We start from the raw sequence: 52,915 nt of genomic DNA, 5'->3' as shown, positions 1-52,915 counted from the left end.
GGCCGCCGCGGGCCTGGCCGAGGTCATGGGCGGCACGCCGGCGCAGGTGGAGAACGCCGCGGAAATCGCCATGGAGCACAACCTGGGCCTGACCTGCGACCCGATCGGCGGGCTCGTGCAGGTGCCCTGCATCGAGCGCAACGCGATCGCGGCAGCGAAGGCCATCAACGCCGCCAAGATGGCGCTCTGGGGCGACGGCTCGCACCGGGTGTCCCTCGACGAAGTGATCGTGACCATGCGGGAGACCGGCAAGGACATGAGCTCCAAATACAAGGAAACGGCCATGGGCGGCCTCGCCGTCAACGTGGTGGAGTGCTGAGCAGTTAGTTGTTGACGGTTGCCCAGAGGTTCAGGCTCGCGGCGAAGACTACCCACGACAGGTAGGGCAGCATCAGCAATCCGGCGGCGCGGCTGATCGGGCCGAAGCACAGCACTGTCGCGGCCACAGCCAGGGCGAGGGCGAGGATGATCGCCAGTGCCAGCCAGAGCGCGGCCGTGCCTAGCGCCGGATAGAGACCGAAGAACACGGGCGTCCATGCCAGGTTCAGGGCCAGCTGAACGCCGTACACGGTGAGCGCTGTCCGGGTTGCGGGGATCTGAGTTCCGGTTGACCGGGCCGGGGGAGCCTGGCGGCGCCAGACGAGCCACGCGGCCACCGCCATGGCGGTGTAGAGCAGCGTCCACACGGGTCCGAACACCCAGTTGGGTGGGGACCACGGCGCCTTGCTGGCCGAGGCGTACCAGCCGTCGACGTTGGTGATGGTGGCCTGTGAACCGAGGAGGGCCACCAGCGCGGAGCCAGCCAGGAACAGCAGGAGCGCGGCCAGCTGGACGGTTGTTCCCCTGCGGCCGTGCGGATCGCGGCGCTCGGGGGCAACCGGTCCGTGGTCTTTCGTCGCCATGGTTCAACACTTGCCACGGGAAGAGCCAGAGTCAAGGGAGCCTTCGCCCGAGGATTCGGCCGCACCAGCCGCACCCGCCGCATCCGGGCAGCGCCGCACCGTTCGAGCACTCCACAGTGTCAGTCCCGGGTGCCACCATTGAGCTATGTTGAGCACTGGCGGCGGCGGATATGTTCCCGACTTTCTGCGGGTCTCTGTCGAACTGCCCGCACCCGCCGGTTCCACCATCCTCCTGGACTACACGCACTTCTCCATCCGGCTTCGAGCTGCGCGCAGACTGGCCGTAGTGGCCGCCGTCAATATCAACGGGAGCGAACTCGTGCCGCTGGCCCGTGAGGGAATCTGGCATTTTGACACCAGGGTTCCGCGGAACGTGCAGGCCGGCCCCGAGGTTTACCAGAATAATGACCTGGACCGCGGGCATCTGGTCCGGCGCCTTGACCCCGTGTGGGGCGATGAAACCACGGCGCGGACGGCCAACCAGGACACGTTCACCTACTCCAACGCCGCTCCCCAGGCCTCGGACTTCAACCAGGGAGTGGAACTGTGGCGGGGCCTTGAGGACCATGTGCTCAACCACGCGGAACAGTACGACGCCAGGATCAGCGTTTTCACCGGCCCGGTCCTGGCAGATGACGATCTGCCGTACAGGGGAGTGCAGATACCCCGTAAATTCTGGAAGATCGCCGTCTGGACCACGGAGGGACAGCTGGCCGCCGCGGGATTCCTGCTCGATCAGTCGCCCCTGCTGGGAAAGGAGGAGCTGGCCCGGGCCATCACGGAACGGCTGCTGGCGGACGAGCCCCCGCCCCTTGGGCCCTTCCGGACCTTCCAGGTGCCCGTGCGGCAGATTTCAGCGTTGTCCGGAATGCCGCTCACGCAGCTGGAAGACGCCGACCGCTTCATTGCCAGTCCGAATGGGCCACGCCCGGACAGCAATGCGATGTTGCTCACGGACACGGCGCAAATACGGCTCTGAGCAGGGCGGCGCCCGGGTGTATCAAGCCCGCAGCCAGACACGGCGGATAGACTTGAGGCTGCCTCACCGGGCACCAGCTGCAGACACGTACGCGAAGATTGGACACGGCACACTTGCGAGAATTCACTGCCCGCTTTGCCTCCTCCGAGGAGGTCGCCAACTGGGATTCCCACGTCACCGCGAATCCGAACGGCGGAAACCTGCTGCAGTCGGAGGCCTTCGCCGACGTCAAACAGCACTTCGGCTGGAAACCCCTCCACCTCGTCTACGAAACAGCCGACTACACGAGCTACAACCTGGTCCTGGAAAAGACCTTTCCGGTGCTGGGTAAACTCTGGTACCTCATCAAGGGGCCCGACGTGGCCGACGTCGAGGATATTTCCGGTATCGCCAGGGCCAACGCGGACTTCGTCAAGAGGGCGCGGCTCGGCGTTTTCGCCATCAAGATCGAACCGGACATCGTGCTCACCGACTCAGCCCGTCAGGCCATCGAAGGGGCGGGGCTGGTCAAGACCCACAACCTGCAGCCCAACGACTCCACCGCGCTCCTGGATATTTCCCCCGAAGAGAACCAGCTGCTCCGGAACCTGCACTCACGTGGCCGCAACGCGGTACGCCGCGCCCTGCGTGAGGGCGTCGAGGTGCGGAACGTGGAGCCCACCGAGGAGAATTTCCGCGCCATGTACGGGCTGATGACCACGACGGTCGAGGCGAAGTCCCAGGTCCGGGTCCGGGAGTACGAGTACTACAGCCAGTTCTGGACCAATTTCATCAAGCGCGGCCAGGGCAGGCTCCTGTTCGTCTACGAGAACGGCGCGCCCTCAGTGGGCGCCTTCGTGATCAACTACGGCCGCAAGGGCACCTACAAGGACGGCGGCTCCCTCCAGAAACGCAGCCAGTACGGCGATTCGCACCTGGTGCAGTGGACAGCGATCAATCAGGTCAAGGAACTTGGCTGCACGGAATACGACTTCTGCGGCACCCCGCCGAGTGACAAGCTCAAGGACAAGTCCAACCCGTTCCACGGACTCGGCCTGTTCAAGACCAGCTTCAGCAAGACCGTCACCGACTTCGTGGGCTGCTACGACCAGGTCATCAGCCCACTGAAATACAGGGCGTGGATGGCCGCGGGCGAGCGGGTGGCGCGGCAGGTGTATACCCGCCGGACCGGACAGCAATTTTACTAAGACAGCCAATTATGCCCAGATCAGCGGCACTGCACGGAGGGAGGCCGGAATGACCAAACAACCCCGCGGAGCCAACAGGCCGCATACCGACGGACTGCCCAAGACGGAACCGCTCTCGCCTTCCCAGCTGCACCAGAATGCGGCGGCCAAGCGCATGCTCCGCCGGCTGGTCCAGGGGGAAAACCCGCCGACGGCGCCGCTGAGCATCGTGGACCGGCTCGCCGGGAGCCCCTACGCCAACCCGATGATCCAGGTCAGCGGCGTTGACACCTCGGCCCGGAAGACCATGGACTTCGCCCTGCACCTGGCCGAATCAATGTTCCGGTATGGGGCCGGTGCCCTCGAAGTGGAGACCAGCATCATCGCGGTCACTGCGGCGCTGGGCCTGAAGAACATCGAAGTGGACATCACCAACCAGTCGGTGGCCATCAACTACGCGCCCAAGGAACAGACGCCCATCGCCCTTCTGCGGGTGGTCCGCTCGTGGACCAACAACTACGCGGGGCTGGCCAAGGTCCACCAGCTGGTGACTGACATCGTGGCCGGCGGCGTCGGCAGGGACGAGGCTATCCGCCGGCTCGACGAGATCATCCGCAGCCCCAAGCCTTTTCCCCGCTGGATGGTCACGGTGGCGTTCGGCGTCTTTTCCGCGGTTTTCGTCGGGGTGCTGGGCGGCGGACCGGGAGCGTCCGCCATTGCCTTCGGCTCGAACCTGCTGATCAGCCTGCTGGCACGGCAGCTGGGCCGGTGGCGGGTGCCTGACTTCTTCATCACGGCCGCCTGTTCCTTCGTGGTCACCTTTGTCGCGCTGCTCCTGTGGCGGTTCGGCCCCTTGGCAGGGATCCAGATCGCGCCGGCCATCGTGGTGGTGGGCGGCATCCTGCTGTTGCTGCCCACCGGGCGCCTCGTGTCTTCGGTCCAGGATGCGATCAATGGCTTCCCCGTCACGGCGGCCGGCCGGTTCCTGTCCACCATGCTGACTTTCGGCGCGCTTGTTGCCGGGATTGCCGTCGCGTTTGTGGTCGGTGACATGACCGGCATGGAGACGATCAATGTGACCGAGACGTTCCCTCCCGCGTATGTGTTGTGGGTACAGGTCGTCTTGGTGGCGATTGCCGTCGTGGCCATCGGCATCACGGAGCAGACGGCCTGGAAGCTGCTGCTCCCGACGGCGGCCGTGGGCGTGGTGGGCCACCTTGTCCTTATCTGGGGAGAAGCCATCGGCATTGGTCCCCGTTTTGCCCCGGCGCTGGCAGCCGTGGTCATTGGGCTGCTGGCCCGCGTGGTGGCGCTGAAAATGGGCGCACCCCAGCTGGTGGTCGCCGTTCCGGCGGCACTGATTCTCCTGCCCGGGCTCACCATCTTCCGCTCGATGTATGTGCTGACGATTGAGGAATCGGAGATCCTGCTCGGTGCCGGCGGCATGCTCAACGCCGGGGCGATTGTGCTCGGCGTTGCCGGCGGGATTGTGCTCGGCGACACCTTGGCCAGGCCGCTGACCCGGAGCCTGGCGAGCAACGAACGACGGCGGGCACGGCGCCGCTAGCGCCGCTAGATCTTCCCGATCGGCAGCTTTTTCTCGGCCTGGAAGTCGTCCTCCACCCGGCCCTTGGCCCAGTAGCCGGACAGAGACACCTGGCTGCGCTCCAGCCCGCGTTCCCGGAACAGCACCTCTCGCAGGCCCTTCATGTAGCCCCGTTCGCCGTGCGCAAAGACATCCACCCGGCCGTCGGGCCACTGGGCATTCCGCACGGCGTTGACCAGCAGTTCGCTGCCCCCGGCGGGGACGCCTTCGCGTGGAAGCCAGACCAGCTGGAGGGCCGCGGGGGCGGCAATCGCCTGGATGTCGGCGTCGGACTCCACCTCCAGGAACGCGAGCCCGCGGGCGTCCGACGGCAGGGATTCGATGACGGCGGCCACCGCGGGCAGAGCCGCCTCGTCGCCGGCCAGCAGATGCCAGTCGGCCGCGGGATCCGGGTTGTAGCCGCCTCCCGGGCCGGTGAAGATGATGCTGTCGCCGGACTGGGCGGAAGCGGCCCAGGGACCTGCCAGCCCTTCGTCACCGTGGATGACGAAGTCGATGGCCAGCTCACGTGCAGCCTCGTCCACCCACCGGACCGTGTAGGTCCGGGTGTGTGGCCACTGCTCCCGCGGCATCGTTTCGCGGACGGCCCACAGATCCAGCGGCTGCGGATATTCCACGCCCGGCTGCGGGAAGGCAATCTTGACGTACCTGTCCACGAAGCCGTTGTTCACATAATCCGCGAACCCGTCGCCGCCCGCCACAATCCGCACCATGTGCGCGGAAAGCTGCTCGCGCCTGATGACGGTCAGGTTGATCTGGGGGCGGGATTTCCGCGTGGCGGACGTCGCGGCTGGAACAGAAGTCATGAAAGTAAGCCTAGGCTAAGTAGCCTGCCCGGCTGCATCGGGGCGTCACAGAACGGGCAGTTCCCAGTCAACTCCGCCGTCGCCCTGCTCCTGCAATAATTCATTGGCCCGGCTGAAGGGCCTGGAGCCGAAAAACCCGCGGGATGCAGACAACGGGCTGGGGTGGACGCTGGCCACCACCGGGGTGTCGCCGAGCAGGGGGCGCACGCCTTCGGCGTCCTTTCCCCAAAGCACCGCTACCAGCGGGAGCCTGCCGCCATCAGCCGTCCGACGCGCAAGCACGGCGGTGACCGCCGCCGTCGTGATGGATTCCCAGCCTTTTCCGCGGTGTGAGCCGGCGGCGCCCCCGCGCACGCTCAGGACCCTGTTGAGCAGCAGCACGCCCTGGCCGGCCCACGCACCGAGGTCGCCGTGGACCCTTGCCGGAAGCCCCAGGTCGGATTCAAGTTCCTTGTAGATGTTCGCCAGGCTGCGGGGGATGGGCCGTGTCCGGCCGTCCACGGAGAAGGCCAGGCCCACTGCGTGGCCCGGCGTGGGGTACGGATCCTGGCCCACAATCAGCACCCGCACATCCGCCAGAGGCTGGCGGAAAGCCCTGAAGACGTTCGACGGCGTCGGCAGCACCGCATGCCCCGCCGCCACCTCACCGGCCAGGAAGGACAGCACCGACCTCAGCTCACCCTCCACCGCGGCCAGCGCCCCGGCCCAGTCAGGAGCCATAAGTTCAATCAGGGGCATCCCGGCCATCTCGGCGAAGCCAAGGGTCTCCGTCTCGGTTGCCCCCAGCTCAAACAAGGGTTCAGGTTCAGTCACAGCACCCATTCTCCCAGCAGCCGCCCTCTGCGCCACCCACGTCACACGGCGTAAATGACAACGCTGTTATTCGTCCGTAACATGGGTGGTGGACTTTTACCGGATTCAGCGAAGGAGGATGCAGTGGCGGAGCCGTTGCAGGACCATCTCGCAGAACAGCATGCGGCGCCGAACCCGCAGGCGGACCAGGCGCAGAACACCGGACCGCGGCGCGGCTCGCTGCTGGATGACTTCCAGTTACGGGACTCGCCGCTGAGTGAGCGTGAGCAGCAGATGCTGGCGCTGGAACGGCAGTGGTGGAAGTACGCCGGCGCCAAGGAACAGGCCATCCGCGAACTGTTCGACCTCTCAGCGACGCACTACTACCAGATCCTCAATGCACTGATCGATACTGAGACTGGGCTGGCCCACGACCCCATGCTGGTGAAGAGATTGCGTAGACTACGTACGTCACGTCAGCGGGCCCGCACTGCACGCCGCCTGGGGTCTGACGCGTAATCGTTAGTGCCGAACCGCCGGCAGAAGACCAACAAGGACGTCGCTTTACCATGACCAATTATGCTCGGGACGAATTCGACAGGGTCCCTGAAGCCTCTTCCCGGCAGGGCGTACACCGTGCCGTTTCGGCGCCGTCCCGCCCGCGTTTGTGGCCCATCCTGAGCGTGGGGATCGGCGCCCTTGCCGTCGGCCTGGTCGCGTTCCTCCTGCTGCCGCAACTTGGGTTCCAGGCCGCTGCTAGCCCGTCGTCAGCCAACGCCGCAGGCGCCCCGTCGTCGACGCCGTCAGCGACTTCCTCAGCCAAGCCGTCCACGGCGGTGAAGGCGTCCGGCGCCTCGAACGCCGCTTCGCCCTCCGCCACCCCGTCATCATCGCCCTCTGCCACAGCTCCTGCAGCGGCCCAGGCTCTCGGGTCAACTGTGGACAAAACCCTCCCCGTTTCGGTCTACAACGGCACGCTGACGTCCGGACTCGCGGGCCGGGTGGGCGCCACGGTCCAGGCCGACGGCTGGGCCCTGGGCCAGGTGGCCAACTGGCAGGGCGCGCCCCAGCAGCAGTCGGTCATCTTCTACTCAGATGCGGCGCACAAGGCCAGCGCCGAGGCCATCGGGGCCCTGCTGAACATCACGACGTTCGTGGAAAGTGCAGAGTTCCAGACCCCCGTTGCCGTGGTGCTCGGCCCCGGATTCCAGTGACGATTTGAGTTACGCCTGAATAACTATTGCCTCCGGTTCCGGCTGTATGCCTGCCTCCTGGCGGGCCCCAGTGGATAGAGTGATTTCAGGCTTCGAAGCGTAATTCATGGCACACGCTGAGGTGGGCCTTACGGAAGCAATCTGAAAGTGTGGAGATCATGGCATTGGGAACCGTGAAGTGGTTCAACGCCGAAAAGGGCTACGGCTTCATTACAGTTGACGGCTCGGGCGATGACGTCTTCGTGCACTGGTCTGCCATTCAGGGTGATGGCTACCGCGCGCTCGATGAGGGCCAGCGCGTTGAACTTGAGGTCGGCGAAGGCGAAAAAGGCCCCCAGGCGGAAAGCGTCCGGCCCGCATAGTGGTGTTCCCCGCCGCCCGCAGCCTTGCCCCCGTGACAGCCCGACGGCGGACCGGCAGCTGGCCATCCGCCCGCGCCGCCGCCTGGGGTGCTGCAGCCGTTGTGGCGCTGAGTGCGTGCTCCGGATCAGCCGGAAATGCCCGGACAGCATCTGTCGAGGCCAGCGGCGATGGCACCTTGCGGATCGGGCTGATCCTGGACAACACCGGCGGCCAGGCGTTCCTGAATGGTGCACAGCTGGCGGCCGCCAAACTCGCCATCCAAGAGATCAACGCCGCCGGCGGCCACAAGGGCAAGCCCGTGGAGCTGCTGCCGGAAAAAGTCAGCGCTGACACCGCCGCCCAGGCGCGGGAACTCGTGGACGCGAAAGCGGACGTGGCGATCGGCCCCACCGATTCGAGCCACGCTCCGGCCGCCATCGACGTGCTGTCCAAGGCAAAGGTGGCGCTCATTTCACCCGCCAACACTGCCTGGCAGCTGAACACCTACAAGAGCGGCGGATACTACTTCCGTACCGCGGCCGCCGACATTGCGCAGGCAGCCGTGCTGGTGAAGCTGGCCAAGGACGGCGGCGCCAAGAGCATCGCTGTGGTCCACGAGGACGGCGCCTATGGCACGGAAGTGTCGGCGGCCGTGGCGGCAGCCGCGAAGAGCGCAGGGCTGGATCCTGTGACAGTGGCTGGCTTCAAACCGGGCGACTCCCAGAAAGCGGCAGCGGCTGCCCGCGATGCCGCCCCGGACGCCGTCGTCGTGGTTGCCCGTGAAGATGCACAGGGCGCCATTGCCGAACTCAACAATGCCGGGCTGTCAGGAAAGAAGCTGGTCCTGGCCGACGGCGCCTTCAAGCAGTACGGTTCGGACCTTGCCTCCAAGGCGCTGGACGGGGCCCACGGGATCGTCCCCGGAGTCTTCCCCTCCGCGCACCTGCAGGGTGAACTCGTGGCGGTGGACGCAGGCCTCAAGGACATGACCTACGCCGCGGAAACCTACGACGCGGTGAACCTTGCGGCCCTTGCCGCTGCCGCCGCCGATGACGACGCCGGTGCATCGGTGGCCGCGAAGCTGATCTCCGTCTCGGGAGGCGCCTCCGGCGCGGCAACACAACCCGCCGGCAAGCCGTCCGCATGCAGGACGTACAAGGATTGCCTCGCCGCTGTCAAAGCCGGAACCGCGGTTGACTACGACGGCGAGTCGGGGCCGGTCCGGTTCGATGCGGACGGCGAGGTCACAGTGGCCAACTACATGGTGTTCACCTACGGCGCTGACAACAAGGCGAAACTCACCGGGAGTGAAACGGCCAGCCGGACCGCCGATTAATCGCTGGGAGCGAAGCGGGCACGCAAGCTCACGGAATTTCGCGCCTACTGCTTGCACTCTCCCCGGGGGAGTGCTAATTATTGATTAGCACTCCTGCGTATCGACTGCTAAGGCATCGCCCGGTTTAGGCCGTCAGCGAGGCCGGCGGCCGTGCATGGAGCGAAAGAAACACCTGGTTGGGGTGAGATCCGTACTGCCGGCATACAGAGGCCTGCAGGAAAGATCGTCCGTCGCGGGCACCGCAGCGAGGTTCATTCTTAACGACTGTCCCGAAAGGACTACTGCCGTTATGGCCAAGATCATTGCATTTGATGAAGAGGCACGCCGCGGTCTTGAGCGGGGTCTGAACATCCTCGCCGACGCCGTCAAGGTCACCCTCGGCCCGCGTGGACGCAACGTCGTCCTCGAAAAGAAGTGGGGCGCCCCCACGATCACCAACGATGGTGTTTCCATCGCCAAGGAGATCGAGCTGGACGATCCTTACGAGAAGATCGGCGCCGAGCTGGTCAAGGAAGTTGCCAAGAAGACGGATGACGTCGCTGGCGACGGCACCACCACGGCTACCGTGCTGGCACAGGCACTGGTCAAGGAAGGCCTGCGCAACGTCGCGGCCGGCGCTGACCCGCTGTCCCTCAAGCGCGGCATCGAGAAGGCAGTTGAAGCGGTAACCCGCGAACTGCTGGACAACGCCAAGGAAATCGAAACCAAGGAAGAGATCGCCGCTACGGCCTCCATCTCCGCCGGTGACGACGAAATCGGTGCTCTCATTGCCGAGGCCCTGGACAAGGTCGGCAAGGAAGGTGTCATCACCGTCGAGGAGTCCAACACCTTCGGCCTGGAGCTGGAGCTCACCGAAGGCATGCGCTTCGACAAGGGCTACATCTCCGCGTACTTCGTCACGGACACCGAACGCCAGGAAACGGTCCTGGAGGACCCCTACATCCTGATCGTCAACTCCAAGATCTCCAACGTCAAGGAACTGGTTGCTGTCCTCGAAAAGGTCATGCAGTCCAGCAAGCCGCTGCTGATCATCGCCGAAGACATCGAGGGCGAGGCCCTGGCCACGCTGATCGTCAACAAGATCCGCGGCACGTTCAAGTCCGTCGCCGTCAAGGCTCCGGGCTTCGGTGACCGCCGCAAGGCGCAGCTCGCCGACATCGCCATCCTCACCGGTGGCCAGGTCATCGCCGAGGAAGTCGGCCTGAAGCTGGAGACCGCTGGCCTCGAGCTCTTGGGCCGCGCCCGCAAGGTTGTTGTCACCAAGGACGAGACCACCATCGTCGAAGGTGCCGGCGACGCCGACCAGATCGCCGGACGCGTCTCCCAGATCCGCGCCGAGATCGAAAACTCCGACTCGGACTACGACCGCGAGAAGCTGCAGGAGCGCCTGGCCAAGCTGGCCGGCGGCGTTGCAGTCATCAAGGCCGGTGCCGCAACCGAGGTTGAGCTCAAGGAACGCAAGCACCGCATCGAGGACGCCGTCCGCAACGCGAAGGCTGCTGTTGAAGAGGGCATCGTCGCCGGCGGTGGCGTTGCGCTCATCCAGGCAGGCCTCAAGGCATTCGCCAACCTGAACCTGACCGGCGACGAGGCAACCGGTGCGAACATCGTCCGCGTTGCCATCGACGCTCCGCTGAAGCAGATCGCCTTCAACGCAGGCCTGGAGCCCGGCGTTGTGGTCGACAAGGTCCGCGGCCTGCCCGCAGGCCACGGCCTGAACGCTGCAACCGGCGAGTACGTCGACCTGCTGGCTGCCGGCATCAACGACCCGGTCAAGGTAACCCGCTCTGCCCCCACCTTCGGGTGGGGCCGCCGCTGTCGTTAACGCCGTTGACGGCGCAACGGCCCGGCAGCCCGCGAACGGTGCGTGAAATTCAGTGTCGGCAGGGTCTGGCAGGATGGATTCGTGACGATTACAGCAGCGGCCGACGGTTCGGCTTTAGGAAATCCCGGCCCGGCCGGATGGGCCTGGTACGTGAACGACGATTGCTGGCGCGCCGGAGGGTGGCCGCACGGAACGAACAACCAGGGCGAGCTGATGGCTGTGCTGGACCTTTTCCGCGCTACGGCCCACATTCCCCAGGAGGACCTCCGGATCCTGTGCGACAGCCAGTACGTCATCAACTCGGTGACCAAATGGATGCCGGGCTGGAAGCGCAAGGGATGGCGTAAGGCCGACGGAAAGCCGGTGCTGAACGTGGACCTCCTGAAGGAGATCGACAAGGAACTCGCAGGGCGGAAGTACACCTTCGAATGGGTCAAGGGCCACGCCGGCCATGACCTGAACGAAGCGGCCGACGAGCGCGCCCGGGCCGTGGCCGTGGCCTTCCAGCAGGGAGTGGCCGCACGCTCCGGGCCCGGCTTCCGCGGAGCGCCGGCGCTCGGCGCAGAGGAGGCCCGGGCAGGCGCCCAGCCGAACGCCGGCGCCCAGCCGAACGCCGGCGCCCAGCCGAACGCCGGCGCCCAGCCGAACGTCGGCGCCAGCACCGACGGGTCCGCCAGCACGGAACCGGACCGCACGCGACCGGACCGTACCGGACCGGACGAGGCCGACGAACTGGACCTTTTCGGCGGCCAGGACATCTCCGGACCGGACCTCCGAAGGCAAGCCCGCGGCGACGTGGCTGGCATGGGTCTGTCCGCCGCCAGCGAGCCGGATCTCTTCAGTGAACTGGATGCGGATGCCTTTGCCGCGGCCCCCGGCAGCCCCAGCCCGGAGGAATCCGTGGAGGCGCTTGAGCGCGAACTCCTCCGCCCGGATGTGCGCAGCGACATTGGGCGGACCGGCGTTCTTCTGCATCCGGAGTTCACGGAGATCGGCAGCTCCGGCCGGATCTGGACCCGCGATGCCATGATGATGTCGCTCGAGGAAAGCCCGGGCGGTCCGACCGAGCTGGAGGTGATTAGTGCCGACCGGATCGGCGCGGACACCATCCTGCTCACCTACCGGAGCCACTCCCGCGCCGGCGCGGCCCTTCGCAGCTCCTTGTGGGTCCTCGATGGCGGACAATGGCGCCTCCGCTTCCACCAGGGCACCCCGGAGGCCTGACGGGTCCACGACGACCTGCCACGCCCTGACGGGCGTCTCAGCTGAAGCGCTGGGCGTTGCCCTGTTCGGCCTGGGCGTAGGTGGCAGCAGCGGACGAGAGCGCGAGGTTGATGGACGCCAAGGACGCCTCCACCTTTCCCTGCGTCAGGGTCCACTCGGTGACGAGCGCCTGGAAGTTCGTGGCGGCCGAACCGCGCCACGTGGCTTGGAGTTCATCCAGGCCACGCTTCATCGCCTGGACGTCGGCGCTGATGCGGTCAACTGTCGCTTTCACGTTGGCTGACTTCACCTGGAGGAGTTCGGTATCGACGGAAATGATGCTCATAGCTGTGGCCTCTCGACGTGCGCGGAACCGGGGTTCGCGGACCGGAATTGGAAGAAGCGGCCGGTCTCCCGGTCCGCTGAGTCGAGCCTACGAACATGACGGCAGCCCGCACCACAGCCGGTTCCTATATGTGGATAACCTGCCCGTCGTCCTGGCTGCCGCGGTCCTGCCCATCGTTATGGCTGCCCAGGTCCTCGCTGGCTCCGTCCCCGCGGTGGCCGTCCTCCGAGTCATCCCGGAGCGGGAGGCTGACCGCCAGGGTTGCGCCGCCGCCGTCGGTGGTTTCCACCCGCACAGAGCCGCCGTGCGAACCGATGATGGCCGCCACGATGGCAAGGCCAAGGCCGCTGCCGCCGGTTTCCCGCGTGCGTGAGGTGTCTGACCGGTAGAAGCGCTCGAAGACCTTCGGCGCTTCGCTTTCAGGAATACCGGGTCCGTGGTCCCGGACTTCGAGGACAGACAGCGGCGCACCGTCCTCGTCATTTCGCACACCCACGGCAAGCTCTATCGGCGTTCCCTCGGGCGTGTACCGCAGTGCATTTCCCACCAGGTTGCCCACCACCTGACGCAGCTTCAACTCGTCGCCGAGCACGGGTGCCGGCGCGGCGTTTCCACCGTCGAGCCCGGTCAGGGTGATCGTGCGGTCCCGGTCGCTCGCCTGCGTGTCCACCACGGCATCGTGGGCGATGAGCTGCAGGTCAACGGGCTTCTCCTGCAGGGGCCGCTGCTCGTCCAGCCGGGCAAGCAGGAGCAGGTCCTCCACCATGGAGCCCATCCGTTTGGCTTCGCTCTCGATCCTGCCCATGGCAGTCGACACGTCCTCGTCAGTTTGCAGCGCCCCGTGCCGGTAGAGCTCGGAATAGCCCCTGATGGTCACCAGCGGAGTGCGCAGCTCATGGGAAGCATCCGCCGCGAAGCGCCGCATCCGGTCCTCGGATGCCATCCGGGCGGCAAAGGCGGCCTCGATGTGGGCCAGCATGGCATTCAGCGAACGTCCGAGGCGGCCCACCTCCGTGGCCGGATTACCCACGGCCACACGGCGCGACAAGTCACCGGCCGCGATCGCGGCGGCAGTTTTCTCCACCCGGGCGAGTGGCCTGAACGACCTGGTTACCATCCAGGACGCGATGAAGAAGGCGAGGATCAGGGTCAACAGGCCAACGCCCACCACAACCAGCGTGGCATGGCGCAGCACTTCGTCCACCGGCGAAAGCGGCAGCCCCACAACCACCACTGCCCTCTGCTGGTTGCTGTCCAGGATGCTGACGGCGACCACCCGCCAGTTTGCACCGTCCGTACCGCGGACCTGGTACGGCTTGAACCCCCGCAGCCGGGCCTCATCAATTGTGATGTGGTCGATGTCCGGGCGCTCCTGAGTCTTTCCATCGAGGTTGCGCCCCGCGGCTCCCGGATAATAGACCGTGACCGTGTAATCGGTGGGGATCACCGGGTTGGGCACAATGAGCTGGCTGAAGGACCGCTGCTGCTCGGCGGACTCGACGGCGGCCCGGAGCTTGTCGTCCACCTGCCCCTCAAGAAAGCTGCGCAACAACGTCAGTGTGCCGACTCCGGTCACGGCGAGTGCCACCAGCATGAGAGCCATCATGATGGCCACCAGCTGGGACCGGAGGGTGGCGGACTTCCAACGTTCGAGCAAGATCAGCGCTTTTCTGCTGTCCGGAGCACGTACCCCACACCCCGCTTGGTCTGGATGAGGGCCGGGGCTTCGGGATCGATGTCCACCTTGCGGCGCAGGTACGAGATGTAGGACTCCACGATCGAGGCATCGCCGTTGAAGTCGTATTCCCAGACGTGGTCCAGGATCTGTGCCTTGGAGAGCACCCGGTTCGGATTGAGCATCAGGTACCGCAAAAGCTTGAACTCGGTGGGGGACAGCTCAATCACCGTCCCGCCGCGGCGCACCTCGTGGGCGTCGTCGTCGAGCTCGAGGTCGTCCACGCGGATGACAGCTTCGTCGTCGTCGAGCATCGGCTGGGTGCGGCGGAGCACTGCACGGATCCGGGCCACCACTTCGTCGAGGCTGAACGGCTTGGTGACGTAGTCGTCACCGCCCACCGTGAGTCCGGTGACTTTGTCCTCGGTGTCGTCTTTGGCGGTGAGGAACAGGACCGGGAAGTGTTTGCCCGCGGCACGGAGCCGGCGCGTCACGGTGAACCCGTCCATATCCGGAAGCATCACATCGAGCACCGCAAGGTCGGGGGTATGGGCTTCTGCTGCGGCCAGGGCGTCGCGCCCGTTGCCCGCAGACACCACCTCAAACCCTGCGAAGCGCAGCGACGTGGACAGCAGCTCGCGGATGTTCGGTTCATCATCGACCACGAGGAGCTTTGCTTCGGCACCGTTCTTTTTCATATCTCCCATGATGCTCCCAGAAACTGGGAGTTTTCTGAATGAAAGTTGTGTGTTGGTTGTGGCTAGCCCACCGCGCCCGCGTCCTTCGCGTCCATGATCCGGTAGGCATAGCCCTGTTCGGCCAGGAACCGCTGGCGTTTGGCGGCGAAGTCCTGGTCCAGGGTGTCCCTGGCCACCAGCGAATAGAAACGCGCCGCCCTGCCGTCCTGCTTGGGGCGCAGCAGCCGGCCGAGCCGCTGGGCCTCCTCCTGCCGCGACCCGAAGGAACCGGAGACCTGGATGGCCACTGACGCCTCCGGGAGATCGATGGAAAAGTTGGCCACCTTGGAGACCACGAGCGTCTGGACGTCGCCCGCGCGGAAAGCCGCGAAGAGCTTCTGGCGCTCCTTGACGGATGTCTCGCCCTTGATGACCGGAGCGCCCAGGCGCTCGCCGAGCTCATCCAGCTGGTCGATGTACTGGCCGATCACCAGCACCTGCTCGCCGCGGTGCTTTTCCACCAGCTGCTCCGCCACCTGGGTCTTCGTTTCGGACGTGGCGCACAGCCGGTACTTGTCCGCGTCGTCGGCCATGGCGTAGGCGACGCGTTCATCGCGGGGGAGGTCCACGCGGACCTCGACGCAGTCCGCCGGGGCAATATAGCCCTGGGCCTCGATGTCCTTCCACGGCGCGTCATAGCGCTTGGGGCCGATGAGGCTGAACACCTCGCCTTCACGGCCGTCCTCACGCACCAGCGTGGCAGTCAGCCCCAGCCGGCGGCGGGCCTGGAGGTCCGCCGTCATCCGGAAGATCGGTGCTGGGAGCAGATGGACTTCGTCGTAAATGATCAGACCCCAGTCGTGGCCGTCCACAAGCTCCAGATGCGGATAGAGGCCGCCGCGTTTCGTCGTCAGCACCTGGTACGTGGCGATCGTGACTGGCCGGACTTCCTTGACCGCCCCCGAATACTCGCCTATTTCATCTTCCGTGAGCGAGGTCCGCTTGAGGAGTTCGTCCTTCCACTGCCTCGCGGAGACGGTGTTGGTGACGAGGATGAGGGTGGTGGTGGAGCTCGTGGCCATCGCCGCGGCGCCCACCAGGGTTTTGCCGGCACCGCAGGGGAGCACCACAACACCGCTGCCGCCGGCCCAGAAGTTCTCCGCCGCCAGTTGCTGGTACGGCCGCAGCTTCCAGCCGGACTCGTTGAGCATGATGGGGTGGGGCGTGCCGTCGACGTACCCCGCCAGGTCCTCCGCCGGCCAGCCGATCTTAAGCAGGAGCTGTTTCAGCTGGCCGCGCTGCGAGGAGTGGACGACTACGGTCTCGCCGTCAATGCGCGGACCCAGCAGCGGCTGGATCTTCTTGGCCCGGCTGACCTCCTCGAGCACCGGGTAGTCGCTGGTGCGCATCACCAGCCCGTGTTGCGGATCCTTCTCAAGCCGGAGCCGGCCGTAGCGGGACATGGTTTCTTCGATGTCGATCAGGAGCGAGTGCGGCACTGGGAAGCGGGAGTACTTGAGCAGGGTGTCCAGCACCTTCTCGGCATCCAGCCCCGCAGCCCGTGCGTTCCAAAGCCCCAGCGGGGTCAGCCGGTAGCTGTGCATGTGCTCCGGCGCGCGCTCCAGCTCGGCAAAGGCCGCGATGGCGTGCCTGGCCTCGGTGGCCTGCTCGTGATCCACTTCGAGGAGGATGGTTTTGTCGCTTTGGACAATCAGCGGGCCGTCATTCATGCGGCGAAAACCTTCACTGGTGCATTTCCTCTGTAGCTTCGATGTCGATGATCCGGTGGATGGACAGCACTCGCTCGGTGTCCTTGGCAGGGTCGAAAACCCGGACCCGTCCGCCGGTTACAGACACCGGAACAACCGTTTCCAGCTTGGCATTCCCCAGGCTGTCCACCACGTTCATGGTCACGCGCTGCTTGAGTCGGATGGCCTTCCGCAGTGTTTCCAGTCCCAGCTGCGTTGCTTCCTCTCCGCCGTTGAGGGCCGCACTGGAATGGTGGCCGTTGGAGCCTGCCACGGCCGCGCGGCTGCGGAGCACCGCCAGCTGCGCCGCAATGTCGGCGTCCGGCGGCGCCGTCCGCGGCGCGCTGTACACCGGACGGGCGCCTGCGCCCGCAACCGGTGTGGTGCGGTTAAACCGGACGACGGCGGATTCCGGCTCTTCGACGGCGGGCGACAGTCCCAGCCCGCGCAACACCAAAGCGGTCTGCCGGGGCGATGCATGCGACACCAGGACCGTGGGGGCGATCCGGACCAGGTTCAGGGAGGCCGCCGCGGCTTCACCGGCCAGCTCCAAAAGGGCCGCTTCGTCGTCGCTCTGGATGAAGCTGGCGGCGGCGCCAACCCGCAGTTTGCCGTGCCGCTGGGCGGTATCCTCCACGAGGTACTCCAGCGGCTGCGGTACAGCGGTGGCCGAATGCCGGCGGAGAAATTCCAGGATGGCCGCGGCATCCTGCCCCGAGTCCAGGGCCCGCCGGATGGACTGCACCGAGAAGCGGTAGATGGTGGCCGGGCCCTGTCCCTCGGCATCTGCCATCCGCTGCAGCTGTTCGCTCAATTCGGGCGTCAGATACCCGGGAGCGACGGCGGTCAGGTCGGCCTGCAGCAGGACGTGGTTGAGCGCGGCAGGCAGGTGTTCGCCGAGGATGTCCATGGCGTCGTCCGGCGCGTCGGCTGCGATGGCGGCTCCCAGCTGGCTGAGGGCACCGGAACCGACCAGCCCGAGCATCTCCGCCTCTGCCAGGACTCCCCGGATCAGCGAGCTGAAGCGCCGCGCCATGCGGGGCTGGGACCATTCGGCGCGCTGCAGCACGGCATCGGCGTTAAGGACGGGAGCGGTGCCATCGGGCGCTTCGGCCTCGAGCGTCAGCTCCTGCAGTATTTCCAGGATTCGTTTGCGGACAACGGGCGCGTCGGACCGCTGCGCCTCAGCGGACAGTGCGTTGACTACGGTTCCAGTGGGCGTCCGGTGGTTTGGCGGGCCGGCCGGCGGGCCGCTGGTGGGCTGCCCCACCAGGGACGGAGCCCTTTCGCTGGCCAGCCACGCGTTGACAAGCCATAGCCACTGTTCCTGCCGGGGGAGGCTCAGCCATTCCAGCTGGGGCGGCTGCACCCAGCAGGAGCTGTCCACGTCCAGCCGGACCAGCCCCGACAGCGCACAGAACTCCAGCAGCACGGCGGCAATATGCTGGTCCACCCGCAACGAGTCGGCAAGCCTGCGCATTTCGCGGATGCCCACTCCGCCGCTCCGCAGCGTGGCCAGCGGCTGTTCCCTGATCGCGTGGAGCAGCTCTCCGGTAAGCCGCAGGGTTTCGGCGATCGCTCCCAGTGCGGCGTTTCGGCGTAGGGACCCAGTGGTTGTTCCCAGCGTCGGCCGGGGGGGAGTCAGCGAAAAATCATCAATCACCGCGCCGCCGCGGAGCGACATGCCGACGCTGTGCGGAAGTTCCACGTGCGCGGCATCCAGCGGCACCAGCAGACCCCGGGCCAGCAGCCAGTCAACAGGCCCGACGTCGGGACCCTCAGCGGTGACGGACGCTTTCCGCTGCGCCTGGGGGACGGCACCCATGGCCCAGTTGCTGAACCGGGCGAGCAACGCCGTCGTGCGTTCCGGTGCCTCGGCGAGGATGGCACGCAGGGCCTCCGGGGAGGATGTCCAGTGCTGCAGCGCCAGCGCGGCCTCCATCGGTGTGGTTGCCGGCTGGATTTCGGCGCCGCTGCGGTGCAGTTCGGCCACCAGATGGACCACGCGCTGGGCGAAGGCGGGCTGCAGCCGGACCAGCTCGGTGTAACTGCGGCCCAGCCCGGCCGGATAGATTCCAACCACGTCCTTCAGGCTGCCCACCGGCAGGTAGAACCGTTGCCGGTGCGCGGAGGGGCCGGCGCTGTGAGGGGGCTCGGCCCGGTGGACCAGGGCCAACTCCTGGAGCGAGAGCAGGATCCGCTCAACGGCGGCCACCGTTGAGCCGGCGATCAGTTTCCTGACGCCCGTGGCCGAGGCGCTGTGCCCGGTATCGGTGTTCGTGCACAGATGAAGGGTCTCCAGCACCTGCATCTGTGGCCGGTTCAGGCGCTCCAGCGCCCGCTGCACGCTGACCCGTGCGCTCGCGCGTGCTGCCAGGGCCGCAAAATCCGGAACACCGGGCGAAATCAAATCCGGCCGCGCAGCGAAAAGAGCCCGCAGCGACTCGTCGCTGCGTGCCTCCAGTTCCTTGCTTAGCGCACGAATAAGGGACATCAGTCCAACGTTACCGCCCGCCGCCGTTTCCTGCCCGGCGGCGGGCGGTAACTCCGTCGATCACCAGGACGAACATCAGGACGAAGGCCACCGGAAGTCCGTAAAGGGCGGCGGAAGTTATCCAGGGAGGGGCCGGCTGGCCGCCAAACGCCAACGCCATCACCATTCCCACGGCGGCCACGGAAAGCACTGCCAGGACCGCTGCGGCGATCATCAGGGGACGCCGGAAACGCGTGGGTATCATGCACGTAACGCTAACAGTCCGGCCGCGGCCGCGCCTCAAAGCAGGAATCCCAAGCCAGTCAGGATAACCTTGAGGCAACAGACCAACATGGACCAGGCAGTCACACCCTGAACCCGCACATCCGTGCGGATGCGCTGATGGCCGGACATGTCTTATATAACGCCAGAACGAAGAAGGTTGATTACGTGCCTACCGGCAAAGTCAAGTGGTATGACAAGGACAAGGGATTCGGATTCCTCGCAGGCGAGGACGGGCAGGAAGTGTTCCTGCCCAAGTCGGCGCTTCCCGAGGGCGTCACCGAACTGAAGGCCGGCACCCGTGTGGAGTTCGGCGTGGCCGACGGCCGCAAGGGCGCCCAGGCCCTCGGCCTGCGCGTCCTGGACAAGACGCCGTCCATCGCCAAGGCCAAGCGCCCCAGCGCCAGGGATCTCGCGCCGCTCGTTCAGGACCTCGTCACAGTGCTGGATAACCTGTCCGGAACCCTTTCTGCGGGCAAATACCCGGAGGGCAACAAGGGCAAGGCCATCGCGGCCGCCCTGCGCAAGGTTGCCGACGAGCTGGACGCTTAGGCATCCACATGAACCCGGAACCTGAACAGGGCGAATCCAAGGTGGAGCCAAAGGCGCCCAAGCGTCGCGCCGGCGTCCCCGCATGGCGCACCGGTAAGCCGGATGCCGTGCTGGCCGCTGCCGTGGACCTTGCACGGACCGCCATCGAAGGCATCGCGAAGGCATCCGAAATCGGCGAACACCTGGCGGCGCGCACCGAGGGCGACCGCCTTGTGACGCATCTCTTCGAGTCGCGGCTGCCCGGGTACCTCGGCTGGCAGTGGTATGCCGTGCTGACGCGGAACTCGCGGTCAAAGGTGATCACAGTGAATGAGCTGGGCTTGTTGCCCTCCGAGGATTCAATCCTGGCCCCGGAATGGGTTCCGTGGGCCGAGCGGGTACGTCCCGAGGACGCCCGCGAGGACGAGGCATCTGAAGAGGGCGCGCCCCAGGACGAGACTGCCCGCGAGGCGGATTCCGCGGACGGCCCTGCCGCATCTCCGGAGGATGAACCTGCCGAGGCTAACGGTGGGAATTCTGCGGAGGCTTCCGAGGCCGACCCGGACGACGCACCCACAGACGCCGAAGCCGGCTACGACGCCGAGAGCCGCGGACGGGGCTGATCGCACAGTTGGGATCATCCGGGACTGAGTACTCCGAAGGCAGGCAATGATGTCCACCTTCAGATCCCTGCATATCCTCAACTACCGCATCTGGTTCGTCGGCGCCCTCGTCTCCAACATCGGGACCTGGATGCAGCGGACCGCCCAGGACTGGCTCGTCTTTGACCATCTGACAGCCCATGACGCCGGCGCGATGGGTGTAACCATGGCGCTCCAGCTTGGTCCCCAGCTGTTCCTGGCGCCCGTGGCAGGGCTCGTCGCCGACCGGTACAACCGCAAGCAGCTGCTGGTCGTGACCCAGTCCGTCATGGCCTTGCTAAGTGCCGGCCTCGGCATCCTGGTGGTGCTGGGGGCGGCACAGCTCTGGCACGTCTACGCGTTCGCGCTCATGCTGGGAATGGTCTCCGCGCTGGACGCGCCCGTCCGCCAGACGTTCGTGTCCGAGCTGGTCAGGGACGACCTCCTGCCGAACGCCGTTGCATTGAACAGCGCCTCGTTCAATGCAGCCCGCATGATTGGCCCGGCCGTTGCCGGCATCCTGACAGTGGCGGTGGGGCCTGGATGGGTGTTCCTGATCAACACCTTCACCTTCCTTGCGCTGCTGGCCAGCCTGGCAAAAATCCCGACGGCGTCGCTCAGGTCCCTGCCCCGCGCCGGGGCCGGCAAAGGCCGGATCCGCGAGGGGCTGCGCTACGTGCGTTTCCGTCCTGACATCGTGGTGGTCCTGGTGGCCATCTTCATCGTGGGAACGCTGGGACTCAACTTCGTCCTGTTCATCGCTGCGATGGTTGGCACCGAATTCGGCCTGGACGCCAGCGCCTTCGGCCTCATGAACTCCATCATGGCCATCGGCTCGGTGGCAGGTGCCCTGCTGTCCGCCCGGCGCAGCAGGCCCAGGCTACGCATCATCTTCGGTGCTGCCGCCGCCTTCGGGGTCACGTCCGGGCTCGCCGCCCTCGCCCCGAGCTACTTCTGGTTCGGAGTTGCGCTGGTGCCCGTCGGGCTTTTCGCCCTGACCATGCTCACCAGCGCGAATGGCTATGTGCAGACCACCACGGACCCTGTGATGAGGGGACGCGTCATGGCCCTGTACATGGCGATCTTCATGGGCGGCACCCCCATCGGCGCACCGCTGGTGGGCTGGGTGGCCAACGTCGCCGGGGCCCGCTGGTCGCTGGCGGTGGCGGCGGCCTCCGGCCTGCTGGCGGCCGCGATCGGACTGGTGTGGATCATCCGCACCAGAATGCTGCGGATCCGTGTGAGCCGGCAGCCCCGCGGGCTGCCACAGATCCGGCTCGTCTCGCTGAACCAGGCCGGTCGCCCGACAGCCCGGACCGGCACTCAGACCGGTGAAGGTGGCGGAACGGCGGACGGCGCCGCCCGGGATACAAGCCCGGACGACGCCGTAGAACGCTGACGCTGTAAGCGTCACCGCGGTCTGGGGAGACTACTTCTTCAGTTCGCCCACCACGTAGTCGATGCATTCCAGCAGTGCGGAGACGTCAGCGGGCTCGATTGCCACGAAGGTGGCGATGCGGAGCTGGTTGCGTCCCAGCTTGCGGTAGGGCTCGGTGTCCACGATGCCGTTGGCGCGCAGCACCTTGGCGATGGCCGCGGCGTCGATGGAGTCGTCGAAATCGATCGTGGCGATGACGTTGGAACGCTCGGCGGCGTTGGCCACGAAGGGCGTGGCGACATCGGAAGCCTCGGCCCACTTGTAGATGCGGCTCGCGGAGTCCGCCGTCCGGCCGGCCGCGAAGTCGAGGCCGCCGCTGGCGTTGAGCCACTGCACCTGGGCATCGAGCGTCACCAGGGTGGCCAGCGCCGGGGTGTTGTACGTCTGGTTCAGCTTGGAGTTGTCAATCGCGGTCTGCAGGTCCAGGAAGTCCGGGATCCACCGGCCGCTGGCCTTGATCCGGGCGGCGCGCTCGAGGGCCGCCGGGGAGAAGAGGCCAAGCCACAGGCCGCCGTCGGAAGCGAAGTTCTTCTGCGGTGCGAAGTAGTACACATCGGTCTCGGCGACGTCCACGTCCAGCCCGCCTGCGGCGGAGGTCGCGTCCACCAGCACGAGGGCATCGGCGTCTGCCCCGTCCACGCGCTTGACCGGAGCCGCAACGCCTGTGGACGTCTCGTTCTGCGGCCACGCGTAGACGTCAACTCCCGCCTCGGCCTTCGGCGCCGGGCACGTTCCGGGCTCGGATTTGATGATGGAGGATTCGGAAAGGAACGGCGCCTTGTTGGTGGCGGAAGCGAACTTGGAACCGAACTCGCCGAAGGACAGGTGCTGGGCCTTCTGGTCCACCAGGCCGAAGCTCGCGACATCCCAGAACGCCGTCGAACCGCCCACGCCCAGAACCACTTCGTAGCCGTCGGGAGCGCGGAAGAAGGTGCTGAGGCCCTCGCGGACAGATCCCACCAGGTTCTTCACGGGCGCCTGGCGGTGGGATGTGCCGAGGATCGTTGTGGCGGCTGCGGAAAGCGCCTCGATCTGCTCGGGCCTGACCTTGGAGGGCCCGGCGCCGAACCGTCCGTCCTTGGGCAGGAGGTTTGCTGGGATAGTGATGCTGGTGTCGCTCACAGTGGCTCCAATTTTCGGCATGGACATGCAGTTCGGCGGGGACAAGAGGTGGCCGGCGGGCAGTCATGTCTGCCATGAAGGCCCCTTTTATTCTGCCCGAAGCCCGGAAATCCCGGGAAACGCTGCCGTCATAGTCCGGTCATTGAAACCGGTCGCCCGCTTCGTCCGAATTATCCGGAGTAATTCAAAATAGGCTAAGCTTTCACTGGACGTACGGGCGGAGAGCCGGTGTTGCTCCGTCGTCGAATTGCGGCCGCGGCAGCTTGACGCCGGGCCGCTGTGCGGTGGGCCCGCGGTACGGTGGGACGGACACAAGTACTGTGCTCGAGGAGCTGAGCTGAATGACGGATCTGATCGATACCACGGAGATGTATCTTCGGACCATTTTGGAGCTTGAAGAAGAGAACATCGTGGCGCTGCGAGCCCGCATCGCCGAACGCCTCCGCCATTCGGGCCCTACCGTCTCCCAGACCGTCGGCAGGATGGAACGGGACGGGCTCGTGGTAGTGTCCGGCGACCGTCACCTGGAGCTGACAGAAACAGGCCGCAAACGGGCCACGGAGGTCATGCGCAAGCACCGCCTGGCCGAGCGGCTGCTCGCCGACGTCATCGGCCTCGACTGGGCCTACGTCCACGACGAGGCCTGCCGGTGGGAGCACGTGATGAGCGAACGCGTGGAGCGCAGGATCTTTGAAATGCTTGGCCACCCCACCGAATCGCCCTACGGCAACCCGATTCCTGGGCTGGCTGCGCTCGGCGGCGAGCCTTCGCTGGCCTTCACCGACGGCGTGATGAACCTGCTGGACGCCATGCCCGGCTACGGTCCGGATTCGCGCGTTACCGTCAGCCGGCTGGCAGAACCCATCCAGGTGGAGCCGGAGCTGCTGGTCCAGCTCGATGAAGGCGGGATCCGCCCCGGTGCCGCCGTTTCCCTCGAACGCGTGGGGGAGTACATCTCGGTCCGTGTGCCGGGGATCGAAGGCGCCCTCGAACTGCCGCCGGAAGTCGCCGCCCACGTGTTTGTCCGTGTCAGCTGACGTGCTGGCCCGTGATTTGTCTGACATCAGGTGGCAGGATGCCCTACGACTTTTGCACAGCTTAGATAACGGAATTATTACTGCCCACTTTAATCACTTATAGTTAAACAGCAGCGCCGATACTAAAGCGTTACCTGATCTGGAGCCGAACTCTGCCAGCGGATCAGTCGCACGAGTCACCTTCTGGCAGAGGCGGGGGAACCACAACCGGCCGTTGAAAAACGGCCTTGGGGTGAAGTCCGCAGCAGCAAGCCACTTTCCGCAGATGGAATCTCCCGGGATACCCCTGTGCCGAAACGCTTGTCACGGCGGACCGGGTCGATGATCTCTCTGACCCGAATCCGACAGCTAACTTCGCAGGCTATCCAGAGAGGAACACTTCTTGACCATGCAGAATGCCCGGGGCCGCCGCCGCGCGGCCGGCCCCGCTGCGGAGCCGCGCGCCGCCGAAGTCTTCGCAGGGGAGCGTCCGCGGGATGCGCAGCGCGAAGCACGGAGGCACCGCAGTCCGTTCCGCCAGGTCACCGACTTCGCAGCCGCAAGCGGAGTGGGCCAGAAGGCCGGAGTCGCACTAGCTGCCACAGGCCTCCTGCTGACAGTCACGGTTCCTGCAACCAGTCCGGTCATGGCCACCGCTGACCAGGGCGGGGCCGCGGCGCTGTCCTCCCGTGTCCAGCCGCAGGTGTCCGCTGAGGCGGCCGCAAAGATCGACTTCAGCCGAACGTCCGTCTCCACCCAGGGTGACCCGGACAGCAAGCTCAAGCAGCTCCTCAGTGCACAGTCGGCCGGCAGCATCACCCGCGCCGCCTCGGCGGGCAGCCTTGGTGCGCCCCTGACCACCATGGTCAAATCGTCTCCGTTCGGATACCGCGTCAGCCCGATCACCGGGGGCTCCGGGGAATTTCACCGGGGCCAGGACTTTGCCGCCGAGTGCGGAACCCAGGTGTTCGCCGCGGCCAGCGGCACGGTCACCTTCGCCGGTTGGCACCCCTACGGGGGCGGCAACAGGGTTGTGATCAACCACGGCAACGGCCTCGAGACCACGTATAACCACCTGTCCTCTTCGAGTGTCCGCGTCGGCCAGAAGGTCAACCGCGGTGACGTAATCGCTCTCAGCGGGACCACCGGCGCCTCGACGGGCTGCCACCTCCACTTCGAGGTGATGGTCAACGGAGAAGTCGTTGACCCTCTGGGCTGGCTTTAAGTAAAACCGATGGAGAACTCTCGCATTCTTGTGACATGCCGTGACCTGAATGTGACATTCGCTCCGAACTGCTGTACCGTCTAAACCGCGTCAACTTTTCCGAAGTTGACGCCTTTGAGTGGATTGCCTAACTCTGCCACCGCTCAAGGTCCGTTCGCATGACATCGTCTGGCAGGGGCGGGGGAACCAATTTTGGTCTTCGCAAGAAGGCCTTGGGGTTAAGTCGCAAAGCTTCCCAGGAAGCGGCGCGGCCGGGTGACTCCCATCCGAATCCGACAGCTCACCTCGTAGGCATTGGGAGAGGCTACCTTCGTGTCTTCACGCCACAATTCTGCGCGCCACCGTGCGCAAACGGTTCGTACGAACCCGTTGGACTCAGTGTCCAAGGCAGTAAGCGCCAATGCCGGCACAGTAGGTCGCCAGGCAGCTGTTATCGCAGCTGCTTCAGGGCTCATCCTGAGCATTGGCATGCCGGCTAACGCAGCCGACACCAACATCGGTGTTTCCGCCTCCACGGAGTCCGGATCCCAGGCCACGCAGCTTGCTGTGACCGCCGCACCAACCGCAACTGTCTCCTTCGAGCGTCCTGCCGTCACCACCGAGGCAGCGCCGGTCATCGAGACTCTGGCCGCGCAGTCCAGCGACGACGCGGCCAATGGTGCGACTGATACTGCCGAAACCGTTACTGCCAAGGCGAGCAAGCTGGTGGATGCCGCAGGCTCCGCCGCCGCAACGTCAGGGCTGGCGGCCATTGCCTACACCGGTATCGGCCACCCGTACGTCTGGGGTGGCACCACTCCTAACGGCTGGGACTGCTCCGGCTTCACCCAGTGGGTTTACGCGCAGGCAGGCATCAGCATTCCCCGCGTCAACGCCTGGACTGCAATGAAGCCCACCTCGACACCCGCTCCGGGCGACCTGGTCATGCAGAACGGCGGCGCCCACGTGGGCATCTACGTTGGCAACGGCATGATGATCAGCGCCCTGAACCCTTCGGATGGAACGATCCTGCACGCTGCGTCCGCCACGGGCACGTCCTCCTTCTTCACCCTTCGCTAAAAATCCCGTTCGGGACGCGCCGGCTTACCCCCAAGATGCCGGCGCGTCGCTAAGCCACGTCCTGCTACCGCGGTCCGTGGAACACGAAAGAGAGAAACTTATGACTACACGTGCGACCATTGCACGCCACCGCGCCGAGGTCACCAAGACCAACTCGCTGGCTGTCATCGCCAAGGCTGTCGGCGACAACGCCGGTGGCATGGGCCGCCAGGCCGCAGTTATCGCTGCCGCGTCCGGCCTGGTCCTGACCAGCGGTATCGCTGCAAACGCTGCCGAGACCAACGTTCAGCGTGAATCGGTTCCTGTTTCCGCCCTGGAAGTGCAGTCCGTTGCTCCGGCAACCATTTCCGCTGCGTCCAGCATCGCCATCTCCTACGAGAAGCCGGCTGTTTCCACCACGGCCGCTCCCGTCGTCGAGGCACCCAAGCCCGTCGTTCAGGTGCAGGAAGCTGCTCCCGCCGTCGAGGCTGCTCCGGCAGTAAAGACCGCCGCTGCCGTTGAGGCTGCTCCGGCCGCTCCTGCCGCCGCCAAGACCGCTTCCGGAAGCGGCATGGGCGCTTCGATCGCCGCTGCTGCTTACGCGCAGCTGGGTGTTTCACAGGACTGCACCGCGCTGGCGACCAACTCCCTGGCCGCCGTGGGCATCAACTACCACGGCTGGCCGGCAGGCTACCTGTCCCTCGGCCGCACCGTCAGCGCTGCTGAAGCCCAGCCGGGCGACCTTGCCTACTACGAAAACGGCGGCATGGGCATGGCCCACATCGCTGTCTACGTCGGCAACGGCCAGGCTGTCCACGGCGGCTGGAACGGCGGAACCACCGCACTGTTCAGCGTAAACGTCGGCTCCGGCCCGGTCTTCATCCGCGTCGGCGGCTAAGACTACCAAGGCTTAGAAAGGGACCCCTGCCACTGCGGCAGGGGTCCTTTTGCATGCCCGTAGGCCCGGTTGCCATGCCGACACGGCGTCAGAGTGCATTCCGTCGATTCGCCGATCCGCCCCTTGAGTGTTTACTCTTGTGGTGTCGATCCATAGCCCGGACATGCAGAGGGCAGCCGGCCCTCGCGCCTCTGCCGGGTGCGGCCGTGAAGAGGTATGTGCATGCGCACTCTCGTTCTGAATGCTGGATATGAACCGCTGGCGGTTGTGACCTTCCGCCGGGCGCTGGTCCTTGTGCTCACTGGAAAAGCTAGCGTGGTGGCCGAAGGCGACGATCCTGTCGTCGGGCCGCAGGACATCATGGGCCGCCCGTCCGTGATCCTCCTTAACCGCTACATCCGGCCGCGCTACAACATGATCACCGCCGTCAGCCGGCGTGGCGTCCTTCGCAGGGACGGGCACCGGTGTGCCTACTGCGGCAAGGCAGCCCACACCATTGACCATGTCCAGCCAAAATCGCGGGGCGGTGCCGATTCATGGGAGAACCTCGTGGCGGCCTGCCTCCGCTGTAATAACGTCAAGGGAGACCACACGCCTGCTGAAATGGGCTGGAAGCTGCGGTTCGCCCCGGCGCCGCCCGTAGGCACCATCTGGCAGATCAAGGAACTGGAGAAGCCCACGCCGGCGTGGGATCCGTTCCTGCTTCCGGAGACCGCCGCGTAACCTGCCCGGCACTACGCTGGGGATGTGGAATTCGACGCAATAATCCTTGCCGGCGGCCGCTCCTCGCGGCTTGGCGGCTCGCCCAAGTCCGAGCTGACATACGACGGCGAGAGCCTCCTTAGCCGGTCCATCGCGGCTGCCCGTGGTGCCCGCCGGATTGTGGTGGTGGGGCCGGACACGAACCTTCCGTCCGGCGTGCTGAACTGCCGCGAGGATCCGCCCTTCGCCGGGCCTGCTGCGGCGATCGCCGCAGGCCTGGACCGGCTGCAGCGGCCGGACCCGGCACCGGACGCTGGAACCGCCGGAAGACTGGAAGGCACAGAGACACAGGCCGCAACACTGACCCTGGTCCTCGCGTGTGACATGCCGCGCGCGCAAGATGCCGTCCATGCTCTTCTGGACGCTCTCCGGGCTGCGGCCCCCGGAGATGCCGCGCGTGCCTCCCAGGGAAAAGATGGCGTCATGGCCGCATCCGGAGACGGACGCCGCCAGCCGCTGGCCGGCTTTTACAGCACGGCTGCGCTAAAACGCGCCGTGGACGATGCAGCCGCACGGAACACCCTGGATCACGGGTCAGTTTTCGCTCTCCTTGCTAGGCTTGACGTACAGGCTGTCACCGTCCCCGCCGGCTCCACAGATGATGTGGATACCTGGGATGATGCCGCCGCATTAGGAGTCGAAGGGCAGGGACGATGAGCCCGGCCCGGAACGTCGCAGCCGCAGTTTGAGTTTGGAGGCAGGCATGAAAAGCCAGGACGAAACGCTTGAGGAGTGGTGCCGGCTGCTGCTTCGGGCCTTCGAGCTCGAAGACGTGCAGGTGGATGTCAATGAAGTGCTGTCGCTTGCCGGAGTGGCCGCCCACTCGGTGGTGCGGCCAGCGGCGCCGCTGACCACATTCATAGCCGGGTTTGCTGCGGGTCTTGCGTCCGGTTCGGGCCAGGCCCCGGATTCCACCTCCATGAAAGCGGCAATGGACGTCGCCCGTTCCGTCACAAGGGTGTACGCGGCCGAAGAGCAAGGGGAGGACTCCGTCTCACCGGCGGTGGGCACCTCCACAGACGTTCCGGCTCCCAGCGGGACACCGGGGGAATGACCGCCGCCCCCGGACATCCAACTGCCGATGCCATGGAGCCGGCCGCCGCCCCCGCCGAGGACAGYGCCGCCGCCGGAAACGTAACTCCCTCCCGGGGGACTTCCGGGACTGGAACCCTGTCCCCGGACAATTCCGCCGAAAGCGGTGCCGAGGCCAAGGACGCCGCCCCCGGGAAACACCTGGCGCACACCTGGGAGGAAGCGCGGCAGGCCGCCTTTGATTGCGCCGCCCCGATCCCGGCTGCCCCGGTTCCCCTCCGTGAGGCACTGGGCCGGACACTGGCTGCCGACATCACGGCGCTGCAGGACATGCCCCATTACGCGTCCTCGGCCATGGACGGATGGGCCGTCAACGGCACCGGTCCCTGGATCCTTGCCGAACCCGGGCTTCGGCTGGCCCCGCACCAGGCCAGCGTCATCGTGACCGGCGGACTCCTTCCGCCCGGAGCCAAGGCTGTGCTGCGCAGTGAAAGCGGCGTCATATCCACGGATGACGAGGGTCTGCCCGTGCTGGCGGCGGGCGGAACCGCCCGTCCCGGGGAACCCCGGAACGGGCAGCACATCCGCAAGGCAGGGGAGGAAGCCACAGCCGACGAGGTGCTGGTCAAAGCCGGCATCCTGCTGAATCCCGCCCATCTGGCACTTGCCGCCCTCGCCGGCTACGACGACGTGCCGGTCTTGGGAAAACCCGTGGTGAAGCTGCTGCTGACGGGCTCCGAGGTGGTGGATCACGGCATCCCTGAACCGGGAAAGGTGCGCGACACCTTTGGCCCGCAACTGGCTTCAGTGGTGGGGATGCTGGGCGGCATCTGCGCCGCTCAGGTAAGAATTGGCGACAGTTACAGCGAATGGCTGGAGGCACTGGAGGACGAGGGTCCAGGTGCCGAGCCGGACGGCCTCCCCGGCGAGGCATCAGGGGCAGGCCTTCCCCCCGACGTCGTCATCACCACCGGAGGCACCGGGAAATCCGGAACCGACCACTTCAGGCGGGCGGTGGCTGAACTCGGCGGCCGGCTCGTGATCGACGGGGTGGCCATGCGTCCGGGCCACCCCGCTGTCCTGGCCGAGCTTCCGGACGGGCGCTTCGTGCTGGGGCTGCCCGGAAACCCGCTCGCTGCCATGATGGCGCTGTCTACGGTAGGGGCGCCGCTTCTCGCGGCCCTGGGCCACGGAGCCATTCCGCCTGTGCAGGAAGTGCCGTGTGGAGCGATGATCGATCCCGACCCCGGCCGGACCCGGCTCATGCCGTTCCGGCTCCTTTACGGCATGGCCTCGCCTGCGCCGCACACCGGCCCTGGCATGATGCGGGGCCTGGCCTCAGCGGACGGCGTCATGGTGGTTCCGCCCCACGGCGTGCAGTTGGGCGAGGCCGTCCCTGCGTTCGCGCTGCCATGGGGCCCAGCCATCCCTCAGCCCACGTCGGCCGGTTCCAAGCCTAAAACCCCGCCGCGCAAGACCGGAAACCGGTCCTCGGCCAAGCCGCCGGCGATTAGCGGCCCCGTGGACTGGAGCGCGCTCCTGGACTGAATTCCAAGCAGAACGGACGGCGTTGGTATCCCTGACCTTGACTTGCAATGATGGAGGCATGAACAGGCTGGCATACGGGGTGACCCGATGGGACGCGTGACGCAACGGCGCAAGATCCACCGGTACGTCCTGGACGGCTCGCCGGCTTCCCTCGAATTTCCGGTGCGGCACCGTGAGGATGTCCTGGCAGTGGAGGAACCGCTGGAGATCCGGCTCGGCAGTCTTTCCTTCTCCGTGACGATGCGGACGCCGGGGGACGACTTCGACCTCGTGGCAGGGTTCCTGGTGTCCGAGGGCGTCATCTGGAGCCCTGAGCAGCTGATCTCGCTGAGGTTCTGTGCCGGCGAGGATGAAAACGGCGTCCAGACCTTCAACGTGGTGGAAGCCCAGCTCCGGCCGGATGTGGTGCTGCCGGACACTGGACGCCATGTGTACACGTCCAGTTCCTGCGGGATCTGCGGGACCGACTCAATCGAGTCGGTCCGGAAGTCCTCGCACTTCAGCGCCGCTGAGGACCAGCTGACGGTCCCGGTAGGAACCCTCGCCTCCCTTCCGGACCTGCTGAGGAAAGCGCAGACGGTATTTGACGCCACCGGCGGAGTCCACGCGGCAGGTCTTTTCAGTGTCGACGACGACGGCGGTGCCAGGCTGCTGTGCCTGCGCGAGGACGTGGGCCGGCACAACGCAGTGGACAAGGTCGTCGGATGGGCGTTGCGCGAGCGTCGCCTGCCACTGTCCGGAACGGTGCTCCAGGTATCCGGCCGTGCGTCCTTTGAGCTCGTGCAAAAAGCTGCCCTGGCGGGCATTCCGGTACTGGCCGCGGTCAGCGCCCCCTCCAGCCTTGCCGTCGAGCTCGCGGAGTCCAGCGGGGTGACCCTAGCCGGTTTCAGCCGGGGGAGCAGCCTTAACGTCTATGCCGGTGCCGAGCGGATTTCCCTGCCTGCGCCGCTGCCGCGGTAGTGGGTGCGGACCCTTGGTTATTTCCCTCTGACGCAGTAGATTTTATCCATCGAATGGACGCGATCCGCTCTTTCACGGCAGCGAACCTGCCCGGACATCAGCTGCGTGACGCCCAGGCCCGCGAGGAAGCCGGCACAGGACGCACCGGCTTAAAGCATTAAAGAGGAATACATTGCACGACGACCGCCGGATCACGGAAGTCCGCCTCGACCGCTTCCTGCGGGAGCGGATCACCCCCGCGATCTACTCGCGAAGTGTACCCCTGGCACTCAGCAGTTGGGACGTTCCGGATGAACCCGTCCCTGTGACGCAGGCCCTGCGCCAGGACTTCGTGCCACAGGAACACGGTGCCGCCTGGGGCCGCCCCTGGGGCACCAAATGGCTGCGGCTCCAAGGCGAGGTTCCCGACTCCTGGGGCACGGCACCAGAGACCGAGGTGGAGATGGTGGTGGACCTGGGGTTCACTACCGAGATCCCCGGATTCCAGTGCGAAGGAACCGCCTGGCGTCCTGACGGCAGCATCATTAAGGCAATTTCTCCACGCAACCAGTACGTTCCGCTCAAGCTCCTGGGCAGCGGGATGGCTGTGGACTTCTACGTGGAGGCAGCTGCCAACCCGGACGTGGCCCAGGGCTGGAGCTTCGCGGCCACGCCCTACGGGGACAAGGCCACCGCCGGGACGCGGCCACAGTACCGCCTGGGCAGCATTGCCATAGCCGAGCTGAACCGGCCCGTATGGGAGCTGCAACAGGACATCTGGACGCTCAGGGGCCTTATGCACGAACTGCCCATGGAGCTGCCCCGGCGGCACGAGATCCTCCGCGCGCTCGAGCGCATGCTGGACATCATGGATCCGGACGACGTCGCCGGAACCGCATCGGCAGGCCGGGCCGCACTCGCCGAAGTGTTGGCGAGGCCCGCCTACGCCTCCGCCCACCAGTTGCTCGCCACGGGCCATGCCCACATCGACTCCGCCTGGCTGTGGCCGGTCAGGGAGACCATCAGGAAATGTGCCCGGACGTTTTCGAACGTGGTTGCCCTCATGGATGATGATCCCGACTTCGTGTTCTCCTGCTCCTCAGCACAGCAACTGGCGTGGATCAAGGAGTTCTATCCAGAGCTGTTCGGTCGGATCCGGGAGAAGGTGAAGTCCGGCCAGTTCGTTCCCGTGGGCGGCATGTGGGTGGAATCCGACACCAACATGCCCGGCGGTGAGGCCATGGCCCGGCAGTTCCTCGAAGGTAAGAGCTTCTTCCTGGACGAGTTCGGCATCGAATGTCAGGAGGCCTGGCTTCCTGACTCCTTCGGCTACTCCGCGGCCCTGCCGCAGATCGTCAAGGCCGCCGGCAGCCAGTGGTTCCTGACGCAGAAGATCTCCTGGAACCAGATCAACCGGATGCCGCACCACACGTTTAACTGGGAGGGGATCGACGGCACCAGGCTGTTCACGCATTTCCCGCCCGTGGACACGTACAACTCGGAGCTCAGCGGCCGGGACCTCGCCCACGCCGAACGCAACTACCGGGACCATGGCCACGGCACCATCTCGCTGGTTCCCTTCGGCTACGGCGACGGCGGAGGCGGACCCACCCGGGAAATGCTTGCCGCCGCCCACCGCACCGAGGACCTGGAGGGCTCGCCCAAGGTCCGGATCGGAACGGCGCGGAGCTTCTTCGAGCAGGCCCAGGCCGAGTACACGGCGCTGCCGGTCTGGGTGGGCGAGATGTACCTGGAACTCCACCGCGGCACCTACACCAGCCAGGCCCGTACCAAACAGGGCAACCGGCGCAGCGAGCACCTGCTCCGCGAAGCGGAATTGTGGTGCGCCACTGCCGCGGTCCGCACCGGTGGCTCCTTTGCGTATCCTGCGGCTGAGCTGAAGCGGCTGTGGCGGCTGGTGCTCCTTCAGCAGTTCCACGACATCCTGCCCGGCAGCTCCATCGCCTGGGTGCACCAGGACGCCGAACGGAATTACGCCGCCGTGGCCAGGGGACTCGAGGCGGTCATCGCCAAGGCTGCGGCAGCTGCGCTGGGGGAGGGCAGCGAGGAGTTCCTACTCAACGCGAGCCCCCATGAGCGCAACGGGGTGCCGGCGCTCGCGGCCGCGCTGCCGGTTCAGCTGGGCACGCCCGTTCGGACTGCCGCCCGGGACGGCGGCTTCGTGCTGGACAACGGGATCATCAGCGCCGTGCTGGACGCCAACGGCCTGCTGACTTCGCTGCGGGACCACGCCAGCGGCAGGGAAGCCATCGCCCCGGGCCAGTTCGGCAACCACCTGGAGCTGCACCGCGACACCCCCAACGAATGGGACGCCTGGGACATCGACGAGTTCTACCGGCGGAATGTCACGTCACTGACCGACGCGGCCTCGGTGACGCTGGAGCAGCAAGGCGGGGACGCCGTCGTCGTCATTGAGCGCCTCACCGGAGCCTCGCGCATCACGCAGCGCATCACCCTGTCGCCCGGCGCCGGCGCGCTGGGCATTTCCACCGACGTGGACTGGCAGGAACGCGAGAAGCTGCTCAAGCTGGGCTTTCCCCTGGACCTCCGCGCGGACCGTTCAGCCGCCGAGACCCAGTTCGGGCACGTTTTCCGGCCCACCCACGTGAACACGTCCTGGGAGGCGGCGAAGTTCGAGATCTGCGCCCAGCGCTGGATCCACGTCGCCGAGCCCGGCTATGGCGTGGCCATCGCCAATGCCTCCACGTATGGGCACGATGTGGCCAGGAGCATCAGGGACGACGACGACGGCGGCACCACCACCACCGTCCGGCTCTCGCTGCTGCGCGCGGCCAAGTTCCCGGACCCCAATGCCGACCGGGGCCGGCATGTGCTGGACGTCTGGATCCGGCCCGGCGCAGGTATCGCCGAGGCCGTCGAGGAAGGATACCGCGCCAACCTAGCCCCTCGGAGAATGACGGGCGGCCATGCCGTTGAGCCACTGGTCACCGTGGACAACAGGGCACTGGTCGTTGAAGCGGTGAAGCTGGCGGAGGACGGCTCGGGAGATGTCATCGTTCGCCTTTACGAGTCGCTGGGTGAACGCTCCGCCGGACGGCTCACCGCCAACTTTCCGGCCAAAAGCGTCCGCGCCGTGGATCTGCTCGAGCGGGAAGTCGACGCACCAGGGGTGGTGGCCGGCAGGGAATCCGCGGAACTCACGCTGCGTCCGTTCCAGCTGGTCACGCTCAGGTTCGCCCGTTGACCCGGTAGCGGGGCGGCGCCGGCGGCGGTCACAAACGGGTCAGAATTCGTGGAGCAGGCGCCGCACGAACTGCCGGGTGCGGTCCTGGCGCGGCGCCCGCAGCACCTCTGCCGCCGGGCCCCGCTCCACCACCACTCCGCCGTCCATGAAGATGACTTCGTCGGCCACCTGACGGGCGAAGGCCAGCTCGTGCGTGACGATCACCATGGTCCAGCCCTCCTCGGCCAACTCCTGGATGACGCCCAAGACTTCGCCCACCAGTTCCGGGTCCAGGGCCGAGGTGGGTTCGTCGAACAGCAGAAGCTGGGGCTTCAGGGCCAGGGCACGCACAATGCCCACGCGCTGCTGCTGCCCGCCGGACAGCTCGAACGGGTAGGCATCACGCTTGTCAGCCAGCCCTACGCGGGCCAGCAGTTTCTCCGCCTCGGCGACGGCTTCCGCCCTCTTCCGCTTCTGCACCTGGACGGGGCCCTCAATGACATTCTGCAGCACCGTCATGTGCGGAAAGAGGTTGTAGTGCTGGAAGACCATGGCGCTGCGGTCGCGGAGGTCCGAGATGTCCTTCTTGGCAACCTTGGCGGAGAAGTCGAGCGCGAGGTCCGTGCCGGTGGCGGTGTCCGCGAAGGTGACGGTGCCGGCGTCGGGCGTTTCCAGTCCGTTCAGCGAACGGAGCACAGTGGTTTTGCCGGAACCCGAGGGCCCGATGAGGGCCACCACGTTGCCGCGGCGGACATCGAGGTCGATGTCCCGGAGCACCACGTTGCTGCCGAAGGCCTTGGCCAGGTTGCGGACCGACAGCACCGGTTTTGGCTGGGGCGCGCCTGCGCGGGCGGGCTGGCTAGTGGGCGACATAGCGGTCCAATCTCTTTTCGAGGGCGGACTGGCCGGTGGACAGCGCCAGGCAGATGACCCAGTAGACCAGTGCGGCCTCAAGGTACAGCGCCATGAACTCCTGGCTGAACGCAGCGATCTGCTGGGCATTCCGGAAGAGCTCAGTGACGAGGATCAGCGAGGCCAGCGAGGTGTCCTTGACCAGGGAGATGAAAGTGTTGGACAGCGGCGGCACGGACACCCTGGCTGCCTGGGGCAGGATGATGCGGCGCAATGCCTGCGCCCGTGACATGCCGATGGTGTGCCCGGCTTCCCACTGCCCCTTGGGGACCGAGAGGATGGCCGCCCGGATCACCTCGGCCGCATAGCCGCCCACGTTGAGTGAAAAGGCGATGATGGCGCTGGGCCAGGGATCGAGCTTTACGCCGAGGCTGGGCAGGCCGTAGAAGATCACGAAAAGCTGGACCAACAGCGGCGTCCCGCGGATCACCGAGACATAGAACCTCGCCGCCCCTGACGCCACCGGGTTCCGGCTGAGCCGCATGAGCGCTACAAGCAGAGCAAGGGCCAGGCCGAAGGCAAAGGAGGCCAGGGTCAGCGGGATGGTCCCGGTGATGGCCCCGGTGACAATCGGGCCGAAGGAGCTCCAGACAAGGTCCCAGTTAAACGGCATCTACTTGGTGACGTCCGCGCCGAAGTACTTCTCCGAGATCTTGGTCAGTGTGCCGTCGGCCCGGAGATCGGCAAGCGCCTTGTCCACGGCGGCGGTGAGTTCGGTGGATCCCTTGCGGAACGCGAAGGCGCTCTCCGACTTTTCCTTGGTTTCGGCGGCGATCTTCAGTCCGGCGTCCGGGTTGGTCTTGGCGTAGTCAAGGTAGGTGAGTTTGTCGTTGACGATCGCGTCCACCCGGCCCTGGCGGACCAGCGTCACGCCCTGGGCCCAGCCCTCCACGGACTGGACGTTGGCGCCGGCATCGACGGCCAGCTTGTAGAAGTTGCTGGTCAGCGACTGTGCGGTGGTCTTGCCCTTAAGGCTGTCGAAACCCGTGATGCTGTTGTTGTCCGCCTTGGTCACGATCACACCCGTGGAGACTGTGTACGGTGTGGAGAAGTCATACTTTGCCTTGCGCTCGGCATTGATGGAGATCTCGTTCGCGATGGTGTCGAAGCGCTTGGCATCAAGGCCGGCGAAGATGCCATCGAACTGGGTCTCCTCGAACTTTGCCTTCACACCCAGTTTCCCGGCGACCGCCTTGGCGATTTCGACGTCGAACCCGGTGAGCTCGCCTGCGCCCTCGGCGTGGAAGCTGAAGGGCTTGTAGGTGCCCTCGGTGGCAATGACGATCTCACCCTTGGACTTCACGTCACTCAGCGACGAATCCGAACTGCTGCTTGCTGCCGGCGCCTGTGAGCCGCCGCAGCCGGACAGCGCGAGCGCGAGAGTTGCGAGCGTGGCTGCGATTGCACTGCGGCGGGTGTGGAGGCGGTTCATGGCGGTTCCTTCTTCTTGCTGGCTGCGTAGGGCTTTGTCACGGCGGCCGGAGCCGGTCACACGCGACACTACCCCCCACAACGCACTTGGAAAGTTGTTTTATTTCGCCATCTTACGGGGGACAGCTACAGCCCTTAAACAGGCTGAGTGGGGGCGGTCCCCAACGTCCCGCCACCACTCATCCCCCCAATGTGCGCTCCGGCAGGCGCCACGGCCCCGTCTTCACGGAAGGCTAGGCAGCAACTGCTTTCACACATTCATGATTCTCTCACGGTCTAATGATTTTGTGAATCCCGCCGCCTTACCTTTCAGTAGATGACGTCCCCGGCGCACGGAAACCTGTGGCCCGGACCCGGGCCAGCCAGACCATTCCAAGCCCCAGCACATAGAACACGACGGCGCCGTTGTTGACCACGAGCCGCGGCAAGGTGAAGGCCGGCCCCGTGAACTCCAGCACGAGTCCTGCCGTTGTGGCCACGGCGCCTGCCGCCATCAGGGACGCCCCCGTGCGGACGAGGGAGGGCAGCCTGCTGTTGGCGGCCCGGAGCAGGCAAGGCAGAAGTGCCAGCGATACGTAGACCGGGTAACCACGTGCGACGGCCCAGTAGAAAGGCAGCAGGGCAGCGTTGCGGGCACTTGTCCCGCCGACCTCCGCAAGGCCCAGGGATGACCCGGAAGAGTCCATGGCCAGGAAGATCGTGACCAGGGCCGCGGAAAACAATCCCAGCATGGCGAGCCCGAATCGCCCGGAGATGAGGCGGTATGCGTCGGCGGCGCCAAATGCCCTGCTCACGCGGAGCGCCACCAGGAAAAGCGTGGCAAAAACGATAAGCCGCAGCAGGACGTTGGCAATGTTAATGCCGCCAACAGCGCGATCGATGGCCAGGTAGAACGGTCCCATGCTGAGTGCGGCGGCAGCCGTGGCCAAAAGGAAGATGACGAAGAGCGAGCGGTTCCGGCCCTGCAGGGTGCTCGGAATTCGGACCAGGGTGGCAACGGCGCAAACGATCAGGGTGGTCCATTGCAGGATCTCTGTCATCCGCGATTCCCCCAGATCTTTCGGTTTGTTTCCTGGTCTTGATTCTCGCGTCGTGGGATTGCCGGGCGCTCGACGGTGGTCCGGCATGCCCCGTCAGTCAGGGGCGGACAGCGCGCCGGTGACCTTCCTGCCCGCCCGGAGCTTGGCCAGCCAGATCAGCGTCAGCCCGACCACAAAGCACAGGATGGCGGTGTAGTTGATAACGAACGTGAGGTACCCCAATGCGGCTGGAATCACCGGGAAGAAGAGGCTGAGGATGGTGGCTATCCCCCCGATGGCAAGCAGCAGGGCACTGATGCGAAGCAGAGCGGGAAGGGTGCCGCGCACTGCCCGCAGCAGGCCGGGCAGGATGGCTAGGGAAACATAGGCCGGATAGGCGCGGCCGGCAGCGCCGTAGTACTCGACCAGCGCCCTGTTCCGCTCATCCTTGGCATATACGCCCACAAGGCCCACTGACGAACCCTCGCTGTCCATCAGGGCGAAGAAGACCAGCATTGCTGCGGAGATCAGTCCCAGGACCAAGGTGCCGCGGCGGCCGCGGATGAGCCGGAGGCCGGGCTGGTCGCCGAAACCCTTAGCGATGCGCATGCCCAGGACGTAGACGGCCGCGAAGATGATGAAGCGCAGGAGCAGGTTGGCCACGTTAGTGTTTCCGAGCAGGCTGTCAATGGCCATGTAGGGGCCCTTGATGCTGAGCAGGATGGCAACGGTCATCAGCGCCAGAATGTAGAACAGCGATCTGTTCTTCTTGCGGACCAGATTGGGGATCCGGGACAGCGCCGCAGCGCCGCATGCGATCAGGGTGGTCCACTGCAGGATCTCGATCATCCGAGGTTCTCCCAGATCTTTTCGGTTTGTTCTTGGTCTTGTTCCTGGCGCCGCAGTGTCTTCCCGACCGCCTGCAGCCGGTCTCCAGCCAGGACTGCCAGTTCGCCGTCGGACAGCCTGTCCAGCGCCGCTTGCCGGGCCCCTGGCTCCCACCCGGCTTCCGCTTCGGTGATCAGGCCGGTGGCCACCAGCCCTCCCGTCAGTCCGACGCCGGCAGCCCGGGAGGTGGCTATGGCCACCTCGGGTGCCAGCCGGTTTGCGGTGAGCTGGGCCGAATAGTTCTGCGGTGCGATGCCCGTGGCGGCGGAGACGCGGTGGCGGAGTTCGCCGTCGTCAATCGCGTCCACCCAGTTCTTCACGGAGGTGACGTGCGGCGCCGGGCCGAGTTCCGGCCGCTTGGCCTGCTGCGCGCCCGATCCGGGGTCGGCGCCGGATCCGGCTTCCGGTGCGGATCGTGCAATGACCGCCCGCAGCAGATCAACGGTGGCAATCTGGCTGACCAGCTCCTGCGGGGTAGGAGGGACCTGGGGTTCGGCAAGATCGCGGTAGGTCTCAAAATAGGCCAGCGCGGCGACCGGATTGACGTTGAAGGCCCGGCTGATGCTGACCACCGTCGCTTCGGCCACTTTGCCCCGGACGAGCTGCTGGGCCAGGGTGGTGCGCTTGACCTGCGACAGCCTGGAGACATCGGCCATGCTGGTGTCAGGTGCGATGCCGTGTAGCCAGCGCTGGAACGCTTTGGCGGGGAGTGGCATGGAACGCTCTCTGCTGAACGAATGATTGGCACGATAGTAGCTGCCGCCACTCTCGATTTTACGCAGCCCACAGCTTCAACTATGCTAGTTTCTCGAACCCGCTGGTCCGTACACCCCCCAAGTCCGGACCAGCGGGTTCTTTCATGCCCGCCGGAATTTCTCTGGCCGAAACGGGCAGCGGTGAGAGGATGGACTAATGACTGCAACCCTTGTTGCCAAAGACCTTGCGGGCGGTCATGATCACCGCACTCTCTTCTCAAAGCTTTCCCTGACGGTGGCCCCGGGGGACGTTGTTGGCGTGGTCGGTGCCAACGGAGCCGGCAAATCCACGCTGCTCCGCCTCCTTGCCGGCGTGGATTTGCCGCAGGAAGGAAGCGTGAGCCTCGCCCCGGCAGACGCCTTCGTGGGATGGCTCCCGCAGGAACACGAGCGGATGGCCGGTGAAACCGTGGCTGCCTACATCGCCCGCCGCACCGGCTGCGCCCAGGCCACCGCCGAGATGGAAGCCACCGCAGAGGCTCTCGGCGGAGGAGCGCCCGGCGCCGACGATGCGTATTCCCTGGCCTTCGACCGCTGGATGGCTTCCGGCGCCGCTGACCTTGACGAGCGCATTCCGCCCGTCCTCGCCGATCTCGGACTGGACATTGGGCCGGACGCCGAAATGACCGGCCTGTCGGGAGGCCAGGCAGCGCGGGTTGCGCTCGCCGCCCTGCTGCTGAGCCGCTTCGACATCGTACTGCTGGACGAGCCAACGAACGACCTTGACCTCGACGGACTCGCCAAGCTGGAATCGTTCGTCCAGGGGCTCCGCGGCGGCGCGGTGCTCGTGTCGCACGACCGCGAATTCCTGGCCCGCTGCGTGACCACCATCGTGGAGTTGGACCTCGCCCAGAATTCCGTGGCGGTGTACGACGGCGGTTACGAGGCGTTCCTCGAGGAGCGCGCCGTCGCCCGCCGGCACGCCCGCGAACGCTATGAGGAATTTGCCTCCACCAAGGCGGACCTGGTGTCCCGGGCGCGGACCCAGCGCGAGTGGAGCTCACAGGGCGTCCGGAACGCGATGAAGAAAAGCCCGGACAATGACAAGATCCGCCGCGCTGCGAGCACAGAGTCATCGGAAAAGCAGGCGCAGAAGGTCCGGCAAATGGAATCGCGCATCGCCCGGCTGGATGCGGTGGAGGAGCCGCGGAAGGAATGGCAGCTCCAGTTCAGCATCGGCCAGGCGCCGCGCTCCAGTTCCGTGGTGGCCACACTCCGCGACGCGGTGGTCCGGCAGGGAAGTTTCACACTGGGCCCCGTGAACCTGCAGCTCAACGCCGGCGAACGGATCGGCATCACCGGGCCAAACGGCGCGGGCAAGTCCACGCTGCTTCGCCTGCTGCTGGGAATCCAGGAGCCTCATTCCGGTGACGCTTCCAGGGGCGCTTCGGTGGCCGTCGGCGAAATCGACCAGGCCCGCGGCCTGCTGGCCGGCCACCTGAACCTCGGGACCGCCGTCGAAGCCGTGCTGACCGATCAGACTCCGGCAGAGGTCCGCACGCTGCTGGCCAAATTCGGACTCAAGGCGGACCACACGTCCCGCACTGTGGATTCACTGTCGCCCGGGGAACGCACCCGCGCCGCCCTGGCTCTCCTGCAGGCCCGCGGCGTAAACCTGCTGGTCCTGGACGAACCCACCAACCACCTGGATTTGCCCGCGATCGAACAGTTGGAGGAGGCGCTGGAAAGCTACGACGGTGCCCTGCTCCTGGTCACCCACGACCGCCGCCTGCTCGAAAACGTCAGGCTCGATGCGCGCTGGAATGTGGACAACGGCGTGGTCACTGAAGTTATGACAGGCAAGATGGAGCACAAACTATGAGCATGGACGGCGTGGCCTGGCGCTCGCTTTACAACATCACCCGCGCCAAGAGCGGTTCCAAGCCGTTCTCCAAGGAGACGCTGAAGCGCGTTCTTGGTTTCGCGCGGCCACACCGCGGCAAACTGATTGCCTTCGTGGCCGTGTCCATCGTCATGGCTTTCCTGGCGGTGGCAACGCCGGTCCTCGCCGGCCAGGTCGTCAACGCCATCGTCGCGTCCGCGGGCACGGATGAGGTGATCCGTCTGGCCGGGCTGATCGCCGGGGTTGCCGTTGCTGAAGCCGCGCTGGGAATGGTGAGCCGCTGGCTGTCTTCGACCATCGGGGAAGGTGTCATCGTTGACCTCCGCACCCGGGTGTTCGACCATGTGCAGAAAATGCCCATTGCCTTCTTCACGCGGACCCGCACCGGCGCCCTCGTCAGCAGGCTGAATAACGACGTCATCGGGGCGCAGTCCGCGTTTGCCGGAACGCTGTCCGGGGTGGTCAGCAACGTGGTGGCCCTCATTCTGACCCTCATCGTCATGCTCAACACTTCCTGGCTGGTCACCGTGCTGGCCATGGTCCTGCTGCCCATCTTCCTGATTCCGGCCCGCCGGATGGGCTCCAAGCTGGCCGATCTCCGCCGCGAAGCGGCGGAACACAATGCCGCCATGGGCACCCAGATGACGGAACGATTTTCTGCCCCCGGCGCCACGCTCGTGAAGCTCTTCGGCCGCCCGGCGGACGAATCCCGTGAGTTCGCGCTCCGTGCGGGCCGGGTCCGGGACATCGGTGTGCGGACCGCGATGCTGCAGTTCACCTTCGTGACGGCCCTGACGCTGGTTTCGGCGCTTGCGCTGGCCCTCGTCTACGGCCTCGGCGGCTGGCTCGCGATTGAACGCCAGCTCGCACCCGGCGACGTCGTTGTGCTGGCCCTGCTGCTCACCCGCCTTTATGCGCCGCTCACCGCGCTGTCCAACGCCCGCGTGGAAATCATGAGCGCCCTGGTCAGCTTCGAGCGCGTGTTCGAAATCCTGGACCTGAAGCCGCTCATCCAGGAAAAGCCCGACGCCGTTGCCGTCCCCCCTGGGCCTGTGGCCGTGGAGTTCGACGACGTCCGGTTCGCCTACCCGTCCGCGGACAAGGTCTCCCTTGCCTCGCTCGAGGAAGTCTCCACACTGGATACCCGCGGCGGCGAGGAAGTGCTGCACGGCATCAGTTTCCGCGTGGAACCCGGCCAGACCGTGGCGCTCGTGGGCTCGTCAGGGGCCGGAAAATCCACCGTCGCACAGCTGCTCTCACGGCTGTACGACGTCGACTCCGGCGCCGTGCGGCTCGGCGGCCGTGGTCCCGTAACCGGGCTGGACGTCCGCGACCTCACATTCGACTCCATGCGGGACACCCTTGGCATGGTCACCCAGGACGGGCACCTGTTCCACGAATCCGTCGCGTCCAACCTGCGGCTGGCCCGGCCCGACGCCACCGAGGAGGACATGTGGGACGTGCTGCGACAGGCACGGCTCGAATACATGATCCGCTCGCTGCCGGACGGGCTGGACACCGTGGTGGGGGAGCGCGGCTACCGCCTCTCCGGCGGCGAACGCCAGCGCCTCACCATCGCCCGGCTGCTGATCGCGCAGCCGCGGGTGGTCATTCTCGACGAAGCGACGGCGGCACTGGACTCCACCAACGAAGCCGCCGTGCAGGCGGCGCTCGGCGCGGCACTCGAGGGGCGTACCGCCGTCGTGATTGCCCACCGGCTTTCCACGATCCGTGCTGCGGACGTGATCCTGGTGGTGGAGGACGGCTCGATTGTGGAGCGCGGAACGCATACGGAACTGCTCGCCGCCGACGGCCGCTATGCAGAGCTGTACCGGACGCAGTTCGCCGAGGCCACCGCAGTGGCCGAGGAAGCGGTCCCGGAGCTCTGACCGTCGTCGACGGGCGAGATCTCGGCGCTTAGGCACCGTCAAAGTGCCGAGATCTCACTACTCGGTGACGGTGTCGGCGGACGCCGGTGTCAGTGGACGCCGGGCCAGCGCCGGGAGGACGTGGTCCGTGAGCAGCGGCGCGAGGTCGGCGGGCAGCTCGGCTGCCAGGTCCAGCCAGCGGATTTCGGCGATCTCGGCCGAGGGGTGGGCAACCCAGGTCCCGGGGGCCGTGAATACGGTGGCCTCGATTTCCGTTGCAGCCTCGTTGGCGGCGTCGGCCAGCCAAACACCCATGGGCTTCAGCTCGCGCGGGTCAATGACGATCCCCACTTCTTCCGCGAGCTCCCGGGCGGCGGCCTGCACGGCGGTCTCGCCGGGCTCGGGCTTGCCACCGGGATGCATGTACTTGTCCGTGCCGCGCTTGCGGACGGTGAGGAGCCGGCCGGCGGCGTCATAGACACACACGGCGGAGACAATGATGCGCGGATTCACGCCCTCGAGCCTAGCTCCCCGGCGCCGTGCGTTGCGGTGATCCGCCGGAGCACGGATTCCAGCAGCAGGTCCTTGCGGGGGCCCGTGACGTCCCAGACATAGCCGAATTCATCCGGACCGCGCTGCGAGTACGTGACGCGGTAGGTGTCTGGATCGCACCAGTGCTGGTCCTGGCCCGCGTCCGTGGAGAAGCTCATCCGGTGGAACGGCCGGCCGTCGGGGAACGTCATGTCCAGGGCGTCGGGCGACTCCGTGGGCCTGAGGAGGTACTCCCTCGTGGCAGGGCCGGCGAAGATCCCCCCGCCCGAAGCAGGCCAGCGCACGGTGCCCTCTTCATGGAAACGCAGCCCGCCGCCGTCGGCCGTCTCAGAAAAAACCACGACGCCGGTAAAGGTGCCGCGGGTCCCGGCGGCGCGATCAAAAAGCGTCCGCTCCACGGACCAGCGTCCCTCACGGCCGGAGTCCGGAAGCGGAGGACCCAGCAGGTAGGCGCGGAGCCCGGATGTGTGCTGCGCTTTCAAGTGCCCTCGATTGGAATCGAACCAACGACACCGGCTTTAGGAGAGCCGTGCTCTATCCACTGAGCTACGAGGGCGGGCGTCCGTCGCAACCGGCACGGGGCCGGCCCGTTCGGACACGCTTACAAGCATACAAGGTGACGGCGCGTACTACGCTCTTGGCATGGCCGCCGCAGCTCACGCCCCGTCCGTCCGGGAAACCTTCCTGCCCGATACCGCCTCGACCAGGCACTACATCGGGGCCTGGGCGGTGCTCAGCGTCGTGCAGTATTTCGTCGCGGAGACCGCAGTGATCGGGGCCTGGGCCGGGCCTGAACCGTACAGCCGGCGGACGGGGCTCATCAGTGACCTGGGGGCTGTCCATTGCGGCATTTACGAGGACCGGAGCATCTGCTCGCCGCTGCACTTCCTCATGAACGCCTCGTTCGTGGTCCAGGGCCTGGGCATGCTGCTGGGCGCGCTCCTGCTGGGTTCGGCACTGCTGCGGATCGCTGCCCGGCCCGGAGTCCGCGTGGCGGCCAGCCACACCGGCGAGACGCCGTGGTTCGCGGCGGTGGGTGCCCGCGTCCTGACCGGAACGGCCGGCACCGGAACAGTCATTGTGGGTCTTGTGCCCGAGGACCTGGGCTCCGGCTGGCACGTCGCCGGGGCGGTGATGTACTTCAGCGCCGGAGCCCTCGCGCTGCTGCTGCTGGGCGGTCTGTGGCTGCGTCAGACCCCGCTGGGGTGGTTCATTCTCGCCTCGGGCGGCGTCTCCGCGGCGGCCGTGGTCACGTCGGGCGTCACCGGCCTTCATGTCCCCGAGCCGGGCACACTGGAGCGGCTGATGGGCTATCCCATCACCATTGGCTTGGCTGCAGCCGGGCTGGTCATTGCCCAGCGCGTCCGGCAGGAGCGGTCGGTGCGCAGGGCCCTGCGGGCCCGTGCCGTCCAAGGGACTGGGCCCACCTAGGTGGTCTTGGCGCCTTCCTTGGCAGCCCGGCGCCCGAGGAAGACGGCGGCGCCGCCGGCGGCCAGGCTCACCACCAGCAGCACCCAGCCGGCAACGGTGAGAAATGACGCCAAGGCGACCTGCCCGGCGTCGAGGGTGGGAGCGGACACCATCGCGTCAATGGCCACGTTGGCCCATAGCCTGGCCACCACGAAGAGCAGCGGGAGGGACCACAGTGCCCAACGGAGTGCCTTCTTCGCCACATTCGTGCCGATCAGGAGGAGCCAGGTGAAGCCGAAGATCAGCGGGAACAAGGTGCCCGCGGTCTTGTGGATGTAGTTGAGCTGCCCGCGGGCGTCGCCGTCCAGCGCCCTGCGCAGCTGCTCCGCGAAGCCCGGATCAAAGCCGCCGATGAGCGAATCGGGCATCGGCAGGCCGCCCGAAAGCTGGGTGAGCTGGTTCAGCGTGAGCAGGTGAACGTACCAGAACAGGAACAGGCTGGCCACGAGGCCGGCGATGAGGATCACGTTGCTGTTGTTCTGCGCCTTCTCCGGCGTGCGGGCCGTGGTGGGGTTGATCACCGGCGGCAGGTGGTGCTGGGGGACTGCGGCCTTTGCGCCGTGCTTCTTGATCCGCTGTGCAGGTGTCTTGGCCATGCGTCCATTATCGCCCGCGATTCACGACCGCTGCCCGCGTCCGCTCCGGCCGGCTGCGCCACCGCCACGTCCCCGGGCCGCCTGTTATGTTCCGCCTGGTCGGGGCCGCCTGTTCAGTGCCGGTGGCCGCCGATAGGCTGGGGACCGTGACAGAACTTGGAAGACACAAGCTGGGTAAACACAGTGCGGCCAACCTGAGCCCCGACCTTGACGATTTTGAGCTGGCATCCGGCCTGGTCCGCGAAGCGGGAATGCTGGCGCTGATGATGCGGCAGGGCGGCCTTGACGCCCAGCGCAAGACCTCGGTTTCCGACGTCGTCACCGCGGCAGACCATGCCGCCGAAGCCTACGTGCTGGAACAGCTGCAGCGCTGCCGGCCCAACGACGGCGTGCTCGGCGAGGAAGGAGCGGCCGTCCGTGGAAGCAGCGGCCGTACCTGGGTCATTGATCCCGTGGACGGCACCTACAACTTCCTGAACGGATCCACGTACTGGTGCTCGGCGATTGCCCTGAAAGATGAATCCGATGTGCTGCTCGGTGCCATCTTCCAGCCGGAGGAGGACAAACTGTGGCTGGGCGGCACGGGCCGCGCGGCCACGCTTAACGGCGCCCCCCTCACCACGTTCCAGCCGGCCGGCGCGGACCGCAGCGCGGCCCCGCTCGCCGACATCGGCGCCGCCACGTACATCCACCCCCGCTGGCTGGCGGACCCCATGTGCGCCATGCCCTGGCATGCTGCCGCCACTTCCGCGGCGACGCTGCGCATGCTCGGGTCCGGCTCCTGCGACCTCGGGCGCGTGGCCGACGGAGAGCTCGGCTGCTGGTTCCAGCACAGCTGCCCGGAGTGGGACTGGCTTCCGGGGAAAGCAATTGTGCTCGCCGCCGGCGGCGCCGCCGGAAGCGTCTCCGTGAACGGCCTTGAGTGGTTCATGGCAGGGGGCGCGACGGCGGTACACCAGTTGCGTGCGGCTCTTGAGTCAGGCTCTGTGGACTAGCTATTGCGGCGCGGCCCCGCTTCTCGGGGACCGGCTTCTCGGGGACAGGCTTCTCGGGGACAAGCGTTGCGACGCCGGATCCGGCGTCATCCACAGGCCGGAAATCAGTGTCAGCCCCACCGCCTAGACTTGTAGTCACCATGGATATGTTGTTTGACCCGTACGCTGACGGACCGTTCAAGGCAGGCGCGCAGGCGGCCGCCCTCACCAAGTCGCGCCCTGAATCCGGGCTGTCGCCGGCCGACTTCGGCGGCGGGGGCCCTCGCCGGGCGGAGCCTTCCGGAGGCCCGGCGGGTGACTGGGCGCGGCCCCAGCTGCCGGACGCCGGCGCCCTGCTGCAGGGGCTGAACCCGCAGCAGGAAGAGGCCGTCAAACACGCCGGCAGCGCTTTGCTGATCGTGGCTGGCGCTGGCTCAGGCAAGACCCGCGTCCTCAGTAACCGGATTGCCTACCTGATGGCCACCAAGCGCGCCCACCACGGCGAGATCCTCGCCATCACCTTCACCAACAAGGCCGCCGCCGAAATGCGGGAACGCATCCAAGCGCTGGTGGGCGGCCGGGCCAAGATCATGTGGATTTCTACCTTCCACTCGTCCTGCGTGCGCATCCTCCGGCAGGAAGCCGCCAACGTCGGGCTCAAGTCCAATTTCTCCATCTATGACTCCGCGGATTCCCTGCGGCTCGTCACGCAGGTGTCCAAAGCCCTGGACCTGGACCCCAAGAAGTTCGCCCCCAAGGCCATCCAGCACAAGATCTCGGCGCTCAAGAACGAGCTGATTGACGCTGACGCCTATGCGTCCTCGGCGAACCACAACGATCCCTTCGAGCAGGCCGTGGCGGATGTCTTCAAGGGCTACACCCAGCGTCTCCGCCAGGCCAACGCCATGGACTTCGACGACCTCATCGCCGAGACCGTCTACATGTTCAGGGCGTTCCCGGCGCTGGCTGATTCCTATCGGCGACGCTTCCGGCACGTGCTGGTAGACGAATACCAGGACACCAACCACGCGCAGTACGCGCTGGTCCGGGAAATCGTGGGTGAGGGGCCGGGAGCGGCCGAGCTTACCGTTGTGGGCGATTCCGATCAGTCCATCTACGCCTTCCGCGGGGCCGACATCCGCAACATCGTGGAGTTCGAGAAGGACTACCCCGACGCCCGCACGATCAAGCTCGAACAAAACTACCGCTCCACCCAGAACATCCTGAGCGCCGCAAACTCCGTCATCTCCCGCAATCCGAACCGGCCCGAGAAGCGCCTGTGGACGGCGGAGGGCGCGGGCCACAAGATCATCGGCTACGTGGGTGAAAACGAACACGACGAAGCCCAGTTCATCGCCAAGGAGATTGACCGGCTGCAGGACGAGGACAACCTCCGCCCCGGGGACGTCGCCATCTTCTACCGCACCAACGCCCAGTCGCGGTCCATCGAGGACGTCCTGGTGCGGGTGGGCCTCCCCTACAAGGTGGTGGGCGGCACGCGGTTCTACGAGCGCAAGGAAATCAAGGACGCCCTCGCCTACCTGCGCGTGCTGGTCAACCCGGACGACGACGTCAACCTCCGGCGCGTCCTTAACGAACCGAAGCGCGGGATCGGCGACCGTGCCGAGGGCGCCGTGGCTGCACTCGCGGAACGCGAACGGACTTCCTTCATGGCGGCGGCCCGGCGCGCCGACCAGGCGCCCGGCATGGCCACCCGCTCGGTGAACGCCGTGCTCGGCTTCGTGAAGCTCCTCGACGACCTCGCCGAGGTCGCCGCCGGGTCCGGCGCCGCGGCGGCACTGGAAGCCGTGCTTGAACAGACCGGCTATCTCGCCGGGCTGCGCTCCAGCACCGATCCGCAGGACGAATCCCGGGTGGAGAACCTCGCGGAACTCGTCGCCGTCGTGCGGGAATACGAACAGGAGAATCCGGAGGGCTCCTTGGGCGCCTTCCTGGAGCAGGTCTCGCTCGTTGCGGATGCCGACCAGATTCCAGACGCCCCAGGGGCAGACATCGATGCCGCAGTTGCCGAGGCCAAGCGGCTGGGGGTCGTCACCCTGATGACGCTGCACACGGCCAAGGGCCTCGAATTCCCCGTGGTGTTCCTGACCGGCATGGAGCACGGACTCTTCCCCCACCAGCGCTCCGCCACCGACCCCAAGGAACTGGCCGAGGAGCGCCGACTGGCCTATGTGGGTCTGACGCGTGCCCGGAAGCGGCTGTACGTCACCCGCTCCGAGGTGCGGAGCATGTGGGGCCAAAGCCAGTACAACCCCGCCAGCCAGTTCCTGGAAGAGATCCCCTCGGAGCTCGTCGAATGGAAACGCGAGGGCACCAGCAGGCAGACCGGCGGCTGGGGGAGCGGCGCATCCATCGGTTCCAGCCGGTATGGCGGATCGTTCTGGGGAGCAGGGACGGCCCGCGGCGCCAAGGCAGACGCCTCGGCAGGCTTCAACGCGGACGTTCCCGCCGCCGTCGCGAAGAACCGGGTACAGCCGCAAAAGGAAGTTGTAGCAGTCAGCGTGGGCGACAAAGTCAACCACACCAGCTTCGGTAACGGGACTGTTCTGGCAGTGGAAGGTGCGGGGGACAAGACTGTGGCGAAGGTGAAGTTCGACGTCGGCGAGAAACGGCTGCTGCTGCGCTACGCGCCGCTGACCAAGCTCGACGCCTGACCGTGGCGGGCCGCCTCGCCATGCCGTCGGGCAGGATCCCCGCGCTCCGCCGGATAGTGCGGCGGCAGCCAGCCCGCCGGATGGCATCCGGGATCGCGGCCCTCGCGCTGCTGGCGGCCACAGGCTGTTCCGTCGCGGTGCCGGATCCCGGGTACACGCCGCCGCCTCCTCCGCCGGCCCTCGAACAGCTGAAGCAGGCCCCGCTGGCCGACGCCGCCGGGTTCACCGCAGGTGAGGACGCCGTGGCCTTCGTTACCGCCGACCGGAACGTGGTGTGCGCCCTGACGTCTGCCCGCGGCGCCCACCTCAACCTGCCGTACGAACCGAACAGTTTCAATGACCCTGCCACCAGGAGACTGGACACCGTTCCCGTGGCACATTGCGAACTGGCCTTCTATCCCGCACCGGAAGCCCGGGATGTCAGGGATGACTGCACGGGGACAGGCCTGGGCTACCTTGGCGGGGCGGCCCTGCTCACCCCTGACCGGGCCACTTACGGCGAGTGCCGGTCCGGCGTCACCGAGATGGAATCCGAATACGGCCCCAAGGGCAGCCGGGACGGGGTGATCGCCAAGCTGCCTGTCCTGCCCGACGGCGCAAACCTCGAACGCAACGGTCTGCGGTGCTCTTCGTACAACAACGGGGTGGCCTGCGGCAACGTCTCCGGCGGCGTTGCTTTCTTCGTCAGCCGCGATCATTACGAACTCATCTCCGACGCGGGCAAAAAGGCCTCCGCCGCACCGTCCAAGGCCCCAAAATCCCCGTAATCATGCGGTTTTTCTACGGTCAATAGAATAGTGTCCTTACTCACATAACAGGTACTCTGGAACGGGCCTGTCCCCATGAAGGACTAGAGTTCCGAGAGGAGCATTGCGCCGCGTGGCTCGTTTCCGGACATGCCGCAGGCGCGTTTATTCCGCAGCCCGGTCCACATCTGTGGTGTTTTCCGGCTGTACAGAAACTACTTCGACGTAGAAGAGGACACTAAACCGTGGACCTGTTTGAATATCAGGCGCGCGATATGTTCGAGGCGCACGGTGTACCCGTGCTTGCTGGCATCGTGGCGCATACCCCTGAAGAAGCAAAGGCAGCTGCCGAGAAGATCGGCGGCGTAACTGTCGTAAAGGCGCAGGTCAAGGCCGGTGGCCGCGGCAAAGCCGGCGGCGTCAAGGTCGCCAAGACCGCCGACGAGGCGTTTGAACACTCCACCAACATCCTCGGCATGGACATCAAGGGCCACACCGTCCACCGGGTCATGATCGCCCAGGGCGCGGACATCGCCGAGGAATACTACTTCTCCGTCCTCCTGGACCGGGCGAACCGCAACTACCTGGCCATGTGCTCGGTTGAAGGCGGCATGGAAATCGAGCAGCTCGCCGTTGAGCGGCCCGAGGCCCTTGCCAAGATCGCGATCGACCCGGCCGTAGGCATCGACCAGGCCAAGGCCGACGAAATCGTCGCCGCTGCAGGCTTCGCCGAGGAACTGCGCAGCAAGGTCGCCGGCGTCATCCTGAAGCTCTGGGACGTTTTCAAGAAGGAAGACGCCACTCTCGTGGAGGTCAACCCGCTGGTCCTGACCGGCGCAGGCGACATTGTCGCCCTCGACGGCAAGGTCTCCCTTGACGAGAACGCCGACTTCCGCCACCCGAAGCACGCCGCCCTTGAAGACAAGGACGCTGCCGACCCGCTCGAGGCCAAGGCCAAGGCGCAGGACCTCAACTACGTCAAGCTCGACGGCGAAGTTGGCATCATCGGCAACGGCGCGGGCCTCGTCATGTCTACCCTCGACGTAGTCGCGTACGCCGGTGAGAACCACGGCAATGTCAAACCCGCCAACTTCCTGGATATCGGCGGTGGAGCTTCCGCCGAGGTCATGGCTGCCGGCCTTGACGTCATCCTGGGCGACGAGCAGGTCAAGGCCGTGTTCGTAAACGTCTTCGGCGGCATCACCGCCTGTGACGCGGTGGCCAAGGGCATCGTGGGCGCACTGGCCGAACTGGGCCACTCCGCCAACAAGCCGCTGGTTGTCCGCCTCGACGGCAACAACGTTGAAGAAGGCCGCCGCATCCTGGCCGAGGCAAACCACCCGCTGGTTACCCTGGCCGCCACCATGGACGAGGGCGCCGACAAGGCCGCCGAGCTCGCCAACGCAGCCCGCTGATCGAGCCTGTCGAGATCTAGGAAAGAAAACATGTCTATTTATCTGAACAAGGACTCCAAGGTCATCGTCCAGGGCATCACCGGCGGCGAAGGCACCAAGCACACCGCCCTCATGCTCAAGGCAGGCACCAACATTGTTGGCGGCGTCAACGCCCGCAAGGCCGGCACCACCGTGCTGCACGGCGACAACGAGATCACTGTCTTCGGCACCGTCAAGGAAGCCATGGCAGAGACCGGCGCCGACGTCTCCATCGTCTTCGTCCCGCCGGCATTCACCAAGAACGCCGTTGTTGAAGCCATCGAGGCCGGCATCGGCTTGGTCGTTGTCATCACCGAAGGTGTTCCGGTCCAGGACTCCGCAGAGTTCTGGGCGCTGGCACAGTCCAAGGTGGACGCCGAGGGCAACCAGGTCACCCGCATCATCGGACCGAACTGCCCCGGCATCATCACCCCGGGTGAAGCCCTCGTCGGCATCACCCCGGCGAACATCACCGGCAAGGGCCCCATCGGCCTGGTATCCAAGTCCGGCACCCTGACCTACCAGATGATGTACGAACTGCGCGACCTTGGCTTCTCCACCGCCATCGGCATCGGCGGCGACCCTGTCATCGGCACCACGCACATCGACGCCCTGGCAGCGTTCGAAGCTGACCCGGAGACCAAGGCGATCGTCATGATCGGCGAAATCGGCGGCGACGCCGAAGAGCGTGCTGCGGACTTCATCAAGGCCAACGTCACCAAGCCGGTTGTCGGCTACGTGGCAGGCTTCACCGCGCCGGAAGGCAAGACCATGGGCCACGCAGGCGCCATCGTCTCCGGTTCGGCCGGTACTGCACAGGCCAAGAAGGAAGCCCTCGAGGCTGCCGGCGTGAAGGTCGGCAAGACGCCGTCCGAGACCGCGAAACTGCTGCGCGAAGTCTACGCAACGCTGTAACCCAGCCTAAAAACAGCGCGGGGTCACTCCCGGCCCAATCCMCCCCCCGGATTCAATCCACCCCCCGGATT

At 66.2% G+C, this 52,915-nt stretch carries 49 protein-coding genes, 1 tRNA gene, 1 pseudogene and 2 riboswitches; of the genes and pseudogenes, 31 read left to right on the top strand and 20 right to left on the bottom strand.

Annotated features, from left to right (window positions below; all coding sequences use genetic code 11):
* Nucleotides 1–319: L-serine ammonia-lyase, iron-sulfur-dependent, subunit alpha (locus tag AC1D14_RS20760; protein ID WP_476969111.1), on the top strand; the 319-nt coding region annotated here is incomplete at its 5' end.
* A gap of 4 nt (nt 320–323) precedes the next feature.
* On the opposite strand, the gene AC1D14_RS20755 is transcribed toward AC1D14_RS20760, so the two are convergent.
* Complete coding sequence (locus AC1D14_RS20755) at nt 324–902, bottom strand: TspO/MBR family protein (protein WP_476969110.1); 579 nt, start codon at nt 900–902, stop codon at nt 324–326.
* A 145-nt stretch (nt 903–1,047) separates the two neighbouring features.
* On the opposite strand from AC1D14_RS20755, the gene AC1D14_RS20750 reads away from it, so the two are divergent.
* The 3 genes from AC1D14_RS20750 to AC1D14_RS20740 all read left to right on the top strand — a co-directional run bounded on the left by AC1D14_RS20750 (nt 1,048) and on the right by AC1D14_RS20740 (nt 4,614).
* On the top strand, nt 1,048–1,881 hold the full coding sequence (locus tag AC1D14_RS20750) for a DNA/RNA non-specific endonuclease (RefSeq protein WP_476969109.1): 834 nt from the start codon (nt 1,048–1,050) through the stop codon (nt 1,879–1,881).
* Nucleotides 1,882–1,994: 113 nt separating this feature from the next.
* Nucleotides 1,995–3,068, top strand: a complete 1,074-nt coding sequence (locus AC1D14_RS20745; RefSeq protein WP_230117913.1) for a lipid II:glycine glycyltransferase FemX — start codon at nt 1,995–1,997, stop codon at nt 3,066–3,068.
* Between the two features lie 49 nt (nt 3,069–3,117).
* A complete protein-coding gene (locus AC1D14_RS20740; RefSeq protein ID WP_230117914.1) occupies nt 3,118–4,614 on the top strand; it encodes a threonine/serine exporter family protein in 1,497 nt (498 codons plus the stop codon).
* 5 nt (nt 4,615–4,619) lie between these two features.
* On the opposite strand, the gene AC1D14_RS20735 is transcribed toward AC1D14_RS20740, so the two are convergent.
* Entirely contained in the window at nt 4,620–5,459 is an 840-nt protein-coding gene (locus AC1D14_RS20735; protein WP_230117915.1) for a siderophore-interacting protein, read from the bottom strand.
* A gap of 45 nt (nt 5,460–5,504) precedes the next feature.
* Complete coding sequence (locus tag AC1D14_RS20730; protein WP_476969108.1) at nt 5,505–6,281, bottom strand: uracil-DNA glycosylase; 777 nt, start codon at nt 6,279–6,281, stop codon at nt 5,505–5,507.
* A gap of 114 nt (nt 6,282–6,395) precedes the next feature.
* On the opposite strand from AC1D14_RS20730, the gene AC1D14_RS20725 reads away from it, so the two are divergent.
* From AC1D14_RS20725 to AC1D14_RS20700, 6 genes and pseudogenes are all read left to right on the top strand, one after another.
* Nucleotides 6,396–6,770, top strand: coding sequence for a DUF3263 domain-containing protein (locus AC1D14_RS20725; protein ID WP_230117916.1), 375 nt, complete (start codon nt 6,396–6,398; stop codon nt 6,768–6,770).
* A gap of 50 nt (nt 6,771–6,820) precedes the next feature.
* On the top strand, nt 6,821–7,465 hold the full coding sequence (locus AC1D14_RS20720) for a LytR C-terminal domain-containing protein (RefSeq protein ID WP_230117917.1): 645 nt from the start codon (nt 6,821–6,823) through the stop codon (nt 7,463–7,465).
* Between the two features lie 158 nt (nt 7,466–7,623).
* Nucleotides 7,624–7,827, top strand: a complete 204-nt coding sequence (locus AC1D14_RS20715; RefSeq protein WP_230117918.1) for a cold-shock protein — start codon at nt 7,624–7,626, stop codon at nt 7,825–7,827.
* A 32-nt stretch (nt 7,828–7,859) separates the two neighbouring features.
* Nucleotides 7,860–9,143, top strand: coding sequence for an ABC transporter substrate-binding protein (locus AC1D14_RS20710; protein ID WP_230117919.1), 1,284 nt, complete (start codon nt 7,860–7,862; stop codon nt 9,141–9,143).
* 289 nt (nt 9,144–9,432) lie between these two features.
* Nucleotides 9,433–10,935, top strand: a pseudogene (groL, locus tag AC1D14_RS20705) (chaperonin GroEL); the annotation flags it as partial.
* Nucleotides 10,936–11,049: 114 nt separating this feature from the next.
* Entirely contained in the window at nt 11,050–12,192 is a 1,143-nt protein-coding gene (locus AC1D14_RS20700) for an RNase H family protein (protein WP_476969107.1), read from the top strand.
* Nucleotides 12,193–12,229: 37 nt separating this feature from the next.
* Here the strand turns inward: AC1D14_RS20700 and AC1D14_RS20695 are convergent, their stop codons facing one another.
* From AC1D14_RS20695 to AC1D14_RS20670, 6 genes are all read right to left on the bottom strand, one after another.
* On the bottom strand, nt 12,230–12,517 hold the full coding sequence (locus tag AC1D14_RS20695; RefSeq protein ID WP_230117922.1) for a WXG100 family type VII secretion target: 288 nt from the start codon (nt 12,515–12,517) through the stop codon (nt 12,230–12,232).
* 124 nt (nt 12,518–12,641) lie between these two features.
* Nucleotides 12,642–14,174: a sensor histidine kinase gene (locus tag AC1D14_RS20690; RefSeq protein ID WP_230117923.1), complete on the bottom strand. Its 1,533-nt coding sequence runs from the start codon at nt 14,172–14,174 to the stop codon at nt 12,642–12,644.
* A 2-nt stretch (nt 14,175–14,176) separates the two neighbouring features.
* A complete protein-coding gene (locus tag AC1D14_RS20685; RefSeq protein WP_230117991.1) occupies nt 14,177–14,890 on the bottom strand; it encodes a response regulator transcription factor in 714 nt (237 codons plus the stop codon).
* Nucleotides 14,891–14,952: 62 nt separating this feature from the next.
* Nucleotides 14,953–16,599 (bottom strand): DNA repair helicase XPB, encoded by a 1,647-nt coding sequence (locus AC1D14_RS20680; protein ID WP_230117924.1) that lies wholly within the window; start codon nt 16,597–16,599, stop codon nt 14,953–14,955.
* A 13-nt stretch (nt 16,600–16,612) separates the two neighbouring features.
* A complete protein-coding gene (locus tag AC1D14_RS20675; RefSeq protein WP_230117925.1) occupies nt 16,613–19,111 on the bottom strand; it encodes a helicase-associated domain-containing protein in 2,499 nt (832 codons plus the stop codon).
* A gap of 10 nt (nt 19,112–19,121) precedes the next feature.
* A complete protein-coding gene (locus tag AC1D14_RS20670; protein WP_476877282.1) occupies nt 19,122–19,355 on the bottom strand; it encodes a hypothetical protein in 234 nt (77 codons plus the stop codon).
* A 185-nt stretch (nt 19,356–19,540) separates the two neighbouring features.
* Here AC1D14_RS20670 and AC1D14_RS20665 point away from each other — a divergent pair, with 185 nt between their 5' ends.
* From AC1D14_RS20665 to AC1D14_RS20655, 3 genes are read left to right on the top strand one after another with little or no spacing between them, the layout of a single operon-like run.
* The gene (locus AC1D14_RS20665; protein WP_230117927.1) at nt 19,541–19,924 is read left to right on the top strand and encodes a cold-shock protein; all 384 of its coding nucleotides are present in this window, start codon (nt 19,541–19,543) and stop codon (nt 19,922–19,924) included.
* 8 nt (nt 19,925–19,932) lie between these two features.
* Nucleotides 19,933–20,526, top strand: a complete 594-nt coding sequence (locus AC1D14_RS20660; RefSeq protein ID WP_230117928.1) for a DUF3027 domain-containing protein — start codon at nt 19,933–19,935, stop codon at nt 20,524–20,526.
* Between the two features lie 49 nt (nt 20,527–20,575).
* Entirely contained in the window at nt 20,576–21,943 is a 1,368-nt protein-coding gene (locus AC1D14_RS20655) for an MFS transporter (protein WP_230117929.1), read from the top strand.
* A 30-nt stretch (nt 21,944–21,973) separates the two neighbouring features.
* Here the strand turns inward: AC1D14_RS20655 and serC are convergent, their stop codons facing one another.
* Entirely contained in the window at nt 21,974–23,104 is a 1,131-nt protein-coding gene (serC, locus tag AC1D14_RS20650) for a phosphoserine transaminase (protein WP_230117930.1), read from the bottom strand.
* Between the two features lie 341 nt (nt 23,105–23,445).
* Here serC and AC1D14_RS20645 point away from each other — a divergent pair, with 341 nt between their 5' ends.
* The 10 genes from AC1D14_RS20645 to AC1D14_RS20600 all read left to right on the top strand — a co-directional run bounded on the left by AC1D14_RS20645 (nt 23,446) and on the right by AC1D14_RS20600 (nt 34,788).
* Nucleotides 23,446–24,141: an iron-dependent transcriptional repressor DtxR gene (locus tag AC1D14_RS20645; protein WP_230117931.1), complete on the top strand. Its 696-nt coding sequence runs from the start codon at nt 23,446–23,448 to the stop codon at nt 24,139–24,141.
* Nucleotides 24,142–24,274: 133 nt separating this feature from the next.
* Nucleotides 24,275–24,519, top strand: a riboswitch (cyclic di-AMP (ydaO/yuaA leader).
* A gap of 4 nt (nt 24,520–24,523) precedes the next feature.
* Nucleotides 24,524–25,345 (top strand): M23 family metallopeptidase, encoded by an 822-nt coding sequence (locus AC1D14_RS20640; RefSeq protein WP_230117932.1) that lies wholly within the window; start codon nt 24,524–24,526, stop codon nt 25,343–25,345.
* Nucleotides 25,346–25,494: 149 nt separating this feature from the next.
* A riboswitch (cyclic di-AMP (ydaO/yuaA leader) is annotated at nt 25,495–25,653 on the top strand.
* Between the two features lie 160 nt (nt 25,654–25,813).
* Nucleotides 25,814–26,404, top strand: a complete 591-nt coding sequence (locus tag AC1D14_RS20635; RefSeq protein WP_476969106.1) for a C40 family peptidase — start codon at nt 25,814–25,816, stop codon at nt 26,402–26,404.
* Between the two features lie 100 nt (nt 26,405–26,504).
* Nucleotides 26,505–27,281 (top strand): NlpC/P60 family protein, encoded by a 777-nt coding sequence (locus tag AC1D14_RS20630; RefSeq protein ID WP_230117934.1) that lies wholly within the window; start codon nt 26,505–26,507, stop codon nt 27,279–27,281.
* Nucleotides 27,282–27,503: 222 nt separating this feature from the next.
* Nucleotides 27,504–28,004, top strand: a complete 501-nt coding sequence (locus tag AC1D14_RS20625; RefSeq protein ID WP_230117935.1) for an HNH endonuclease — start codon at nt 27,504–27,506, stop codon at nt 28,002–28,004.
* 24 nt (nt 28,005–28,028) lie between these two features.
* On the top strand, nt 28,029–28,700 hold the full coding sequence (mobA, locus tag AC1D14_RS20620) for a molybdenum cofactor guanylyltransferase (RefSeq protein WP_230117936.1): 672 nt from the start codon (nt 28,029–28,031) through the stop codon (nt 28,698–28,700).
* A 46-nt stretch (nt 28,701–28,746) separates the two neighbouring features.
* On the top strand, nt 28,747–29,097 hold the full coding sequence (locus AC1D14_RS20615) for a DUF6457 domain-containing protein (RefSeq protein ID WP_230117937.1): 351 nt from the start codon (nt 28,747–28,749) through the stop codon (nt 29,095–29,097).
* Complete coding sequence (locus AC1D14_RS20610) at nt 29,094–30,623, top strand: molybdopterin molybdotransferase MoeA (RefSeq protein WP_230117938.1); 1,530 nt, start codon at nt 29,094–29,096, stop codon at nt 30,621–30,623. Before AC1D14_RS20615 ends, AC1D14_RS20610 begins: the two co-directional genes overlap by 4 nt.
* A gap of 87 nt (nt 30,624–30,710) precedes the next feature.
* On the top strand, nt 30,711–31,583 hold the full coding sequence (gene fdhD, locus AC1D14_RS20605; protein WP_230117939.1) for a formate dehydrogenase accessory sulfurtransferase FdhD: 873 nt from the start codon (nt 30,711–30,713) through the stop codon (nt 31,581–31,583).
* Nucleotides 31,584–31,755: 172 nt separating this feature from the next.
* Nucleotides 31,756–34,788: an alpha-mannosidase gene (locus AC1D14_RS20600; RefSeq protein WP_230117940.1), complete on the top strand. Its 3,033-nt coding sequence runs from the start codon at nt 31,756–31,758 to the stop codon at nt 34,786–34,788.
* 39 nt (nt 34,789–34,827) lie between these two features.
* Here the strand turns inward: AC1D14_RS20600 and AC1D14_RS20595 are convergent, their stop codons facing one another.
* The 6 genes from AC1D14_RS20595 to AC1D14_RS20570 all read right to left on the bottom strand — a co-directional run bounded on the left by AC1D14_RS20595 (nt 34,828) and on the right by AC1D14_RS20570 (nt 39,733).
* Entirely contained in the window at nt 34,828–35,640 is an 813-nt protein-coding gene (locus tag AC1D14_RS20595) for an amino acid ABC transporter ATP-binding protein (protein ID WP_290369728.1), read from the bottom strand.
* Complete coding sequence (locus AC1D14_RS20590; protein WP_230117941.1) at nt 35,627–36,292, bottom strand: amino acid ABC transporter permease; 666 nt, start codon at nt 36,290–36,292, stop codon at nt 35,627–35,629. Before AC1D14_RS20590 ends, AC1D14_RS20595 begins: the two co-directional genes overlap by 14 nt.
* Nucleotides 36,293–37,111, bottom strand: coding sequence for an amino acid ABC transporter substrate-binding protein (locus tag AC1D14_RS20585; RefSeq protein WP_230117942.1), 819 nt, complete (start codon nt 37,109–37,111; stop codon nt 36,293–36,295). It abuts the gene before it with no gap.
* Between the two features lie 301 nt (nt 37,112–37,412).
* Nucleotides 37,413–38,150, bottom strand: coding sequence for a hypothetical protein (locus AC1D14_RS20580; protein ID WP_230117943.1), 738 nt, complete (start codon nt 38,148–38,150; stop codon nt 37,413–37,415).
* A gap of 93 nt (nt 38,151–38,243) precedes the next feature.
* A complete protein-coding gene (locus AC1D14_RS20575) occupies nt 38,244–38,978 on the bottom strand; it encodes a hypothetical protein (protein ID WP_230117944.1) in 735 nt (244 codons plus the stop codon).
* Nucleotides 38,975–39,733: a hypothetical protein gene (locus tag AC1D14_RS20570; RefSeq protein ID WP_230117945.1), complete on the bottom strand. Its 759-nt coding sequence runs from the start codon at nt 39,731–39,733 to the stop codon at nt 38,975–38,977. Before AC1D14_RS20570 ends, AC1D14_RS20575 begins: the two co-directional genes overlap by 4 nt.
* A 196-nt stretch (nt 39,734–39,929) precedes the next feature.
* Here AC1D14_RS20570 and AC1D14_RS20565 point away from each other — a divergent pair, with 196 nt between their 5' ends.
* Both AC1D14_RS20565 and AC1D14_RS20560 read left to right on the top strand, forming a co-directional pair.
* Nucleotides 39,930–41,594 carry an ABC-F family ATP-binding cassette domain-containing protein gene (locus AC1D14_RS20565; protein WP_230117946.1) on the top strand — a complete coding sequence of 555 codons (1,665 nt, stop codon included), beginning with the start codon at nt 39,930–39,932 and terminating at the stop codon, nt 41,592–41,594.
* The gene (locus AC1D14_RS20560; protein ID WP_230117947.1) at nt 41,591–43,504 is read left to right on the top strand and encodes an ABC transporter ATP-binding protein; all 1,914 of its coding nucleotides are present in this window, start codon (nt 41,591–41,593) and stop codon (nt 43,502–43,504) included. The genes AC1D14_RS20565 and AC1D14_RS20560 overlap by 4 nt, the downstream gene beginning before the upstream one ends.
* Nucleotides 43,505–43,561: 57 nt before the next feature.
* Here AC1D14_RS20560 and AC1D14_RS20555 read toward each other — a convergent pair whose 3' ends face one another.
* From AC1D14_RS20555 to AC1D14_RS20545, 3 genes are all read right to left on the bottom strand, one after another.
* Entirely contained in the window at nt 43,562–43,996 is a 435-nt protein-coding gene (locus AC1D14_RS20555) for an NUDIX hydrolase (protein WP_230117948.1), read from the bottom strand.
* Complete coding sequence (locus AC1D14_RS20550) at nt 43,993–44,517, bottom strand: DUF6314 family protein (RefSeq protein WP_476882046.1); 525 nt, start codon at nt 44,515–44,517, stop codon at nt 43,993–43,995. Before AC1D14_RS20550 ends, AC1D14_RS20555 begins: the two co-directional genes overlap by 4 nt.
* A 1-nt stretch (nt 44,518) precedes the next feature.
* A tRNA-Arg gene (locus tag AC1D14_RS20545) sits at nt 44,519–44,591 on the bottom strand.
* Between the two features lie 86 nt (nt 44,592–44,677).
* Between AC1D14_RS20545 and AC1D14_RS20540 the strand changes: the two genes are divergently transcribed.
* On the top strand, nt 44,678–45,466 hold the full coding sequence (locus AC1D14_RS20540; protein ID WP_230117950.1) for a hypothetical protein: 789 nt from the start codon (nt 44,678–44,680) through the stop codon (nt 45,464–45,466).
* Here the strand turns inward: AC1D14_RS20540 and AC1D14_RS20535 are convergent.
* Nucleotides 45,463–46,101, bottom strand: a complete 639-nt coding sequence (locus AC1D14_RS20535) for a hypothetical protein (protein WP_230117951.1) — start codon at nt 46,099–46,101, stop codon at nt 45,463–45,465. The two genes, AC1D14_RS20540 and AC1D14_RS20535, sit on opposite strands and share 4 nt — an antisense overlap.
* A 146-nt stretch (nt 46,102–46,247) precedes the next feature.
* On the opposite strand from AC1D14_RS20535, the gene AC1D14_RS20530 reads away from it, so the two are divergent.
* From AC1D14_RS20530 to sucD, 5 genes are all read left to right on the top strand, one after another.
* Nucleotides 46,248–47,096 (top strand): inositol monophosphatase family protein, encoded by an 849-nt coding sequence (locus AC1D14_RS20530; RefSeq protein ID WP_230117952.1) that lies wholly within the window; start codon nt 46,248–46,250, stop codon nt 47,094–47,096.
* Between the two features lie 140 nt (nt 47,097–47,236).
* Nucleotides 47,237–49,750: a DNA helicase PcrA gene (gene pcrA / locus AC1D14_RS20525; protein ID WP_476969105.1), complete on the top strand. Its 2,514-nt coding sequence runs from the start codon at nt 47,237–47,239 to the stop codon at nt 49,748–49,750.
* Between the two features lie 80 nt (nt 49,751–49,830).
* Nucleotides 49,831–50,517 carry a hypothetical protein gene (locus AC1D14_RS20520; RefSeq protein ID WP_476969112.1) on the top strand — a complete coding sequence of 229 codons (687 nt, stop codon included), beginning with the start codon at nt 49,831–49,833 and terminating at the stop codon, nt 50,515–50,517.
* Nucleotides 50,518–50,741: 224 nt separating this feature from the next.
* The gene (sucC, locus tag AC1D14_RS20515) at nt 50,742–51,911 is read left to right on the top strand and encodes an ADP-forming succinate--CoA ligase subunit beta (protein WP_230117954.1); all 1,170 of its coding nucleotides are present in this window, start codon (nt 50,742–50,744) and stop codon (nt 51,909–51,911) included.
* Nucleotides 51,912–51,941: 30 nt separating this feature from the next.
* Nucleotides 51,942–52,844, top strand: coding sequence for a succinate--CoA ligase subunit alpha (gene sucD, locus AC1D14_RS20510; protein ID WP_230117955.1), 903 nt, complete (start codon nt 51,942–51,944; stop codon nt 52,842–52,844).
* Nucleotides 52,845–52,915 lie beyond the last annotated feature (71 nt).

It is taken from the genome of Arthrobacter sp. P1_B11, assembly GCF_056406715.1.
Note: the sequence above shows the minus strand (reverse complement) of the source record. Positions and strands in the feature narration are given on the sequence as shown.

Bases quoted from the DNA above. Each gene is read 5' to 3' on its own strand.
- AC1D14_RS20755 (WP_476969110.1), bottom strand. From the start codon at position 902: ATGGCGACGAAAGACCACGGACCGGTTGCCCCCGAGCGCCGCGATCCG.
- AC1D14_RS20750 (WP_476969109.1), top strand. From the start codon at position 1,048: ATGTTGAGCACTGGCGGCGGCGGATATGTTCCCGACTTTCTGCGGGTC.
- AC1D14_RS20740 (WP_230117914.1), top strand. From the start codon at position 3,118: ATGACCAAACAACCCCGCGGAGCCAACAGGCCGCATACCGACGGACTG.
- AC1D14_RS20735 (WP_230117915.1), bottom strand. From the start codon at position 5,459: ATGACTTCTGTTCCAGCCGCGACGTCCGCCACGCGGAAATCCCGCCCC.
- AC1D14_RS20730 (WP_476969108.1), bottom strand. From the start codon at position 6,281: ATGGGTGCTGTGACTGAACCTGAACCCTTGTTTGAGCTGGGGGCAACC.
- AC1D14_RS20720 (WP_230117917.1), top strand. From the start codon at position 6,821: ATGACCAATTATGCTCGGGACGAATTCGACAGGGTCCCTGAAGCCTCT.
- AC1D14_RS20715 (WP_230117918.1), top strand. From the start codon at position 7,624: ATGGCATTGGGAACCGTGAAGTGGTTCAACGCCGAAAAGGGCTACGGC.
- AC1D14_RS20695 (WP_230117922.1), bottom strand. From the start codon at position 12,517: ATGAGCATCATTTCCGTCGATACCGAACTCCTCCAGGTGAAGTCAGCC.
- AC1D14_RS20685 (WP_230117991.1), bottom strand. From the start codon at position 14,890: ATGAAAAAGAACGGTGCCGAAGCAAAGCTCCTCGTGGTCGATGATGAA.
- AC1D14_RS20680 (WP_230117924.1), bottom strand. From the start codon at position 16,599: ATGAATGACGGCCCGCTGATTGTCCAAAGCGACAAAACCATCCTCCTC.
- AC1D14_RS20675 (WP_230117925.1), bottom strand. From the start codon at position 19,111: ATGTCCCTTATTCGTGCGCTAAGCAAGGAACTGGAGGCACGCAGCGAC.
- AC1D14_RS20670 (WP_476877282.1), bottom strand. From the start codon at position 19,355: ATGATACCCACGCGTTTCCGGCGTCCCCTGATGATCGCCGCAGCGGTC.
- AC1D14_RS20660 (WP_230117928.1), top strand. From the start codon at position 19,933: ATGAACCCGGAACCTGAACAGGGCGAATCCAAGGTGGAGCCAAAGGCG.
- AC1D14_RS20655 (WP_230117929.1), top strand. From the start codon at position 20,576: ATGTCCACCTTCAGATCCCTGCATATCCTCAACTACCGCATCTGGTTC.
- AC1D14_RS20645 (WP_230117931.1), top strand. From the start codon at position 23,446: ATGACGGATCTGATCGATACCACGGAGATGTATCTTCGGACCATTTTG.
- AC1D14_RS20635 (WP_476969106.1), top strand. From the start codon at position 25,814: ATGCCGGCTAACGCAGCCGACACCAACATCGGTGTTTCCGCCTCCACG.
- AC1D14_RS20630 (WP_230117934.1), top strand. From the start codon at position 26,505: ATGACTACACGTGCGACCATTGCACGCCACCGCGCCGAGGTCACCAAG.
- AC1D14_RS20625 (WP_230117935.1), top strand. From the start codon at position 27,504: ATGCGCACTCTCGTTCTGAATGCTGGATATGAACCGCTGGCGGTTGTG.
- AC1D14_RS20615 (WP_230117937.1), top strand. From the start codon at position 28,747: ATGAAAAGCCAGGACGAAACGCTTGAGGAGTGGTGCCGGCTGCTGCTT.
- fdhD (WP_230117939.1), top strand. From the start codon at position 30,711: ATGGGACGCGTGACGCAACGGCGCAAGATCCACCGGTACGTCCTGGAC.
- AC1D14_RS20595 (WP_290369728.1), bottom strand. From the start codon at position 35,640: ATGTCGCCCACTAGCCAGCCCGCCCGCGCAGGCGCGCCCCAGCCAAAA.
- AC1D14_RS20590 (WP_230117941.1), bottom strand. From the start codon at position 36,292: ATGCCGTTTAACTGGGACCTTGTCTGGAGCTCCTTCGGCCCGATTGTC.
- AC1D14_RS20585 (WP_230117942.1), bottom strand. From the start codon at position 37,111: ATGAACCGCCTCCACACCCGCCGCAGTGCAATCGCAGCCACGCTCGCA.
- AC1D14_RS20580 (WP_230117943.1), bottom strand. From the start codon at position 38,150: ATGACAGAGATCCTGCAATGGACCACCCTGATCGTTTGCGCCGTTGCC.
- AC1D14_RS20575 (WP_230117944.1), bottom strand. From the start codon at position 38,978: ATGATCGAGATCCTGCAGTGGACCACCCTGATCGCATGCGGCGCTGCG.
- AC1D14_RS20570 (WP_230117945.1), bottom strand. From the start codon at position 39,733: ATGCCACTCCCCGCCAAAGCGTTCCAGCGCTGGCTACACGGCATCGCA.
- AC1D14_RS20565 (WP_230117946.1), top strand. From the start codon at position 39,930: ATGACTGCAACCCTTGTTGCCAAAGACCTTGCGGGCGGTCATGATCAC.
- AC1D14_RS20560 (WP_230117947.1), top strand. From the start codon at position 41,591: ATGAGCATGGACGGCGTGGCCTGGCGCTCGCTTTACAACATCACCCGC.
- AC1D14_RS20540 (WP_230117950.1), top strand. From the start codon at position 44,678: ATGGCCGCCGCAGCTCACGCCCCGTCCGTCCGGGAAACCTTCCTGCCC.
- AC1D14_RS20535 (WP_230117951.1), bottom strand. From the start codon at position 46,101: ATGGCCAAGACACCTGCACAGCGGATCAAGAAGCACGGCGCAAAGGCC.
- pcrA (WP_476969105.1), top strand. From the start codon at position 47,237: ATGGATATGTTGTTTGACCCGTACGCTGACGGACCGTTCAAGGCAGGC.
- AC1D14_RS20520 (WP_476969112.1), top strand. From the start codon at position 49,831: ATGGCATCCGGGATCGCGGCCCTCGCGCTGCTGGCGGCCACAGGCTGT.
- sucD (WP_230117955.1), top strand. From the start codon at position 51,942: ATGTCTATTTATCTGAACAAGGACTCCAAGGTCATCGTCCAGGGCATC.